This is a genomic window from Mesorhizobium hawassense (assembly GCF_003289945.1).
Taxonomy (GTDB): Bacteria; Pseudomonadota; Alphaproteobacteria; order Rhizobiales; family Rhizobiaceae; genus Mesorhizobium; species Mesorhizobium hawassense.
In genome coordinates this window covers 218,352-272,545 of the sequence record NZ_QMBP01000006.1, presented here as the reverse complement: position 1 = coordinate 272,545, position 54,194 = coordinate 218,352, and the positions used below count along the sequence as shown (strand labels likewise).

General features: G+C 64.3%; 58 protein-coding genes and 1 tRNA gene (2 of these 59 cut by a window edge). 30 read left to right on the top strand and 29 right to left on the bottom strand.

Annotated features, from left to right (window positions below; genetic code table 11):
- Positions 1-394: the 3' end of an alpha/beta fold hydrolase gene (locus DPM33_RS15605; protein WP_112098319.1), read on the top strand. It extends 521 nt beyond the left edge of the window; the window shows 394 of its 915 coding nt (coding positions 522-915); its start codon lies off the left edge, out of view; its stop codon occupies positions 392-394.
- 72 nt (positions 395-466) lie between these two features.
- Here DPM33_RS15605 and DPM33_RS15600 read toward each other — a convergent pair.
- Positions 467-543 (bottom strand) — tRNA-Arg (locus DPM33_RS15600).
- Between the two features lie 187 nt (positions 544-730).
- Positions 731-2,224, bottom strand: coding sequence for a sensor histidine kinase (locus DPM33_RS15595; RefSeq protein ID WP_112098318.1), 1,494 nt, complete (start codon positions 2,222-2,224; stop codon positions 731-733).
- Between the two features lie 255 nt (positions 2,225-2,479).
- On the opposite strand from DPM33_RS15595, the gene rpmH reads away from it, so the two are divergent.
- From rpmH to yidC, 3 genes are read left to right on the top strand one after another with little or no spacing between them, the layout of a single operon-like run.
- Positions 2,480-2,614 carry a 50S ribosomal protein L34 gene (gene rpmH, locus DPM33_RS15590; RefSeq protein WP_008833937.1) on the top strand — a complete coding sequence of 45 codons (135 nt, stop codon included), beginning with the start codon at positions 2,480-2,482 and terminating at the stop codon, positions 2,612-2,614.
- 16 nt (positions 2,615-2,630) lie between these two features.
- A complete protein-coding gene (gene rnpA / locus DPM33_RS15585; protein ID WP_112098317.1) occupies positions 2,631-2,984 on the top strand; it encodes a ribonuclease P protein component in 354 nt (117 codons plus the stop codon).
- 14 nt (positions 2,985-2,998) lie between these two features.
- On the top strand, positions 2,999-4,816 hold the full coding sequence (gene yidC, locus DPM33_RS15580) for a membrane protein insertase YidC (protein WP_112098316.1): 1,818 nt from the start codon (positions 2,999-3,001) through the stop codon (positions 4,814-4,816).
- Between the two features lie 596 nt (positions 4,817-5,412).
- Here yidC and DPM33_RS15575 read toward each other — a convergent pair.
- The gene (locus DPM33_RS15575; RefSeq protein ID WP_112098315.1) at positions 5,413-6,957 is read right to left on the bottom strand and encodes a DHA2 family efflux MFS transporter permease subunit; all 1,545 of its coding nucleotides are present in this window, start codon (positions 6,955-6,957) and stop codon (positions 5,413-5,415) included.
- The gene (locus tag DPM33_RS15570) at positions 6,954-8,246 is read right to left on the bottom strand and encodes an HlyD family secretion protein (protein WP_112098314.1); all 1,293 of its coding nucleotides are present in this window, start codon (positions 8,244-8,246) and stop codon (positions 6,954-6,956) included. The genes DPM33_RS15575 and DPM33_RS15570 overlap by 4 nt, the downstream gene beginning before the upstream one ends.
- 291 nt (positions 8,247-8,537) lie before the next feature.
- On the opposite strand from DPM33_RS15570, the gene DPM33_RS15565 reads away from it, so the two are divergent.
- The 3 genes from DPM33_RS15565 (at position 8,538) to yihA (ending at position 10,255) form a co-directional block, all read left to right on the top strand.
- Positions 8,538-8,852 carry a hypothetical protein gene (locus tag DPM33_RS15565; RefSeq protein WP_112098313.1) on the top strand — a complete coding sequence of 105 codons (315 nt, stop codon included), beginning with the start codon at positions 8,538-8,540 and terminating at the stop codon, positions 8,850-8,852.
- A gap of 96 nt (positions 8,853-8,948) precedes the next feature.
- Positions 8,949-9,587: a CatB-related O-acetyltransferase gene (locus DPM33_RS15560; protein ID WP_112098312.1), complete on the top strand. Its 639-nt coding sequence runs from the start codon at positions 8,949-8,951 to the stop codon at positions 9,585-9,587.
- Positions 9,584-10,255 carry a ribosome biogenesis GTP-binding protein YihA/YsxC gene (gene yihA, locus DPM33_RS15555; RefSeq protein ID WP_167449086.1) on the top strand — a complete coding sequence of 224 codons (672 nt, stop codon included), beginning with the start codon at positions 9,584-9,586 and terminating at the stop codon, positions 10,253-10,255. The genes DPM33_RS15560 and yihA overlap by 4 nt, the downstream gene beginning before the upstream one ends.
- Positions 10,256-10,386: 131 nt before the next feature.
- On the opposite strand, the gene DPM33_RS15550 is transcribed toward yihA, so the two are convergent.
- Positions 10,387-12,858 carry a DNA translocase FtsK gene (locus DPM33_RS15550; protein WP_425373515.1) on the bottom strand — a complete coding sequence of 824 codons (2,472 nt, stop codon included), beginning with the start codon at positions 12,856-12,858 and terminating at the stop codon, positions 10,387-10,389.
- A gap of 212 nt (positions 12,859-13,070) precedes the next feature.
- The gene (locus tag DPM33_RS15545) at positions 13,071-13,769 is read right to left on the bottom strand and encodes a TetR/AcrR family transcriptional regulator (protein ID WP_112098310.1); all 699 of its coding nucleotides are present in this window, start codon (positions 13,767-13,769) and stop codon (positions 13,071-13,073) included.
- A 134-nt stretch (positions 13,770-13,903) separates the two neighbouring features.
- On the opposite strand from DPM33_RS15545, the gene DPM33_RS15540 reads away from it, so the two are divergent.
- Together DPM33_RS15540 and DPM33_RS15535 are read left to right on the top strand one after the other, a co-directional pair.
- Complete coding sequence (locus tag DPM33_RS15540) at positions 13,904-15,097, top strand: HlyD family secretion protein (RefSeq protein ID WP_112098309.1); 1,194 nt, start codon at positions 13,904-13,906, stop codon at positions 15,095-15,097.
- A 144-nt stretch (positions 15,098-15,241) separates the two neighbouring features.
- Positions 15,242-16,855, top strand: a complete 1,614-nt coding sequence (locus DPM33_RS15535) for a DHA2 family efflux MFS transporter permease subunit (protein ID WP_112098308.1) — start codon at positions 15,242-15,244, stop codon at positions 16,853-16,855.
- 112 nt (positions 16,856-16,967) lie between these two features.
- Here the strand turns inward: DPM33_RS15535 and msrB are convergent, their stop codons facing one another.
- The 5 genes from msrB to DPM33_RS15510 all read right to left on the bottom strand — a co-directional run bounded on the left by msrB (position 16,968) and on the right by DPM33_RS15510 (position 19,813).
- On the bottom strand, positions 16,968-17,471 hold the full coding sequence (gene msrB, locus DPM33_RS15530; protein WP_112098307.1) for a peptide-methionine (R)-S-oxide reductase MsrB: 504 nt from the start codon (positions 17,469-17,471) through the stop codon (positions 16,968-16,970).
- Positions 17,458-17,670, bottom strand: a complete 213-nt coding sequence (locus DPM33_RS36265) for a hypothetical protein (protein ID WP_167449085.1) — start codon at positions 17,668-17,670, stop codon at positions 17,458-17,460. The genes msrB and DPM33_RS36265 overlap by 14 nt, the downstream gene beginning before the upstream one ends.
- A gap of 113 nt (positions 17,671-17,783) precedes the next feature.
- Positions 17,784-18,338 (bottom strand): fasciclin domain-containing protein, encoded by a 555-nt coding sequence (locus tag DPM33_RS15520; protein WP_112098306.1) that lies wholly within the window; start codon positions 18,336-18,338, stop codon positions 17,784-17,786.
- A 216-nt stretch (positions 18,339-18,554) separates the two neighbouring features.
- A complete protein-coding gene (locus tag DPM33_RS15515) occupies positions 18,555-19,277 on the bottom strand; it encodes an anti-sigma factor (protein ID WP_112098305.1) in 723 nt (240 codons plus the stop codon).
- A complete protein-coding gene (locus tag DPM33_RS15510) occupies positions 19,274-19,813 on the bottom strand; it encodes a sigma-70 family RNA polymerase sigma factor (protein WP_112098304.1) in 540 nt (179 codons plus the stop codon). The genes DPM33_RS15515 and DPM33_RS15510 overlap by 4 nt, the downstream gene beginning before the upstream one ends.
- Positions 19,814-19,927: 114 nt before the next feature.
- Here DPM33_RS15510 and DPM33_RS15505 point away from each other — a divergent pair, with 114 nt between their 5' ends.
- Together DPM33_RS15505 and argB are read left to right on the top strand one after the other, a co-directional pair.
- Complete coding sequence (locus DPM33_RS15505; RefSeq protein WP_112098373.1) at positions 19,928-21,424, top strand: amidase; 1,497 nt, start codon at positions 19,928-19,930, stop codon at positions 21,422-21,424.
- 100 nt (positions 21,425-21,524) lie between these two features.
- A complete protein-coding gene (argB, locus tag DPM33_RS15500) occupies positions 21,525-22,418 on the top strand; it encodes an acetylglutamate kinase (protein ID WP_112098303.1) in 894 nt (297 codons plus the stop codon).
- Positions 22,419-22,425: 7 nt separating this feature from the next.
- Here argB and bchE read toward each other — a convergent pair whose 3' ends face one another.
- On the bottom strand, positions 22,426-23,994 hold the full coding sequence (bchE, locus tag DPM33_RS15495) for a magnesium-protoporphyrin IX monomethyl ester anaerobic oxidative cyclase (RefSeq protein ID WP_112098302.1): 1,569 nt from the start codon (positions 23,992-23,994) through the stop codon (positions 22,426-22,428).
- 174 nt (positions 23,995-24,168) lie between these two features.
- Entirely contained in the window at positions 24,169-24,645 is a 477-nt protein-coding gene (locus DPM33_RS15490) for an Lrp/AsnC family transcriptional regulator (protein ID WP_112098301.1), read from the bottom strand.
- Positions 24,646-24,784: 139 nt separating this feature from the next.
- Between DPM33_RS15490 and phhA the strand changes: the two genes are divergently transcribed.
- Positions 24,785-25,618: a phenylalanine 4-monooxygenase gene (gene phhA / locus DPM33_RS15485; RefSeq protein ID WP_208648410.1), complete on the top strand. Its 834-nt coding sequence runs from the start codon at positions 24,785-24,787 to the stop codon at positions 25,616-25,618.
- Between the two features lie 71 nt (positions 25,619-25,689).
- Here phhA and DPM33_RS15480 read toward each other — a convergent pair whose 3' ends face one another.
- The gene (locus DPM33_RS15480; RefSeq protein WP_112098299.1) at positions 25,690-26,178 is read right to left on the bottom strand and encodes a MarR family winged helix-turn-helix transcriptional regulator; all 489 of its coding nucleotides are present in this window, start codon (positions 26,176-26,178) and stop codon (positions 25,690-25,692) included.
- Positions 26,179-26,279: 101 nt separating this feature from the next.
- On the opposite strand from DPM33_RS15480, the gene DPM33_RS36260 reads away from it, so the two are divergent.
- Positions 26,280-26,447 (top strand): hypothetical protein, encoded by a 168-nt coding sequence (locus tag DPM33_RS36260; RefSeq protein ID WP_167449083.1) that lies wholly within the window; start codon positions 26,280-26,282, stop codon positions 26,445-26,447.
- Between the two features lie 81 nt (positions 26,448-26,528).
- Here DPM33_RS36260 and DPM33_RS15475 read toward each other — a convergent pair whose 3' ends face one another.
- The 3 genes from DPM33_RS15475 to DPM33_RS15470 are packed head-to-tail and all read right to left on the bottom strand — an operon-like array spanning position 26,529 to position 29,059.
- Entirely contained in the window at positions 26,529-27,968 is a 1,440-nt protein-coding gene (locus DPM33_RS15475) for a GMC oxidoreductase (RefSeq protein WP_112098298.1), read from the bottom strand.
- Positions 27,965-28,264 carry a hypothetical protein gene (locus tag DPM33_RS35845; protein ID WP_146770266.1) on the bottom strand — a complete coding sequence of 100 codons (300 nt, stop codon included), beginning with the start codon at positions 28,262-28,264 and terminating at the stop codon, positions 27,965-27,967. Before DPM33_RS35845 ends, DPM33_RS15475 begins: the two co-directional genes overlap by 4 nt.
- A 33-nt stretch (positions 28,265-28,297) precedes the next feature.
- The gene (locus DPM33_RS15470) at positions 28,298-29,059 is read right to left on the bottom strand and encodes a GGDEF domain-containing protein (RefSeq protein ID WP_112098297.1); all 762 of its coding nucleotides are present in this window, start codon (positions 29,057-29,059) and stop codon (positions 28,298-28,300) included.
- A 150-nt stretch (positions 29,060-29,209) separates the two neighbouring features.
- On the opposite strand from DPM33_RS15470, the gene DPM33_RS15465 reads away from it, so the two are divergent.
- The gene (locus tag DPM33_RS15465; RefSeq protein ID WP_112098296.1) at positions 29,210-29,917 is read left to right on the top strand and encodes a pyrimidine 5'-nucleotidase; all 708 of its coding nucleotides are present in this window, start codon (positions 29,210-29,212) and stop codon (positions 29,915-29,917) included.
- A 136-nt stretch (positions 29,918-30,053) separates the two neighbouring features.
- On the opposite strand, the gene DPM33_RS15460 is transcribed toward DPM33_RS15465, so the two are convergent.
- From DPM33_RS15460 to DPM33_RS36255, 3 genes are all read right to left on the bottom strand, one after another.
- Positions 30,054-30,494, bottom strand: a complete 441-nt coding sequence (locus DPM33_RS15460; RefSeq protein ID WP_112098295.1) for a hypothetical protein — start codon at positions 30,492-30,494, stop codon at positions 30,054-30,056.
- Between the two features lie 17 nt (positions 30,495-30,511).
- Positions 30,512-30,964 carry a hypothetical protein gene (locus DPM33_RS35840; protein ID WP_146770265.1) on the bottom strand — a complete coding sequence of 151 codons (453 nt, stop codon included), beginning with the start codon at positions 30,962-30,964 and terminating at the stop codon, positions 30,512-30,514.
- A gap of 230 nt (positions 30,965-31,194) precedes the next feature.
- Entirely contained in the window at positions 31,195-31,611 is a 417-nt protein-coding gene (locus DPM33_RS36255) for a hypothetical protein (protein WP_208648409.1), read from the bottom strand.
- Positions 31,612-31,906: 295 nt separating this feature from the next.
- Between DPM33_RS36255 and DPM33_RS15445 the strand changes: the two genes are divergently transcribed.
- Both DPM33_RS15445 and DPM33_RS15440 read left to right on the top strand, forming a co-directional pair.
- Positions 31,907-32,569, top strand: a complete 663-nt coding sequence (locus tag DPM33_RS15445) for a sensor histidine kinase (protein ID WP_167449082.1) — start codon at positions 31,907-31,909, stop codon at positions 32,567-32,569.
- Between the two features lie 300 nt (positions 32,570-32,869).
- Positions 32,870-33,493: a response regulator gene (locus DPM33_RS15440; RefSeq protein WP_245442158.1), complete on the top strand. Its 624-nt coding sequence runs from the start codon at positions 32,870-32,872 to the stop codon at positions 33,491-33,493.
- Between the two features lie 32 nt (positions 33,494-33,525).
- On the opposite strand, the gene DPM33_RS15435 is transcribed toward DPM33_RS15440, so the two are convergent.
- Positions 33,526-34,365, bottom strand: coding sequence for an LOG family protein (locus DPM33_RS15435; RefSeq protein ID WP_112098372.1), 840 nt, complete (start codon positions 34,363-34,365; stop codon positions 33,526-33,528).
- 144 nt (positions 34,366-34,509) lie between these two features.
- Between DPM33_RS15435 and dapD the strand changes: the two genes are divergently transcribed.
- The 3 genes from dapD to DPM33_RS15420 are packed head-to-tail and all read left to right on the top strand — an operon-like array spanning position 34,510 to position 36,469.
- Positions 34,510-35,364 carry a 2,3,4,5-tetrahydropyridine-2,6-dicarboxylate N-succinyltransferase gene (dapD, locus tag DPM33_RS15430; RefSeq protein ID WP_112098291.1) on the top strand — a complete coding sequence of 285 codons (855 nt, stop codon included), beginning with the start codon at positions 34,510-34,512 and terminating at the stop codon, positions 35,362-35,364.
- Positions 35,365-35,388: 24 nt separating this feature from the next.
- The gene (locus DPM33_RS15425; RefSeq protein ID WP_112098290.1) at positions 35,389-35,760 is read left to right on the top strand and encodes a DUF805 domain-containing protein; all 372 of its coding nucleotides are present in this window, start codon (positions 35,389-35,391) and stop codon (positions 35,758-35,760) included.
- Positions 35,761-35,767: 7 nt separating this feature from the next.
- Positions 35,768-36,469, top strand: coding sequence for a hypothetical protein (locus DPM33_RS15420; RefSeq protein ID WP_112098289.1), 702 nt, complete (start codon positions 35,768-35,770; stop codon positions 36,467-36,469).
- Here the strand turns inward: DPM33_RS15420 and DPM33_RS15415 are convergent.
- Complete coding sequence (locus tag DPM33_RS15415) at positions 36,466-37,479, bottom strand: 2-dehydropantoate 2-reductase (RefSeq protein WP_112098288.1); 1,014 nt, start codon at positions 37,477-37,479, stop codon at positions 36,466-36,468. The genes DPM33_RS15420 and DPM33_RS15415 overlap by 4 nt on opposite strands.
- 171 nt (positions 37,480-37,650) lie before the next feature.
- On the opposite strand from DPM33_RS15415, the gene dapE reads away from it, so the two are divergent.
- Positions 37,651-38,850, top strand: a complete 1,200-nt coding sequence (gene dapE, locus DPM33_RS15410; RefSeq protein ID WP_112098287.1) for a succinyl-diaminopimelate desuccinylase — start codon at positions 37,651-37,653, stop codon at positions 38,848-38,850.
- 2 nt (positions 38,851-38,852) lie between these two features.
- Complete coding sequence (locus DPM33_RS15405) at positions 38,853-39,458, top strand: transporter (protein ID WP_112098286.1); 606 nt, start codon at positions 38,853-38,855, stop codon at positions 39,456-39,458.
- A gap of 9 nt (positions 39,459-39,467) precedes the next feature.
- Here DPM33_RS15405 and truA read toward each other — a convergent pair whose 3' ends face one another.
- From truA to def, 4 genes are read right to left on the bottom strand one after another with little or no spacing between them, the layout of a single operon-like run.
- Entirely contained in the window at positions 39,468-40,223 is a 756-nt protein-coding gene (gene truA / locus DPM33_RS15400) for a tRNA pseudouridine(38-40) synthase TruA (protein ID WP_112098285.1), read from the bottom strand.
- Between the two features lie 24 nt (positions 40,224-40,247).
- A complete protein-coding gene (locus tag DPM33_RS15395; RefSeq protein WP_112098284.1) occupies positions 40,248-40,754 on the bottom strand; it encodes a GNAT family N-acetyltransferase in 507 nt (168 codons plus the stop codon).
- Entirely contained in the window at positions 40,751-41,686 is a 936-nt protein-coding gene (fmt, locus tag DPM33_RS15390) for a methionyl-tRNA formyltransferase (RefSeq protein ID WP_112098283.1), read from the bottom strand. Before fmt ends, DPM33_RS15395 begins: the two co-directional genes overlap by 4 nt.
- 60 nt (positions 41,687-41,746) lie before the next feature.
- Positions 41,747-42,277 carry a peptide deformylase gene (gene def, locus DPM33_RS15385; protein WP_112098282.1) on the bottom strand — a complete coding sequence of 177 codons (531 nt, stop codon included), beginning with the start codon at positions 42,275-42,277 and terminating at the stop codon, positions 41,747-41,749.
- 104 nt (positions 42,278-42,381) lie between these two features.
- Between def and DPM33_RS15380 the strand changes: the two genes are divergently transcribed.
- Positions 42,382-43,635 (top strand): DNA recombination protein RmuC, encoded by a 1,254-nt coding sequence (locus tag DPM33_RS15380; protein ID WP_112098371.1) that lies wholly within the window; start codon positions 42,382-42,384, stop codon positions 43,633-43,635.
- A 1-nt stretch (position 43,636) separates the two neighbouring features.
- On the opposite strand, the gene DPM33_RS15375 is transcribed toward DPM33_RS15380, so the two are convergent.
- Together DPM33_RS15375 and DPM33_RS15370 are read right to left on the bottom strand one after the other, a co-directional pair.
- On the bottom strand, positions 43,637-44,041 hold the full coding sequence (locus DPM33_RS15375) for a GFA family protein (RefSeq protein WP_112098281.1): 405 nt from the start codon (positions 44,039-44,041) through the stop codon (positions 43,637-43,639).
- A gap of 35 nt (positions 44,042-44,076) precedes the next feature.
- A complete protein-coding gene (locus tag DPM33_RS15370) occupies positions 44,077-45,036 on the bottom strand; it encodes a cation diffusion facilitator family transporter (RefSeq protein ID WP_112098280.1) in 960 nt (319 codons plus the stop codon).
- A 326-nt stretch (positions 45,037-45,362) separates the two neighbouring features.
- On the opposite strand from DPM33_RS15370, the gene DPM33_RS37430 reads away from it, so the two are divergent.
- A complete protein-coding gene (locus tag DPM33_RS37430; RefSeq protein WP_095819016.1) occupies positions 45,363-45,488 on the top strand; it encodes a hypothetical protein in 126 nt (41 codons plus the stop codon).
- A 197-nt stretch (positions 45,489-45,685) separates the two neighbouring features.
- Positions 45,686-46,000: a quaternary ammonium compound efflux SMR transporter SugE gene (gene sugE, locus DPM33_RS15360; RefSeq protein ID WP_112098370.1), complete on the top strand. Its 315-nt coding sequence runs from the start codon at positions 45,686-45,688 to the stop codon at positions 45,998-46,000.
- 162 nt (positions 46,001-46,162) lie between these two features.
- On the opposite strand, the gene DPM33_RS15355 is transcribed toward sugE, so the two are convergent.
- Positions 46,163-46,591, bottom strand: coding sequence for a DUF6481 family protein (locus tag DPM33_RS15355; protein ID WP_112098279.1), 429 nt, complete (start codon positions 46,589-46,591; stop codon positions 46,163-46,165).
- 226 nt (positions 46,592-46,817) lie between these two features.
- On the opposite strand from DPM33_RS15355, the gene DPM33_RS15350 reads away from it, so the two are divergent.
- The 6 genes from DPM33_RS15350 to dnaK all read left to right on the top strand — a co-directional run.
- A complete protein-coding gene (locus DPM33_RS15350) occupies positions 46,818-47,879 on the top strand; it encodes an LLM class flavin-dependent oxidoreductase (RefSeq protein WP_112098278.1) in 1,062 nt (353 codons plus the stop codon).
- 183 nt (positions 47,880-48,062) lie between these two features.
- Positions 48,063-49,235, top strand: a complete 1,173-nt coding sequence (locus tag DPM33_RS15345; RefSeq protein ID WP_112098277.1) for an AI-2E family transporter — start codon at positions 48,063-48,065, stop codon at positions 49,233-49,235.
- 92 nt (positions 49,236-49,327) lie between these two features.
- The gene (locus DPM33_RS15340) at positions 49,328-50,164 is read left to right on the top strand and encodes an arylamine N-acetyltransferase family protein (protein ID WP_112098276.1); all 837 of its coding nucleotides are present in this window, start codon (positions 49,328-49,330) and stop codon (positions 50,162-50,164) included.
- A 2-nt stretch (positions 50,165-50,166) separates the two neighbouring features.
- Entirely contained in the window at positions 50,167-51,165 is a 999-nt protein-coding gene (locus DPM33_RS15335) for an LLM class flavin-dependent oxidoreductase (RefSeq protein ID WP_112098275.1), read from the top strand.
- A gap of 73 nt (positions 51,166-51,238) precedes the next feature.
- A complete protein-coding gene (locus DPM33_RS15330; RefSeq protein WP_112098274.1) occupies positions 51,239-52,033 on the top strand; it encodes an inositol monophosphatase family protein in 795 nt (264 codons plus the stop codon).
- Positions 52,034-52,321: 288 nt separating this feature from the next.
- Positions 52,322-54,194, top strand: partial view of a molecular chaperone DnaK gene (dnaK, locus tag DPM33_RS15325; protein WP_112098273.1) — the 5' portion only. The gene runs 44 nt beyond the window's last position; the window shows 1,873 of its 1,917 coding nt (coding positions 1-1,873); its start codon is at positions 52,322-52,324; the stop codon falls past the right edge of the window.

Sequence of the window (54,194 nt, the reverse complement as noted above, 5' to 3'; positions counted from 1 at the left end):
CGACATGGAGCGTCTCGTGCTGGGCCGCGAACGCATCTATCTCGACAGGTTCTGGAACGATTTCGCGGGCACGCCGGCGAAATTCGATGAAGCGACCCGCCAGCACTACGCGAAACTCTATGCCAGGCCCGGCGCAATGCGCGCCGCGTTCGCTCAGTTCCGATCGATCCGCCAGGATGCCGTCGACAACCAGGCCGCTCTGGCCAAGAAGTTGCCAATGCCGGTGCTTGCCATCGGCGGCGCCAAGTCATTCGGAGAGATGGAGGCGGTCGTCATGCGCAATGCCGCCACCAATGTGACCGGAGTTGTCGTCCCCGATTCCGGGCACTGGCTAATGGAAGAAGCTCCCGGGCCGACAATCAGCGCGGTGCAGCGGTTTCTGGAGCAGAACTGACGCCCGGCAGACTGTTGAGGCACTCCGACCTTTTCACTTGGCGCGCCAAGTTTTGCTATGAAATCCAGGAAATGGCGCGCCCGAAGAGATTCGAACTCCTGACCCCCAGATTCGTAGTCTGGTGCTCTATCCAGCTGAGCTACGGGCGCGCAACAGGCCGTGTGTGACACAAGCCCCGCGATCCGGTCGAGACGGCCGGCCGCGATGTGGAGTGTTCCCTAACGACTGAATTCGCGAATTGCAAGCCGATCCGGCAAAAGTTTTGTCGCAGGTGATTTTTGCCCGTGTTGAAGCGTGGCGCGACTTAGATCGGGGCGGAGCCTGACGAACTGCGTCTCAGGCGGGTCGGCGCAAACTTCCGCGCGCTTGATCGAGCCGTACCGGCTGGTCGGGGATGGTGACGGCGAAGACGGTGCGGCCGCCGATCGATTCGACCAGCTCGACCGTGCCGCCATGGGCTCGGATCAGTTCATGCGCGATCGCCAGACCGAGACCGGTGCCGCCGCTGCGCGCCGAGCCTCGGAAGGCGGCGAACAGGTTTTCGCGCGCCTTGGGCGGCAGGCCTGGGCCGGTGTCGGTAACGGTGATGCGGCTGACGCTGCCGTGACGCTCGGCCGCGACCGCCAGGCGGCGCACCACCGCGCTCTCGGTGTCGGCGGCCATCGCCTGCACGGAGTTGCGGCACAGATTGGTGAGCACGCGGAAGAGATGGTCGGAATCGGCGTCGACCTCGAAGGCGAGCTCGACGGCGTTGATGAACTCGATGCCTTCCTCGATATCGAGCAGGCCGTGCACGTCGTCGACCAGCTGGCGCAGCCTCAGCCGCCGGCGTGACGGTGCCGGCTCCTGCGTGCGCCCATAGTGAAGCACGCCTTCGGAATAGGACACGGCGCGGTCGAGCGCGCGCAGCAGCTTCGGCGCGAAGGACTGCACGGTCGGATCCTTCACCTGGCGCAGGCGATCCGACATCAGCTGCGCGGAAGCGAGGATGTTGCGCATGTCGTGATTGATCTTCGACACCGCCAGGCCGAGATCGGCGAGGTGCTTCTGCTCCGACAGCATCTTCTGCAGCCGATCCTGCATCTGCGCCAGCTCGCGCTCGGCGACCCCGATCTCGTCGGCGCGCTCCGTCGGCGAGATGATCCGGCCGGGATCGTCCGGCGCCTCGGAAAAGGACAGGATCGAGCGCGTCATGGTGCGGATCGGCCCGATCATGATCAGGTCGATCGCCGCATAGACCAGCATGGCGGTGAACAGCGAGATGAGCAGCGAGACGACGGCGACGTTGCGCGAATATCTGAGCATGGCGTCGCGCAGCCGGTAATCCGGCATGATCAGCTCGAATTCCTTGTCGCTTTCGCCGACCGGGCCGAAGACGCGCAGCATGCGCTTGCCGCCGAGGAACAAGGTGTCGAGCGCGCCGGTCATGCCGTTGACCAGGCCGACATTGGCGATGTCGATATGCACGTCGACCTGCGGCGGCATGTCGGACACGACCAGCAGCCGCGAGACGCCGCCGTCGCGCACGGCGATCGCCTTGGCGCCGATCGCCATCAGCACGTCGTTCTGGGCGTTGTGCGACAGCGAGTTGGGCTCGCCCTGCAACAGCACGATCGACACGGCGGCGGCGGTGCTCAACCGCTCCTTCAGCCAGTTGACCCGGTAGCTGGCGATCCAGGGCAGGAAGATCAGGACTTCGGCCAGGAGCACGAAGGCGATGGTGAGCAGCAGAAGCTTGGTCGACAGGCCGCGCGACAGCGGCACCCGGCGCGACGAATTCGCCGCCGCCGGCCTTGCCTTTTCATCGGTGGACAGAGCTTCACTCGTCATGACGCGGTCTTCACGAAGCCTTGATCGGCCAAGATTATGCGATTTGCGGCTTTTTTGCCAATTTCATCCTCGGCCCCGTGAAAAAATGCCTCGCGGCCGGGCGGATTGACTTCCAAAAACCTTCTTTCTATAAGCCCGCTCACGCTCGGGCCATTCGTCCCGGCGCGGTTTCGATCGCGCCTAAGCCGGCCCGGCAAAGCTCCTGTTACAGAGTGACAGAATCAAGAAGGGCCGCACCCCGCGGTATTAAAACAAATGAAGCGTACATACCAACCGTCCAAGCTCGTCCGTAAGCGCCGGCATGGTTTCCGTGCCCGCATGGCCACCAAGGGTGGTCGCGGCGTCGTCGCAGCTCGCCGCAACCGCGGCCGCAAGCGGCTCAGCGCCTGAACGAAAGACGAGATCGTTGCCCGCAACCGGCAAGCCAAAGGGGAACAGCCCCGGGCGGCTTCTGAAACGCGCGGATTTCCTGGCTGTGCGCGGCGGCGAGAAACGCCGCGGACGGCTTTTTCTCGTTGAAGTTCTCGACCGCGGCGACGCTTCTGCGCCGCGCGTCGGCTACACCGTGACCAAGAAGGTCGGCAACGCCGTGGTGCGCAACCGCGTCCGGCGGCGGCTGCGGGAAGCCGTGCGCGTTCATGCCGCCGATGACATGGCGCCGGGCAATGACTATGTCATCGTCGGGCGTGAAGACGTGCTTGCCATACCGTTCGGCCAGTTGAAGGCCGAGCTTTCCCGCCGGCTGCGCGGAACACGATAGGCCAAGGGCTCTCGATGGAAAACAACCGCAATTTCTTCATCACCATCGCGCTGTCGGTGCTGATCCTGACCCTCTGGCAGGTGTTCTACATGAACCCGAAGATGGAGCAGCAGCGCGAGCAGGCCCGCGTCGAGCAGCAGCGCGTCGAAGCGCAGAAGAAGGAAGCGCAGGGCACCAATCCTGGCGCGGCCGCAACACCGGCTCCCATCGCTGGGGCGATCCCGAGCGCGCCCGGCGGCGACACGGTGACGGCGGCCAGCCGCGACCAGGCTGTTGCCGCGACCAAGCGCGTCAAGATCGATACGCCGAGCCTCGAGGGTTCGATCAACCTGACCGGCGCGCGCCTCGATGACCTGAAGCTCAAGCATTACACCGAGACGGTCGACAAGAACTCGCCCGAGATCCAGCTTCTCAACCCGCAGGCGCTGCCCACCGGCTATTTCGCCGAGATCGGGTTCGTCGCCACCGACAAGACAGGCGCGGTGCCAAGCTCGGACACGGTGTGGAGCGTCGAAGGCAATCCGACGCTGACCGCGTCGACGCCGGTGACGCTGACCTACACCAACGACAAGGGCCTGACCTTCAAGCGCACCATCTCGGTCGATAATGATTACATGTTCACCGTTTCAGACACGGTGCAGAATTCTGGAAGCGCCGCCGTCAGCCTGTTCAACTACGGGCGCGTCACGCGCTACGACAAGCCGGCCGTCGCCAGCACCTATGTGCTGCATGAAGGCCTGATCGGCGTCACCGGCACCGAGGGGCTGGCCGAGTACAAATACGCGGCCATCGAAAAGGACAAGGAAGTCAAGCCCGGCAAGTCGACCGACGGCTGGCTCGGCATCACCGACAAATACTGGGCGGTGACGATGGTGCCGACCGAGAAGCAGTCCTTCCAGCCGCGCTACGCCTATTTCGAGGACGGACGCCATCGCTACCAGTCGGACTTCCTGACCGACCCGATCAACATCGAGGCCGGCCAGTCCGCGACCGTCGAGACAGAGATTTTCGCCGGCGCCAAGGAAGTCGCCAAGATCAACGCTTATGAGGCTGACCGTCACATTCGCCAGTTCAACCTGTTGATCGACTGGGGCTGGTTCTACTTCATCACCAAGCCGATGTTCTGGCTCATCGACACGCTCTACAAATTCTTCGGCAATTTCGGCCTGGCGATCCTCGCCACCACCGTCATCGTCAAGGCCCTGTTCTTCCCGCTCGCCAACAAGTCCTATGCCTCGATGGCGAACATGAAGAAGGTGCAGCCGAAGATGGTCGAGATCCGCGAGAAATACGCGGACGACAAGATGAAGCAGCAGCAGGCGATGATGGAGCTCTACAAGACCGAGAAGATCAATCCGCTCGCCGGCTGCTGGCCGGTGGCGCTGCAGATCCCGGTCTTCTTCTCGCTCTACAAGGTGCTCTACATCACCATCGAGATGCGGCACGCGCCGTTCTTCGGCTGGATCCACGACCTTGCGGCGCCCGATCCGACCTCGATCTTCAACCTGTTCGGCCTGCTGCCGTTCGCGGCGCCCGCCTTCCTGCCGCACATGGGCGCCTGGGCGGTGGTGATGGGCATCACCATGTTCCTGCAGATGCGCATGAACCCAGCGCCGCCGGATCCGACGCAGGCGGCGGTCTTCACTTGGATGCCGGTGATCTTCACCTTCATGATGGGCAGCTTCCCGGCCGGCCTGGTCATCTACTGGGCCTGGAACAACACGCTGTCGATCCTGCAGCAGGGCGTGATCATGAAGCGCCAGGGCGCCAAGATCGAATTGTGGGACAATCTGGCGGCACTGTTCCGCAAGAAACCATCGCCGGCGGAATAGCCGGGTCTCGATCTTCCAAAACGAACCCCGGCCAATGGCCGGGGTTTTTCGTCGGAGATGCCGACGGGACAGCGCCAACCTTCGCGATTGGCCGTGTCCCTCTTCCCGGTCGTCATTCTAGGGCGGAGCAAGGAGCGAAGCGACGCGCGCAGACCCTAGAATCCATGCCGCTACGCTAAAGCGTTGCAACGGTTACAGAATTCTGCACTGCCACACTCTGCGGCAAAGGTCACGGAATGGATCCTCGGGTCAAGCCCGAGGATGACGACGTCACGGGGGGCTCGGCCTATCTCCAACGTCGGCGCCATTTGGACAAGGCGATCGCGTATAGCTTTCTGAGTTCAGATAACCGGCAAGCCTTGGTCGGCGGCGTTGCGTTGGCCTTCGCCGATAGACCCATACGTGATTGCCCGCTCGATCCGCCGGCGACGGGAATAATTATCGGCAAATTGTCAGGAGTTCCTGAAACTCCGCGCCGGCTCGCTTCGTATAGAATCCAGTCCTCCTCAAAAGGTCGGATGGCTTCCGGCGCAGCGACGCCGGTGTTTGGGAGGTCGTCCGGCAGGCCGGGGTCCCGCGGGCGGGACCCCGGTCTTTCATTCCATGACAGCGCTGTGATCGACCTTGGCCGGCGTGCCGGGCTTGCGCAGCAGAAGCACAAGCGGGATGGCGGCTAAAGACAGGACCATCATCAGCTTGAAGTCGTCGACATAGCTGATGATGGTCGCCTGCAGCGTGACCAGGCCGTCGAGCGCGGCGCGGCCGGCGGCTGTGTAGGGGCTCAGCGCCTGCGAGATCGCCGGATCGGCGAACGCCGGATTGTAGGGCGTCACATAGGTGGCGATGTTGGCGTGATTGATCTGCTGGTTCTGCGTCAGCAGCGCGGTGACCACCGAGATGCCGACGCTGGAGCCGATGTTGCGCGACAGATTGTAGAGACCGGTGCCTTCCGAGCGCCGCTCCGGCGCCAGCGTGGCGAAGGTGATGGTGGTGAGCGGCACGAACAGGAAGCCCAGGCCGGCGCCCTGGATGAAACCGGTGCTGATGATCGTCCATTGCGAGACGTCGGGCGTCCAGCCGGTCATGTCGTACATCGCCCAGGCGGTGATCGCGAGGCCGATGAACAGCAGCCAACGCGTGTCGACCTTGCCGACGAGACGGCCGACCAGAAACATGCAGGCCATGGTGCCGAGGCCGCGCGGCCCCATGACGATGCCGGCCGTCACCACCGGATAGCCCATCAGCGTCTGCAGATAGGGCGTCATCAGCGCCAGCGAGGCGAGATAGGTGATGCCTATGATGAAGATGAAGATCATGCCGACGGCGAAGTTGCGGTCGAGGAACAGCCGCGGGTTCACGAAGGTGTCGCGCGCGGTGAAGGTGTGGACGATGAAGATGTAGAAGGCCGACGCGCAGACCAGCGCCTCGACGATGATCTCGGCCGAGGAGAACCAGTTTAGCTGCTCGCCACGGTCGAGGAACATCTGCAGCGAGGCGATGGCGAGGCTGAGCATGCCGAAGCCAAGCCAGTCGAGCCTGGCCTTAAGGTCGAGCTTGGTTTCCTGGACGAACATCGAGACGCCGGCGAAGGCCAGCATGCCGATCGGCACGTTGATGTAGAACACCCAGCGCCAGGACACGTTTTCGGTCAGCCAGCCGCCGATGACCGGGCCGAGCACCGGGCCGACCATGACCGAGACGCCGAACAGCGCCATCGCCGAGCCGCGCTCCTCGACGCTGTAGATGTCGAGCAGGATCGACTGCGACAGCGGCACGAGGGCTGCGCCAAACAGGCCCTGCAACAGGCGGAAGCCGACGATCTGCGGCAGCGACTGCGCGAAGCCGCAGAGCACCGATGCGACGACGAAGCCGGTGATCGCCACCAGCAGGATGCGCTTGCGGCCGAAGCGGTTGGCGAGATAGCCGGACGGCGGCGTCATCACGGCGGCGGCGACGATATAGGAGGTGAGCACCCAGTTGATCTGGTCGGCGCTCGCCGAGACGCTGCCCTGAATATAAGGCAGCGCCACATTGGCGATGGTGGTGTCCAGCGCCTGCATGATGACCGCCAGGATCACGCAAGCGGTGATGGCGCCGCGATTGGCGACCACGGGCGCGCCTGTCGCGGAAGCAGCGGTCATGACTTTTGCCCGAAACGCTCGAGCAGTTCCGTGACGAAGTCGGGCAGGCCGCGCGCATGGCCGGTGTCGATGCTGACGACCGCGCTCATGCCGCCGCGCAGCGGCGGCTTGCCTTGCGGATCATCGATCGTCACGCGCATCGGGATGCGCTGCACGACCTTGACCCAGTTTCCGCTAGTGTTCTGCGCCGGCAGCAGCGAGAAGCTGGACGACGAAGCCGGGCTGATCGAACCGACCGTGCCGTGCCAGACCTCGCCCGGATAGCCGTCGATGCTGATCGTCGCCTTCTGGCCGGGACGCACATAGGTGAGCTCGGTTTCCTTCGGCTCTGCAGCGATCCAGATATCGGTCGACGACACCAGGCTGAAGGCCGGCTGCGAGGCCGGCAGATACTTGCCGACCTGCAATGCATCGACATTGGTGACGACGCCGTCGAACGGCGCCTTGACGACGGAGTCGTCGAGGTTTCGCTGAGCATCGTCAACCGCCGACTGGGCCTGCAGGTAGAACGGGTTCTTCTCAACCGGCTGGCTGGCGTCGCCGCCGAGCTGGGCGAGCATCGCCTGCGCCTGCGCCTTGGCGACGGTCACCTTCCGGCGGGCGGCGACGAGGTCATGCTGGGCGCCGTCGAAAGTCGCCTTGGACGCCGTCGAGGTCTTGAGCAGGTCCTGCTGACGCTGGAAGGCGGACTCGTAATAGGGGATGTCGGCCTCAGCCTGGTCGATCGATGCCAGCGACTGCTGGTAGCTCGCCTGCAGGGTCAGCACCTGGTTGCGTACGGTGCCGAGCTGCGCCTCGGCACCGCCGAGCGCCGTCTCGAAGGAGGCGGGCCGCAGCCGGAACAGCACGTCGCCCTTCTTCACCGCCTGGTTGTCGTGCACGTCGATCTCATCGACGGTGCCGGAGACGTCGGTGGAAACTCCGAGCGACTGCGCCTGGATATAGGCATTGTCGGTGGTCATGACCTGGCCGCCGATGACGTAGTAATAGCCGCCGGCCACCAGCGCAACCGGGAGCAGCGCGAACAGGATCGGCCGCGTCAGGCCGCGGCGCGGTTTTGCGGGAGCCGGCGGGGCAATGATGACGGCGGCCGGTTTCGGCTGGGCCGAGGGTGCTTCCAGCGTTGCCGGCTCCGGAGCGACCGGCGCTTCCAGCGCGTCATCCTCGACCACTGGCGGATTGCCGCGCCTTTGCTCGCGCTGGCTGTCCAGGCGGATGACCTGGTCGCTCACTCTTTCGCCGGCATCGTCGTCGTCGGCGGGCTTTCTGGATGAGGTTGATTCAGACATGGACTTTCTCCCGGTCAGTGACCGGCTGGGCTCGGGCTTCGAGCAGATTGGATTCGATCAAGCGCTTGGCGAAAAGGCGCGCAACGTCGTGCAGCACGAAGCTGATATTGAGTGAGGAGGGCATGGGAAGACTTCGGAGTCGGCGGACAAGCTTTCGTGAGCATGCTTATTATCATCATGCACATAATCCTGCTGGACGCGCAGCGCAAGACCGCCTAAGGCGCTTGGTAAAAATATCGCATAGGCCAGAACCCAAGCCGGAGCGGCCGGGTTCAGGGCAAGGACAAGACGATGAACCGGCTCAAGATCACCATGCTGGCGCTGCTCACGGGATACGCTTTGCCGGCTGCCGCGGCGGAGGCGGTGAGCTGCGGCGGGGCGGCGATGCTGGGCGGCGCGCAGCTCAATTGCAGCCACGTGCAACCCAAGGCGCCGCCGCAATTCTGCACCTTCAGCTGGGCTCTGCACACGATGGCCGGCGACCAGAAAATCGTCGAGGGAAGCTTCTCGCTGCCGCCCGGCGCGTCGAACGTGCAAGTCTATCAGGGCAGCGGTTTCGACAGCGCCCTTTCCAATCCGATCGTGATCTGCCGCGGCAGCCACTGAACGGTTGGTGCCACAGCCGGATCACGTTAGTTTGATCGCGCGCGGGCATCGCCGTCCGCGCCCGAAGCTGCCTGCGAAAACCATGGAGGGACCGCGATGACCGGACCCAACCCCGACATCAAGCATCCGATCGCGATGCATCCGCGCGTCGGCTTCCTGAAGGGGCTGGTGAACGCGCCCAACATCGAGATCGGCGACTTCACCTACTACGACGACCCCGACGGTCCCGACAAATTCGCCGAGAAATGCGTGCTGCATCATTATCCGTTCATCGGCGACAAGTTGATCATCGGCAAGTTCTGCGCCATCGCCGAGGGCGCGCGCTTCATCATGAACGGCGCCAACCACGCCATGTCCGGCTTCTCGACCTATCCGTTCAACATCTTCGGCAATGGCTGGGAGGAAGGTTTCGATCCCAAAACCTGGTCGAAGGAGATCCGTGGCGACACCGTGCTGGGCAATGACGTGTGGATCGGCATGGACGCGGTGATCATGCCAGGCGTCAAGATCGGCCACGGCGCCATCATAGCCGCGAAATCGGTTGTCACGCGCGACGTGCCGCCTTATGCGATCGTCGCCGGCAATGCGGCCAAGGTGGTGAAGATGCGCTTCGACGAATTCACGGTGCGGCGGCTGTTGAAGGCGGCCTGGTGGGACTGGCCGGTCGACAAGATCAGCCGCAACCTCAACGCCATTCGCGGCGCCGACATCTCAAAGCTGGAGGCTGCGGCTTGAGCGCGCCCGACAAGACCACGAACGACACGGCGATAAGCCCCGAACTGTTCACCCGCGGCTGGATCTTCATCCGCGGCGTGCCGTCGATGAAATTCCTGCCGCCGGAAGGCCCGCCTGAGATCGCCTTTGCCGGCCGCTCCAATGTCGGCAAGTCGTCGCTGATCAACGCGCTGGTCGGCCACAAGGGGCTGGCGCGTACATCGAACACGCCTGGCCGCACGCAGGAGCTCAACTATTTCGTGCCGGACGGGTTTTCCGGCGAAGGCGCCGACCTGCCGCCGATGGCGCTGGTCGACATGCCGGGCTACGGCTATGCCAGCGCGCCGAAAGACAAGGTCGATGAGTGGACGAAACTCATCTACGAATATCTGCAGGGCCGCGTGACGCTGAAACGCGTCTATGTGCTGATCGACGCCCGCCACGGCATCAAGGCCAAGGACGAGGAAGTGCTGACGCTGCTCGACAAGGCGGCGGTGTCCTACCAGGTGGTGCTGACCAAGACCGACAAGATCAAGGCCGCCGGCGTGCCGAGGCTGATCGAGGAGACGCTGGCAAAGATCAAGAAGCGGCCGGCGGCGTTTCCGGTGGTGCTCGCCACCTCGTCGGAGAAAGCCGCGGGGCTGGACGAATTGCGCGCGGCGATCGCCCTGGTAGCGAACGGCGGCTAGAGCGTTTCACCGTTTCGCGGAAACGGCGAACCGCTCTATCTCTTTGTTTTGCGCAATTCCGGACGGAAAACCGTTACACACTTTTCCTGGAATTGCTCTAGGGCCGCCCGCCGGGACCGATCCGTCAGGGATCAATCCGTCTCTTCGCGTTCGGGCTCGCGGTCGCGCCGGCCGGTGAGGATCTCGCGCTTGCCGACATGGTTGGGCGCGCCGACCAGGCCTTCCTTTTCCATGCGCTCGACCAGCGAGGCGGCGCGGTTGTAGCCGACGCCGAGGCGGCGCTGGATGTAGGAGGTCGAGCATTTCTTGTCGCGCTTGACCACCTTGATCGCCTCCTCATAGAGGGCATCGCCATCTTCCTCGGCGATCGCGCTCTTGTCGAAGACCGGACCGGTGTCGGCCGCCTCGTCAGTCTCCTCCTCGTCGGCGGTAACGGTGTCGAGATATTCGGGACGCCCTTGCGCCTTCAGATGCGCCACGACATGCTCGACCTCCAGATCGGAAACGAAGGGACCGTGCACGCGCGAAATGCGACCGCCGCCGGCCATGTGCAGCATGTCGCCCTGGCCGAGCAGCTGCTCGGCGCCCTGCTCGCCGAGGATGGTGCGGCTGTCGATCTTGGACGTCACCTGAAAGGAGATGCGGGTTGGGAAATTGGCCTTGATGGTGCCGGTGATCACGTCGACCGACGGGCGCTGCGTGGCCATGATCAGATGGATGCCGGCGGCGCGCGCCATCTGCGCCAGCCGCTGGATGGCGCCTTCGATCTCCTTGCCGGCCACCATCATCAGGTCGGCCATCTCGTCGACGATGATGACGATATAGGGCATCGGCGCGAGGTCGATGACGCGTTCCTCGAACAGCGGTTCGCCCGTGCCCTTCTCGAAGCCCACCTGCACCTGCATGGTCACGACCTCGCCCTTGTCACGAGCGCCGGCCGCGCGCTGGTTGTAGCCGTCGATGTTGCGCACGCCGAGGCGCGCCATCTTGCGATAACGGTCCTCCATCTCGCGCACCGCCCATTTGAGTGCGGTCACCGCCTTCTTCGGATCGGTGACGACCGGCGTAAGCAGATGCGGGATGCCGTCATAGACGGAGAGTTCCAGCATTTTTGGATCGACCATGATGAGGCGGCATTCCTCCGGCTTCATCCGGTAGAGCAACGACAGGATCATGGTGTTGATGGCGACCGACTTGCCGGAGCCGGTGGTGCCCGCCACCAGCAAGTGGGGCATCTTGGCAAGTTCGGCGATCACCGGTTCGCCGCCGATCGTCTTGCCGAGGCCGAGCGCCAGCTTGCAGGAGGTGTTGCGGAAGCCGGCCGATCCGATCAGCTCGCGGAAATAGACCGTCTCGCGTGTTTCGTTGGGCAGCTCGATGCCGATGACATTGCGACCCGGCACCACGGCGACGCGCGCCGAGATTGCCGACATGGAACGGGCGATGTCGTCGGCGAGACCGATGACGCGGCTGGATTTCACGCCCGGCGCCGGTTCGAACTCGTAGAGCGTGACGACCGGACCGGGGCGGACATGGATGATCTCGCCCTTGACGCCGAAATCCTCCAGCACGCTTTCCAGCAGGTCGGCATTCTGCTCCATTCGCTCCTGCGACATGTAGAAGCCCTGGCCTTCCGGCGGTAGCTGCAGCAGTTCCTCGGACGGGAGTTCGTAGCCGACGGACGCCGGCAGCGGCACGACTTCGCCGGCGATGGCCAGGGAGGGCACCTGCCTGGCTTTCCTTGCGCTTGCCGGGGTTGAAATCGGCATGGGCTCTGCAGGCATCGGTTGGGCGGGGGCCGCAGCCGGCACCGGCGTCGAAGCAGGGGTTGCGTCCGATGTGTTGGAGCGCCATTCGATGACCCGGTAAAACGACGTCGCTTCACCCAGGTAGGCGGCACGGGGCTGCATTGGCAGAGCAACCGGATGATCCGCCGGCATCGGCTGGACGGGCTGCGCCGAGGCGGCGGGCGCCTGTCCCGCTTCGTTCAGGCGCGCCCGCGCCAGACGCTCGGCGAGGAAGGGCATGCCGAACTCGAAAAAGGCATGGTCCGAGAGATAGGACCAGCGCAGCCCGGACGGGCGCGGTTTTGGCGCCGGAGCAGCAGCAGCCTGGGGCGGCGCAACCGGAGCGGCGGGGGCAACAGCAGCGACTGCGGGAGCTGCGCGAAGCGGTTTGGTTGGTGCCGGCGCGGCGGCGCGAGCGGCGGGAACCGGCCGGACTGGATTGGTTGCCGCCGGGGCCGGCGGCGCGGGGCGGACAGGTTCGCGGACGGGCGCCTTGTTCTGCGCGGCATCTTCCGCCTGCGGGGCGGTTCGCCTGGATAGGTCGGTGTCGGGCGTGCGGGTGAAGCGCACGTTCGGGGCCAGGAAGAAATAATTCTGCCAGGCCGGACGGCCGAATTCGCCGCCATCGGCCGAATCGAACGATGCGCCCTGGGCGGCATCCGATTCGCTTGCCGGCGCAACGCGCAACGCGACAACCCGCCCCGCCTGCGCTTGCGGAACTCCGCCGCGGCGCTCGACATCCGCGCGGTGATCGTCGTCGTTGCCGTAGGCGGAATCGCCGGAATGATTGGCACGGGGAAAGCGCATGGATGTCATACTCGAGACTCGCCGATTGAACGTGTCCCGAGACATAGAAAGCGATGGTTAACAGGTCCTTCCGAAAGCTCTGCCGGATGACGTTTGAATGAGGTCGACGGAGGGCTCTTCACGGCATGCGTGCCAGCCGCGGCATCGTCGGAGTTTTCAGGTCGCGGGGCGCGAATTCTCAGGCTTGCGCCATGCGCTACGGACTTCGCGTGCCGGAATGGTCAGGCCGATGCCGAAGCCCGTTCCTCGGCGAGAAATTTTTCCGTGGCGTAAGCCTTGAGGAACACATCGACGCCGGAGGTCACGATGTGCTCGATCTCAGAAGTGCTCGGCGCCTTGGTGCGGTAGGAAAAGATGCACTGGCGGAACAGGCCTGCAAGGCAGAGCTCGGTGAACTGATAGGCGGCAAGGTCGACATCGTCGATCTGCAGCAGGCCGCGTTGGACGGCCTCGTCGAGGAAAGCCATCACCCTGTCGTGGCCACGCTTCGGGCCGCGCTCGTAGAAGCGCGCGCCAAGCTCGGGAATCCGGTCGGCGGCGCCAACCACGGTGCGCTGGGCCTGGATCACCTTGGCCGAGGTGATCTTGGCCGACAGCCCCATGCCGAACTTCACCAGCGTGTTGCGCAGGTCGTCGAAGTGGTCGAGCACCTCATACATGTTCTTGAAGATGGTGCCGCGCTCTTCCTCGATGAGAGCCTCGAACAACTCTTCCTTGTTTTCGAAATAGACGTAGATCGTGCCCTTGGAGACGCCGGCCTCGCGCGTAATGTCGTTCATCGAGGCGGCTTCAAAGCCCTTGTCTATGAAGACGCGGCGCGCGCCTTCTATGATCTGAGCCCGCTTGACCGGGTCCTGCCCGGCGGCCGGACGGCCCTTGCGTAAGTCGAGCAGATCGCTGTCGGCTGTCGCTTCGACCATGGAAGTCGTTCCTCAGAAAATATTTCGAACCGCCCGGTTCGATTTCCTCTTGATATGGTCCTGTTTCCGCGCTATGTCAATCACCAATTCGAACCGAACGGTTCAGTCTGACTGACAATCCTAGAGAGATCACCATGTCCTCGAACGCGCCCGCCACCGCCGAAGTCCGCACGTTTCCCAACGCCAAGGTCCAGCCCTCGACCGAAGCGCCGGAAGTCCCTGTACAGCCGGTCACCCCTGTTGCGCCGCCCGCGGCCGAGGCGCCCGCGAAGAAGAAGCGCTCCGTCCGCTCGTTCCTTCTGCCGATCATCGGCCTTGCCCTCCTCGGCGCCGGTTCCTGGTATGGCTATAACTACTGGACCGACGGTCGGTTCATGATCTCCACCGACGACGCCTATGTCCAGGCCGATATGTCGTTCGTGTCGCCGAAAATATCCGGCTATATCGACAAGGTGCTGGTGAGCGAGAACCAACAGGTCAAGGCCGGCGATCCGCTGTTCGCCATCGACAATGGCGACTACAAGATTGCCGTCGCCCAGGCCGAAGCGCAGATCGCGACGCTGGCCAAGACGCTCGACCGCATCGACGCGCAGACCAAGGCCGCGCAGGCCTCGCTGCAGCAGGCCCAGGCCTCGAAGGTCGCCGACCAGGCCGCCGCCGACAATGCGGCGCGCGCCCAGGATCGTGCAGCGCAGCTGCTCAAGACGCATGTCGGCACGCAGGCTCAGCTCGACGACGCCCAGACCGCGCTCGACCAGGCCAAGGCGGCGCTCGTCGGCGCCGACGCGCAGATCGCCGCGGCGCAGGCCAATATCGGCGTGCTGGAAGCCCAGCGCGCGGAATCGGCCAGCACTTTGGCCTCGCTGCAGCTTACCCGCGACAAGGCCCAGCGCGACCTGTCCTTCACCGTGCTGAAGGCGCCCTATGACGGCGTCGTCGGCAACCGCTCTGTGGAACAGGGCGACCTCGTCAGCCCTGGACAGAAGCTCGCCGTCGTCGTGCCGATGGACAAGCTCTACATCGTCGGCAACTTCAAGGAGACGCAGCTTGGCCACATGGTGGCCGGCGAGAAGGTGCGCATCACGGTGGACGCGATCGACGGCCAGACGTTCGAAGGCACCGTCTCTTCGCTGGCGCCGGCTTCGGGCGCGGTGTTCTCGCTGCTGCCGCCGGAAAACGCCACCGGCAACTTCACCAAGGTTGTGCAGCGCGTGCCCGTGCGCATCGACGTCCCGGCCGACGTGCTGAAAACCGGCAAGCTGCGCGCGGGCCTGAGCGTCGTCGTCGCGGTCGACAGCCGCACCGCGCCGGCCTCGACGACCAACTAAGCGATCGGGGGGCGGTTCGGTGGCCATTTGAGCGCCGAGCCGCCCAGCCTGCTTCAAAGCGGCAGACCCGCTCCAAATATCTGTTTTGACTCAATTCCGGACGCAACCGCAACGCGCCTGTCTTGGAATTAGGGAGGCCATGAGATGGCAACCGCAACCATTACCGCAGGATCAATGCCCGGACGTCCGGCAGCAGCCGCGCCGGCCCTGCCCGCGGACCATATGCCGGTGCGCCGCGTCGTCGCCTTCCTGGCGATGGTGTTCGGCATGTTCATGGCGATCCTCGACATCCAGATCGTCTCGGCCTCGCTGTCGGAAATCCAGGCCGGCCTCAGCGCCAGTTCCGACGAGATCCCGTGGGTGCAGACCGCCTATCTGATCGCCGAAGTGGTGATGATCCCGCTGTCGGGCTTCCTCAGCCGGATGCTGTCGACGCGCGTTTTGTTCACCACCGCCGCGGCCGGCTTCACCGCGGCCAGCGCGCTCGCCGCGACCGCCACCAACATCGACCAGATGATCGTCTACCGCGCCATCCAGGGCTTCATCGGCGGCGGCATGATCCCCAGCGTGTTTGCGGCCGCTTTCACCATCTTCCCGCCCTCCAAGCGCGCCGTCGTCTCGCCGATGATCGGACTGGTGGCGACGCTGGCGCCGACGATCGGCCCGACGGTGGGCGGCTATATCAGCCATGCCATGTCCTGGCACTGGCTGTTCCTGATCAATGTCGTGCCCGGCATCCTGGTGGCGACGGCCGCCTGGGCGCTGATCGACTTCGACAAGCCCAACCTCAAGCTGTTCTCCAAGTTCGACTGGTGGGGCCTGGCCGGCATGGCCGCCTTCCTCGGCTGCATGGAGTATGTGCTGGAGGAAGGCCCGAACCATGACTGGCTGCAGGAGCCGGCCGTCTTTGCCTGCGCCATCATCATGACCATCGGCGGCATCGTCTTCTTCTGGCGCGTCTTCACCGCCGAGGAGCCGATCGTCGACCTCAGGGCCTTCAGCAACGTCAACTTCGCCTTCGGCTCGCTGTTCTCCTTCGTCGTCGGTATCGGCCTCTACGGGTTGACCTACCTCTATCCGGTGTTCCTCGGTCGTATCCGCGGTTACGATTCGATGATGATCGGCGAGGCGCTGTTCGTCAGCGGCCTGGCGATGTTCTTCACCGCGCCCATTGCCGGCATCCTGTCGAACAAGATCGACCTCAGGCTGATGATGATGATCGGCTTCGTGGGCTTCGCCACCGGCACATGGTGGATGACGCATCTGACCGCCGACTGGGATTTCTACGAGCTGCTCATTCCGCAGATCTTGCGCGGCTGCTCGATGATGCTGTGCATGGTGCCGATCAACAACATCGCGCTCGGCACGCTGCCGCCGGAACGGCTGAAGAATGCGTCCGGCCTGTTCAACCTGACCCGCAACCTCGGCGGCGCCGTCGGCCTTGCCGTCATCAACACGGTGCTGATCGACCGCAATGCCTTCCACTATGCACGGCTTGCCGAGCATGTGCAGTGGGGCAGTGCCGCCGCGCAGAACAAGCTGCAGAACATGACGCAGAATTTCGAGCAGACCGCAGGCCTCGACGCCACCAGCGCCGCGATCTCTAAACTGTCCGGCATGGTGCAGCAGCAGGCGGCGCTGCTGTCCTTCATGGACGTGTTCATGATGCTGACCGTGCTGTTCGCCTCGCTCGGATTCTTCGTGCTGTTCATCAACAAGCCGGCCCCGCAGGGCGGCGGAGGCGGCGGAGGCCATTGAGGCGCGCTGGATCCCCCGCCCGGCGCCCTCATGCATAACCCCGGAAATCGACACCGATTTCCGGGGTTATGTTTTTAGTGGACGGTGAATTTTTCCTTCCGTCCAGCCTCGCTCAGGCGGCGGCCGGCTTGAAGCTGAGCGCCACGCCGTTGATGCAGTGGCGCAGGCCGGTGGGCGGCGGGCCGTCGTCGAAGACATGGCCGAGATGACCGCCACAGCGGCGGCAGTGGACCTCGGTGCGCGTCATGCCGAGTGAGCGGTCCTCGGTCTTACCGATGGAATTGGCGATCTCCTGGTAGAAACTCGGCCAGCCGGTGCCGGAATCGAATTTGGTCTCCGACGAATAGACCGGCAGGTCGCAGCCGGCGCAGGCGAAGACGCCCTTGCGATGCTCGTTGAGCAGCGGGCTGGTTCCGGGATATTCGGTGCCCTGCTTGCGCAGCACGTCGAAGGCGGCGTCGGACAGGATGGCGTGCCATTCGGCGTCGGTCTTGGTGACCTCGAAGGTCTCGGCGGCGAGAGCGGGCTTCGGCCCGCCGGCGCGCAGCATCGCTCCGGTTCCGACGATGAGAGCGGTCGCGGCGGCGCCGCTCCAGAGAAAATCACGACGGTTCATGGCCGTTCCTCCTGACGCATTTTGCCAAGATAGAGCACCGCCCGGAAATCAAAAGCCGGTGACGCCCTACCGTTTGTCTCTTGAGCAATTCCGGACGGAAAACCGCTTCGCACTTTTCCTGGAATTGCTCCATTTCTTTGCCTTGCCGCAATTCCGGACGGAAAACCGCTTCACACTTTTCCTGGAATTGCTTGAGCATGCAGCTCCGCGCCGCCCTTGCGGGACGACGCGGAGCACACCCTTGCCGGCGGCGCGGATCTTGGACGATGCAGCCGGCGCTCAGCCATGTCTTCGCCGGCCAGGCCCGCTTTGTTACATCTTCGGCAAGAGAACCTTGTCGATGACGTGGATGACGCCGTTGGACTGGCGGACGTCGGCGATGGTGACGTGGGCGACATTGCCATTCTCGTCGGTGACGGTGACCTTGCCCTTCTCGGCCTTCAGCGTCAGCTCGCAGCCGCCGACGGTCTTGACCTGATGCGCGCCGCCATCGGCCTTGGCCATCTTGGCGACATCGGCGGCCAGCGCCTTGGCGGCGATGACATGGCAGGTCAGCACCTTGGTCAGCTTGTCCTTGTTCTCGGGCTTGAGCAGCGTGTCGACCGTGCCGGAGGGCAGCGCGGCGAAGGCTTCGTTGGTCGGCGCGAAGACGGTGAACGGACCAGCGCCCTGCAGCGTGTCGACGAGGCCGGCGGCCTTGACGGCGGCGACCAGCGTGGTGTGGTCCTTCGAATTGACGGCGTTCTCGATGATGTTCTTCTTGGCGTACATCGGCGCGCCGCCGACCATCGGATTGGCAAAGGCAACGGCGCCGACAGCGGAAAGGCCGAGCGTAGAGGCGAGCAAAAGGGTGGCGAATTTACGCATTGTGTCAGTCTCCTCGGGTTGTTTTTCCCGTCCTTGGGAACATGAGGAGATACGGGAGGGTCGAAAGGTTAGTTTCACGACCGCTGCAAGATTTTTTCTTCGTGCGATTTATTTGGCTGATGCCGCCTGCGGCCACAGCAGACTTCCCCCGCCTGTGACAGGCAGAAATATAGACTTCAATTAATCTCTATAAGCGTGACTGTGCCGAAGCGGCGGTCAGATGCCCTTCAGGTCACCAGCAGCGACGACCGGACCGGTCGGCTGGCCGGTCGGCGAACCGCCCGCGGGCTCGAGGCTGACGGCAAGCACGGCGCCCTGCGCCAGCTTCTGCTGGACGGCCGGGCTGACGGCCATGCGCGCGGTCTGACCGGCCGGGATGACGCCCATCGAAACCGGCGCGTTTTTGCCTTCGATCATCCAAAGCTCGAAGTCCTTGCCGGCGCCGCGCTCACCAGAAACCAGCGATAGGCCGACCTCATGGCGGGCGGCGTCGTAGACGGCGAAGTATTTGACGGGGCTGTTGTCGGCAGCCAGCGAAGCGACCAGCCTGGTCTCGGGCGGCGTGACCGGCGGGTTGACGTAAGGCAGGGCGACATAGACCGCCAGGGCGGCAATCGCCGCGGCGGCGAGGCCGCGCCAGAAGGCAAGGCTCGTCCACAAGCCGCCACCGGGCGCCGGGGACGTGGAAGCAGTCGACGCGAAGAGGCGGCGGTCGATCGCCACCTTGACCGAAGCCGGAGGCTCGACCGCGGCATAGGCGGCGGCTATCGGCGCGAAATGGGCCTCCCAGGCATCGACCAGGCGGGCGAACGCCGTTTCGGTATCGATGCGACGGGACGCGATCTGGCGTTCGTCGGCGGCCAGAACGCCAAGAACGTATTCGGCGGCGAGCAGGTCGTCGCCTCCACGTTCCGGTCCGTTGTCTTCCGCCAGCGTCATCTTTCCAGGCATTCTCTCAGCTTGAGCAGGCTTCGCCGAAGCCAAGTCCGCATCGTGTTCAGCGGAACCTTGAAGCGTTCCGCCAGCTCGGCATAGCTCTCGCCGCTCAGATAGGCGCCCCGGACGGCCGCCGCCCGGTCTTTCTCCAGTTCGTCGAGGCAGTGGTGGATACGTTCGGTCTCGCCGCCCGCCACAGCCATGGCCTCAGGTCCTGGCGTCGGATCAGCGACGTCGAGGGCCGTATCGATGTTGACAGAAGGACTGCGCCGCGCCCGGATGCGATCGATCGCATGGTTGCGCGCAATGGCCACCAGCCAGGAAATCGGGCTCAGATCGGAAACCGCGAAGCGATCGGCCTTCGTCCAAATCTTGACGAAGACCTCCTGCAGCGCTTCTTCCGCATCTCCCCTGTCCCTCAAGACACGAAGGCAGACGCCGAAAAGTTTCGCGCTGGTCTGCTTGTAGAGCAGATCGAACGCAGCCCGGTCCTTCATCGAAGTCCGGACGATCAGCTTGCTGATGTCCTGCGGCACCATAGCGGCAAATTAGAAGATTGCGGTTTATTTGCAACGGGTGCCGGACACGCTCCGCAATGGGTCGTTGCCAAGCGAATCGGGCGCCGCTAGCCTTTGCGAAAATCGAGGATGCGGATGTCGATCGAGCGCGTGCTTTGGGAACAGGATGCGACGGGGCTTGGCGAGCTCGTGCATCGGGGCGAAATCGCGCCGCAGGAGCTGGTCGACGCGGCGATCGCGCGCGCCGAGGCGACACGGTCCGACATCAACGCCATCGCCACGCCGCTTTATGAGGCCGCGCGGGAGCGCGCCAAGATCATCGACCGCACGCTGCCGCTGGCCGGCGTGCCGTTCGCGCTCAAGGACCTCGGCATCGGCCTCAAGGGCGTGCCTATCCATGGCGGCAGCCGCATTCCGCCCTTCACCGCCGATTACAACTCGGTGATGGTCGAGCGCCATCTCGCCGCCGGCCTGATCCCGATCGCCACCAGCACCTCGCCCGAGCATGGGCTGCGGCTGATGACGGAGTCGGCCCGCTTCGGCATCACCCGCAACCCCTGGAACACCGGCCACACCACGGGCGGCTCGTCCGGCGGCGCCGCGGCGCTGGTGGCGGCCGGCGTGGTGCCGGCGGCGCACGCTTCCGACGGCGGCGGCTCGATCCTGGTGCCCTCGGCCTGCAGCGGGCTGGTGGGCTTGAAGACCTCGCGCGGCCGCGTGCCGCTGACGCCGCTGACCAGCGAAAGCTGGTACGGCATGGTCGTCGACCACGCCGTCAGCCGCTCGGTGCGCGATACGGCACTGCTGCTCGACCTGACGCACGGCGCCGATCCGTTGTCGCCTTACGCGGCACGAGAGCCGAAGGGCTTCTTCGCGGTCGCCGCGGCGCGCGACCCAGGCAAGCTCAGCCTTGCCGTCTACCGCAAATCGCCGCTCGGCCTGCCGATCTCGGACGAGACGCTCCAGGCGCTCGACACCGCGGTGGCGCTGGCGCGCGAGGGCGGACACACGGTGGAGGAGATCGACCTGCCTTTCATCGGCCGCGACTTCATCGCCGATTTCTGCAAGACGGTGGCCGCGGCGGTCGGCGGCACGATGCGGTCGGAGGCTGAGCGCGTCGGGAGGCCGGTCATCGGCGAGGTCGAGCGCGCCACCCGCGTGCTCGGCCGCCTCGGCGAGATGTTGTCCGCCGGCGAGGTCTATGACGGCATGCAGCGCCTCAACGCCACGGCGCGGCGGTTGATCGAAGAGACAGCGCGCTACGACGCCGTGCTGATGCCGATCATCGCGCACCCGCCTTTGGCCTGCGGTTCGATGGACCCGAAGGGCGCCGACGACTTCATCGAGAACCTGCTCGACAAATTGCATCTGACCGGCCTGCTCAAGATCAAGTCGTTCTTCGGCCAACTGATGGACAAGAGCCTGTGGTTCACGCACTGGCCGGCGATCCAGAATGTCAGCGGCCAGCCGTCGATCGCGCTGCCGGTGCATGTCACGGCGGACGGCCTGCCGCTCGGCATCCAGGCCGCCGGCCGGCCGGGCGACGAGGAGACGCTATTGTCCCTCGCCGCACAGATGGAGAAGCTCTCGGGTTGGCTGAAGCGGCGCGCGCCGCTCAAGGCGCCGGCTTAGAACACACGCACGATTTCGTCATTGTGACCGCAAAGCCGTTTGCGGCCTGCGGCAATTCCCGCTAAGACGCCGCCATCCACGCCAGCTAGGGTCAATACCGATGACGGACGTCGCCGCCAACGCCGAAATGCAGGCCGCGCTGCTCTCGCGCGCGCTGCCTTACATGCAGCGTTACGAGAACAAGACGGTGGTGGTGAAGTATGGCGGCCATGCCATGGGCGACCACGAGCTCGGCAAGGCCTTCGCGCGCGACATCGCGCTGTTGAAACAGTCCGGCGTCAACCCGATCGTCGTGCATGGCGGCGGGCCGCAGATCGGCGCCATGCTCAACAAGATGGGCATCGAATCCAAATTCGAGGGCGGCCTGCGCGTCACCGACCAGAAGACGGTCGAGATCGTCGAGATGGTGCTGGCCGGCTCGATCAACAAGGAGATCGTGGCGCTGATCAACGCCGAGGGCGAATGGGCGATCGGGCTTTGCGGCAAGGACGGCAACATGGTGTTCGCCGAAAAGGCGCGCAAGACCATGATCGACCCGGATTCCAACATCGAGCGGGTGCTGGATCTCGGCTTCGTCGGTGAGCCGGTCGAGGTCGACCGCACGCTGCTCGATCTTCTGGCGCGCTCGGAAATGATTCCGGTTCTGGCGCCTGTCGCGCCCGGCCGCGACGGCCATACCTACAACATCAACGCCGACACGTTTGCCGGGGCGATTGCCGGAGCCTGCCGCGCCTCGCGCCTGCTCTTCCTCACCGACGTGCCGGGCGTGCTCGACAAGAACAAGAAGCTGATCGACGAATTGACGGTCGCCGAAGCCAAGGCGCTGATCAAGGACGGCACGGTGTCGGGCGGCATGATCCCGAAGGTCGAGACCTGCATCGAGGCGATCGAGCGCGGCGTCGAGGGCGTCGTCATCCTCAACGGCAAGACGCCGCATTCGGTGCTGCTGGAGCTCTTCACCGAGCACGGCGCCGGTACGCTGATCGTTCCCTGACGGATCGTCAGCCGGCTAATCTCCTCTTCTCAGGAATGTGCTGATCATCGACGACAGGCACGGCCGACTTGCGGACCGTTCGCCTGACGATCATCGATTCCTCCTCGGCGTCCTGCGGCGCGCCCCAGAATTCGGCGAGTGTCGGGCCGTCCGTCACGCGGTTGTCGCGGGCGAGAAAGCCCCAGATCTCGCGCAACCAGACGCGGCGGCCCATCCTGGTGTACCAGCGCATCGAATGGCGCTGCTCGGGGTCGGGGTGGAAGAGGATGCGCGCCAGCGCCTTCGGCCGCGACTGCACGGCGACCTCGATCAGCTTGACGGCGAAGAACAGCATCCACGGCTTCAGCCGTGTCATGTGCAGAACCTGGTGCTTGTAGTCCCAGAGCCGCACGTCTTTCTGGATTACCTTACGGTCGCTGGCGATGCGGAAGAACGGTGTCCAGCGATGCGGCGTGACATAGAGCGCCTGGATCTGGTCCGGGTCATAGGCGATGAGCTGGCGAAAGCCGCGCCAGAGATCGCGCAAAGTTTCGTCCTCGAAGCCGGCGACCCAAGTCGCCATCGACAGGATGCCGTGCCGGCGCAGCAGCCGGATCGCCTCGCGGTCGGACTTGGTGCTGCCGCCCTTGCGGATCAGCGACAGCGTTGCCTCGTCGGTGTTTTCCATGCCGAGCAACCAGCGGATGACGCCGGCCTTGCGGTAGAGATGCAGGCTGTCGGTGTCGCGCACGATGTCGTCCGCACGGGTCGAGCCAACGATCAGCACCGGCACGTTCTCGGCGATCATGGCGTCGAGAAAAGCGCGCCAGGCTTTCTTCGAGGAGGTCGGGTTCTCGTCGGCCAGGTTGATCAGCTCGACGCCGTGCTCGCGATGCAGCCAGGCGATTTCCTTTGCGAATTTCACCGGGTCGCGATGCCGCCAGCGCGTCCAGAAACCGCGCTGGCCGCAATAGTTGCACAGATGCGGGCAGCCGCGCGAGAATTGCATGACCACCGCCCGCTTGCCGCCCCAATAGGAGTAGCGGCGATGATCGATCAGCTCCCAGCCGACGCGATAGGCATCGAGATCGGCAATGGTCATGGCCGGCTGCGTGGCAACGGCACGGCCGAGGTCGTCGCGATAGGCGATGCCTGCGACGCTTCCCACCGGCTGGCGCATTTCGATAGCCTCCACCAGCGCCGTCGCGGTCGCCTCGCCCTCGCCGCGCACGATGAAGTCGAAGACGTCCGTCGCGGCCAGGATGTCGCGCCAGTGATAGGTCGGAAAGACGCCGCCATAGATGATGATGACGCCCGGCGCGCGGGCTTTGAGCATGTCGGCGATCTTCAAGGCCGTTGGATGCGCCGAGGTCGAGCCGGAATGACCGATCAGGATGAAATCCGGATCGCCGCCGAGAGCATCGTCGACCAGCACCGAAAGCGGCATCGGCCCGAACTCGGCATCGACCAGGCGAACCTGGTGGCCGGAATCGATCAGCGGCCCGCCGATGGCCAAGAGGCCGAGCGGCGGCAAATGGTCGTCGGGCACGCGGCTGCCGATGGCCGTGTGCGGCGGATTGATCAGCACGATGTTCAAGGCGGACCTCCATGATTGGTCCGCTTGTGCTAATTGCCGATGTCGAGATCGCCTTGGCGCGGTTCAGCAGTTTCGCCGCAGCTTTTCCGGAGAAATCGCCCGATAGGATTCGCGGCTCGTTTGCTCGGCGCAATTCCGGACGGAAAACCGCTTCACACTTTTCCTGGAATTGCTTTAGCGCCGCAGGTGGCTGAGCGGCACGTGGCCGGGGCCCTTGATGTTCTGCAGCACCAGTTGCGTGTGGACGTCGCGCACGCCGGGCAGGCGCATCAGCCGGTGCATGACGAAGGCGTTCAAGTCGTCGACCGACGGCACCATGACATGCAGCAGGAAATCGTGGTCGCCGGTCATCGTCCAGCAGGACGAGACCTCGTCCATGCGCTGCACGGCGGCGATGAAGCTTTCGGGCGAGCCGTCGCTGTGGCTGACCAGCCGCACCTGGACGAACACCTCGACGGTCAGGCCGACGGCGCGGCGACTGAGCACCGCGGCAAAGCCCTTGATGATGCCGGTTTCCTGCAACGCCTCGAAGCGGCGCGCGCAAGGCGTGGTCGACAGGCCGATCTCCTGCGCCAACTCGGAGACGGGCTTGCGACCGTCGCGCTGCAGGATTTCGAGCATCTTTATCTCGAACTCGTCGAACTGAGGCATGTCTTCTCGATCCCGCGTTGATCGGAGTGGTTTTACCTCAAAATTGGCTGACTATCTACAAACAAGGCTGATTTGCCTCATCGGCTGCCCGTAAACTTCGCTTCACGATCCACGGATCACGATCTTCGAGGAGGACATAATGACGATCAGCGTTGCCGATTATGCAGCCGAATGCGCGGCTCAGGGCCTTCGCGGCGACTATTCGGTGTGCCGCGGCGATTTCACCGTGGCTCAGGGCTACGGCTATTCCGCCGAGGAGCAGGCGGTGTGGCGCACGCTGTGCGACCGCCAGACGAAGCTGACCAGGAAGCTCGCGCACCATTCGTATCTGGATGGCGTCGCGGCGCTTGGGTTGCTCGACAGGATTCCGGATTTCGATGAAGTGAGCGAAAAGCTCGCCAGGCTGACCGGCTGGGAGATCGTCGCCGTGCCCGGCCTCATCCCGGCCGGCCCGTTCTTCGATCATCTCGCCAACCGCCGCTTCCCGGTGACCAACTGGCTGCGGACCAGAAAAGAGCTCGACTACATCGTCGAGCCGGACATGTTTCACGATTTCTTCGGCCATGTGCCGATCCTGACCCAGCCGGTGTTCGCCGATTTCATGCAGATGTATGGCGAGAAGGCCGAGGACGTGATTGCGCTGGGCGGCGACGAGATGATCACCCGGCTCTACTGGTACAGCGCCGAATACGGTCTGATCCAGGAGCCCGGCCAGCCGCTGAAAGCCTTCGGCGCCGGGCTGATGTCGTCCTTCACCGAGCTGCAGTTCGCGGTCGAGAGCAAGGACGCTCACCATGTGCCGTTCAAGCTCGAGACGGTGATGCGCACCGGCTACGAGATCGACAAGTTCCAGCGCGCCTATTTCGTGCTGCCGTCCTTCGATGCGCTGCGCGATGCTTTCGCCGGCGGCGATCTCGCCGGCATCGTCTCACGCTTCAAGGGTCAGCCGGCGCTCGACCCGGCGACGGTCTGAGGTCGGTTTTCGCCCAACCGACATTCAGGGCGGTTCAGTTGCCGACAGGCCGCTGAGCCGCTTTGCGCGTTCTAATGTTTGTCTGGCTCGGCCTTGATCCTGGCCAGTTGCTCGCTCTGCAGCTCGAGCGCCGCATTGATGAAGCGCAGCACGGTCGCGAGCTCCGCATCGCTGAAGCTCGCAACCACCTTTTCGCCCTCCCGCGCGATCGTGCCGTAATAGCGCTCCGACAAATCCCTGGTCTGCTCCGTCGCCTCGATCACCACCCTGCGCCTGTCCTCCAGGCTGCGGGTGCGGGTGACGTAGCCGCGCGCCTCGAGGCGGTCGATCAGTGCGGTGACGGCAGCCGGCGTCAGCCCGGTCGCCGCCGCCACGGCGCCCGCCGACTGCGGCCCGGAATAGAGCAGGCCCAGGCAATGCCGTTCGGCCGCGATCAGCCCGAGCCGCGCCCCCACCGCTTCGTCATAGGCCTGTGTCGCGTCTTGCCAGCGCATGACGGCGAGGCCAACGGCCTTCGTCATTTCATCGCGTTTGGTGCTTGACGAATTTATTTCGATCATCTAACTATCAATCTGTCTAACATTAAGACGAGAATAGCAATATGCGACCGCGACTCCCACAAGGCAAGAGCCAGAAGCGGCCGCCAACACGGAGACATGCAATGTTCGAGACCTCTACCCGCGCGCCCATGACCCCGGCCGAGGAATACAAATACGCCAAGCTGGCGATGGAATGGTATGGCTGGGGTTCGCCCATCGGCCTCGGCATCCTGCTGGTGGCGCTGGCCGCGGCGGCGGTCCTGGCTCGCATCGCCGTCTACGGGCTGTAGCGCCCGCAATTTCACCCAAAGGCGCGCCAAGGCGGTGCCGGTTGCCATTCCAGGCGCCGGCGCCGCCTGCTCTTCGTGCGTTCAGACCGTGATCACCTTGCCGAGATGCTCGCCCAGCCGGCAGGCGAGCGCGGTGATGGTAGTGGTGGGGTTGCACTGGCCCGACGTGCAAAACACCGAGGAACCGCCGACATAGAGATTGTCCATGCCATGCACCTTGCAATTGGCGTCGACGACGCTCTTCAAGACGTCGGTTCCCATGCGGGTGCCGCCCATATGATGGTGGCCGGCCGTTTCCTCATTGGTCGGGTAGTCGCCGCCATTGCTGATCCAGTCGTCGATGCGGACACGGCCGAGGTTCTTCTGCGCCATCGTCGTGCCGAAGAGCCTCAGACCCTCGAGCAGCGTGCGGCGCTCGAGCGGCGACTTCTTCCAGTGCAATTCGATGCGCGGCACGCCGGCGTGGTCGACATCGGCCTTCGACAACTCGATCTGGTTCGAGGCCAGCGGCGCCTGTTCCCAGGCGACATAAAGCTGGGCGGCGCAGCGCAGCTTCTGGTCAAGCTGGGACGACATCCACTCCGCCATGTTGGGAGCGGTGCAGGCGAGGTCGGCGATCAGCTTTTTGACATTAGGATAGGGCGACTCGATCAGGCGGATGCCGAAATTCATGATTTGAAGCCGTTCCATCGCCGCCAGCGTCGGTGAGAAGAAGGCTTCGTTCGAGTTATCGACCTCGAACTCCGAGTAGTTGGCGAGGATGGCGTTGCCGCCCTCGAAGGTCGGATGCTCCATCCAGTAGCGACCGAGCGCGGTCGCGTTCGGCACCACGCCGCCATTCGAACGCTGGTTCGACCATAACAGCAGACGCGAATTCTCCAGCCCGCCGGTGCAGGTGACGAAATAGTCCGCGGTGAAGGTGCCGGCCTCCTGCCCGTTCGACCACAGCTTCGCGCCGGTGACCCGCTTGCCGTCTCCGGCAAGCTCGGTTGCGTACGTGTTGAGCACGACGGCGATGTTCCTGCTCTGGTCGAGCTCGTCGGCGAATTTCTCGCCGAAGCGCACCGCCGGGCTCTTGATCAACTGCACCCAGCGGATGTCGTCCGAGACCGGGACGTCGGGGCGGAAGTCGGGAAGCTCGAGAATGTCGTGGACTTCCGCCAGATGAGGCTCGATGTCGGCGCGGCTGATCGGCCAGCCGGTGTCCGGCGCCCAGGCCTTGGGCTCGAAATCCTGCTTGTCGAGCACGCGGCACCAGCCGGCCCAGTGATTGGACGAGCCGCCCATGAAGCGCAGCCTGGTGATGTCGAGGTCGAAATAGAAATCGCCGACCGTCTTGCCGCGGTAGAAGTCCTGCGACTCGTCGCTGAATTCGCGCGAACCCGCCTCCAAGACGACGACCGGAATGCCGGCGGCGCCAAGCTTCCTGGCAACCGTCGTGCCGGCTGGACCGGAGCCGAGAATACATGCCTTGGGTTTGAAGCCGGCCCGCTTATAGGCTTCGTAGCTGTCGAAGATCATGCAAGGTCGCTCCGCCGCAGGATCCAGCCATTGATCTCGACGATTTCGTCGGGCTCGGCCACGACCGGCTGGTTGCGGAACAGCGACAGCGCGGGCAGCGCGATCAGCGCCTGCACGATGACGCGGCGCGACATTCTTTTCATGAAGTTGCTCATGACACGTCTTTCGATAGGGGCCTCGATCCACGCATGCCGTTCCTGAACGGCACACATGCCGTCGGGAAAGGCCAATTCCGTGCCAAACCCAGGTGAAGACCGCGTTACATCTGGAAGTTTAGCGCGGTTGAATATGGACATGGTTAGGGCCTTCCTAACGCCGGCGGCGAAGCTTCATGCCGCTTCCGGCAGCTCGCGGTCGAGGATCGAAAGGTTGCGGCCGCGGTTCTTCGCCTCGTACAGCCTGCGATCGGCGGCGCGCATCAAATCGGAAACGGTTGCGCTCTCGCCGCAGGTTATGCCGCCGATCGAGACGGTGAGCGGCACGGTGCGCTCGTCGACGGGGCGGAAGCGGATCAACTCGACCTCGCGGCGAATGCGTTCGGCGACATGCTTTGCTTCAACTTCGGTGGCGCCAAGCAGGAAAGCCGCGAACTCCTCGCCGCCGATGCGGCCCAGCACGTCACCGCTGCGAATGCCGCGCCCGATAGCGCCTGCAATCAGAAGCAGCGCTTCGTCTCCCGTCAGATGACCGTAGCTGTCGTTGATCCGCTTGAAGTGGTCGGCATCGATGATCAGCAGCGCACCGCGATCGCTCTTGCGCCGCGAACCGTCGAGCGCGGCAAAGAAGGTTTCGCGGTTGAGCATGCCGGTCATGTCGTCGCGGCTTGCCTTTTCCGACAGGCGCCTGTGCGCGGCGGCGAGTTGCGCGTGGGCGCGGGCAAGTTCGCGATGCGCGTTCTGCAACCGGTCGCTCTGCCAGAAGCTGCTGGCGCTGGCGGCCCAGGCGAGCACGAGCGGGCAAACCGTCGACGCCAGCCAGACGCTGCGGCTCATCGGAAAGCCCATTGCCGGAACGACAATCAGTGTCAACAAAAGCGAGGCAGCGACCGAAGCGAACGCCACGGCAGCGGCCCTCAGAAATATGCGACTCATCACTTGCTCCCAACGGAGAGCTTGTGTGCCAGCAAGCGTTAAAGGTGACCTTTCCCAGACTTTTAAAATTTGAAGGGAGACGCCATTTTCACACTTCGTGACCCGTATAAGTTGTGGATAACTCCGACGTCGGCATGCCATAAGAAGGCCATGACAACGACGCCCGATCCCGCCCGCTTTGCCCATGTCACGGACTGGGTGTTCGACCTCGACAACACGCTCTATCCGCATCACTCGAATCTGTTTGCGCAGATCGACGTCAAGATGACCGCCTATGTCGGCGAGCTGCTGACGCTTTCGCGCGACGAGGCGCGCAAGCTGCAGAAGGAGCTGTACCTGGAATACGGCACGACGCTGAACGGGCTGATGAAGCGGCACGGCATCGATCCCGACGATTTTCTCGAGAAGGTGCACGACATCGACTATTCGAGGCTGGTGCCGGATCCGGTGCTGGGTGCGGCGATCCGCCAGCTTCCCGGACGCAAATTCATCTTCACCAATGGCGACCGCAGGCATGCCGAACGCACCGCGCGCCAGCTCGGCATATTGGAGCATTTCGACGCCATCTTCGACATCGTCGCGGCGGGGCTCAATCCCAAGCCGGAGCGCCAGACCTATGAGCGCTTTGCCGAATTGCACTCCGTGACCGGGCACAACGCCGTCATGTTCGAGGATCTGGCGCGCAATCTGGCCGTGCCGAAGAAGCTCGGCATGACGACGGTGCTGGTGGTGCCGCGCAATTTCGAACCGACCTTTTCGGAGATTTGGGAACGCGACCCGGCAAACGAGGACGACGTCGATTTCGTCACCGACGATCTCGCCGGCTTCCTGACGGCAATCGTCGAAGTCGTGGCCTGAATAAACGCCGGATTGCTCGGCGCGCCGTCCGCACGCAACTAGTTCAGTCGGCGCAAAAGGCGCCGAATCGCTGCCTGCTCCAACTCCTTGTTTCACGCAATTCCGGACAACCGTCGAGCACTTTCCTGGAATTGCTCTAATCGAAATCCGGAATCGTGCCGGGCGGCAGTCCCAGCTGGCCATTCAGGCCCTTCAGGAACCGGCACCAATCCGGGGCGCCGGCGGCTCCCTTGCCGTTGCCGTTGCCGTCGGACGAATGGCCGTTGCCGAAGCCGCTGCCGCAATTGGCGTTGCCGTTGAAGTTGCCGCCATTGAAGTTGCCGCTGAAGCTCCCGGCATTGCCGTTGCCGTTGAAATTGCCACTATTGCCATTGCCGTTGAAATTGCCGGAATTCCCGTTGCCGTTGAAATTGCCGGTGTTGCCAAGGCCATTGGCGACACCGATCGGAAGGTCGGCGAACCTGACCAGGGTCGAGGCGTCGGCGACCAGCATCGCGGCAAGCAAAGTGCCGAGCGCAAAGCCGTTTCCATCAAGCAGCCTCGCCGCCACCTTGCTCTTGCAAGGCGGAGCGGACATGGGTGGTTTCAGGCCGATCATCGGTTCCCCCGGCCGTTGAAGTTGCCGTTGAAGGCGCCGACATTGCCGTTGCCGTTGTACGAGCCGCCGTTGAAATTGCCGTTGCCGGCACCGATGTTGCCGTTGCCGTCATATTCGCCGGTGTTGCCGTTGCCGTTGAACGAGCCGATATTGCCGTTGCCGCTGGTCGAGGACGTGTTGTCGTTGCCGTTGAAGGCCCCGACATTGCCGGTTCCGCTGTTGAAGGCGCCGACATTGCCGCTGCCGCTGTTCTTGTAACCGACATTGCCGCCCAAGCTGCCGAGCGGGTTCATGCTCCTGACATCCGAACCGATATACTGGCCGTACTGGCCGGCGGTTTGTTGGACGCGGGACATGCCGAAGGCCTGGCTGCCCGTCGTGGTGTCGGCCCTCGCCGCGGTTGCGCTCAGCAGCGCCAGGCTCAGTGCCACTATGACACGCCGTTTCATGTGCGAACTCCTTCCATGACATTTGCTCGAGAAGGGACTTCTGCTCGGAAAGGGACCCTCTCTGCTTGAAAAGGACTGGGACCGTCGGCGACATGTCGCGATAGCCTTGCGCGGGGGACGGGCGCGTGGCTCGGCGGTCCCAGAGGCGTCAGCGTCTTTCCAACTCGGAGCTTGGCCAAGTCGAAGCTTGGCCAAGCCAAAGACTGGCGACGCTAGCGGTTTGGACGGCGTTACTGGTTGGCGTTGCCGTTTCCGTTGCCGTTGCCGGCGCCCCAGTTGCCGTTGCCGTTGGCATTGCCGTTCCCGAGGCCGAAGTTGGCGTTGCCGTTCAGGTTGCCGTTGGCGAGGCCGAAGTTGCCATTGCCGTTGCCGTTGCCGTTGGCGATGCCGGCATTGAGGTTTCCGTTGTAGTTGCCGTTGAAGGCGCCCATGTTGGCATTGCCGTTCCCGTTGCCGTTGCCGATGCCGAAATTGCCGTTGCCGTTGAAGTTGCCGTTGAAGGCGCCGGTATTGGCATTGCCGTTGCCGTTGCCGTTGCCGACGCCGACGTTGCCGTTGCCGTTCCCGTTGCCGCTACCGATGGACACCGCGGATGCCGTTCCAGTCAGAGCCGACAGGACGGCCGCGGCCAGGATGATCTTTCTCATGACGTTCTCCTTGGTTTGCGTTGAGCTTCCCGGCCAGTTCCAGATGACCGGGACGACGCAAAAAGGATGCGCCGAGAAACGACGCTGAGACATTCGGGCTGATCGGCAGGCTCTGCCGGTTTTTCTGCTGATAGCCCTGTCAGGAAAATTCGAAGAGATCGGGAAAAATCTGACAGGCACAATCGCGTCCGGCGGGTGTATATTGCGCGGACATTCATGCCTTTTCTCGCCGACCCGCAGGTGACTTGCGAGCCCCGCGACGGCAATGGGAAGAGAAGGGTTGATGTGGGTGGGTATGACTACGGGCAAAGACGACAAGGCTCTCCGCCGTCGCCTGGCGCGGCGTTTGATTGCCGTGCAGGAAGAACAGCGCCTGCGCCTGTCGCGCGAGCTGCATGACGATCTGGGCCAGATGCTGGCCAGCATCGCGCTCGAATTGCACATCGTTCGCGCCGACTCGCATGAGATGGACCCGCGACTCGCGCGCGCAGCGATGCTTGTCGACCGGCTCAGCGCCCGGGTGCACGATGCCGCCTGGAGCCTCAGACCCGCGGATCTCGATCGTCTCGGCCTGCGAGCCTCGGTCGAGGACCTGGCCAGCGTGCTTTGCGGCCAGCTCGGCATTCAATGCGAGATGGACCTCGAAGCCCTTTCAAGCCCGCTGCCCACCGAAGTCGCGCTCACGCTTTACCGGATCGCGCAGGAGGCACTCACCAATATCGGCAAGCATGCCGCGCCGAGCCGCGTAAGCGTGACGGCGCATATCCAGGACGATCGGATGCGCCTGACGATCGAGGATGATGGCCGCGGTTTCGATGGCGGCGCCGAGCCCGGCCCAGGCCATCTGGGGCTTGCCGGAATGAGAGAGCGCCTTGCGCTGGTGGGCGGCAAATTGTCGGTCGAAACCGCCAACGGCAAGGGGACCACCCTCTATGCCGATGCGCCGCTCGCCGGCTGATGGACAATTTTCGGACGATTAATGTGATTAGTCCGGAAATTGCTTCTTCCGTAAACGTAAGGATTACGTGAAGCGCCGCACATCCCGGACTTTAGTCCCAGCTTATAGTCCGGGCATCATGGGTTAGGCGGGGGATGGCTTTACCCGCAGCGGCCGCCTCGCGGCTTGCCGAGACAGACGGGCGTCCCGCATGAAGCGGGGCAGTTGCCTAGACCATCAAGAACAAGAGGGCCTCTTCAAGGTGAGGAGCCCTTTCATCGACTGATGGAGGTTCTAAAGGTGTGCTGCAGGCGAATATTCGTGGTCGATGACCACCCGATCATCTTGTCCGGGGTCGGCGCGATGATCAACAGCCAGGACGATCTGACGATCGTCGGGCTGGCCGGGAATGCCGACGACGCCCTCGAAGGGATCGGCAAGGCGCTGCCCGATGTCGCCGTGGTCGACATATCGCTCCCGGGCGTCAACGGGGTCACGCTGATCGAACGGCTCGGCGAACGCTTTCCCGAGGTCAGCTGCATAGCGCTGACGGCGCATGAGGATCCGGGCTGCCTGCGTCAGGTGCTTGCGGCCGGCGGACGCGGTTTCGTGGTCAAGCGGTCGACCGCGACCGATCTGCTGCAGGCCATACGATGCGTGCTGGCCGGCGACAACTATGTCGATCCGGCGCTCGCGGCGCGGCTGCTCAGCCCGCGCAGCGCCCCGCAGGGCGATCCCGGCAATCTCAGCGAGAGGGAGCGGTCGGTCATCCAGCTGGTGGCGCTCGGCTACAGCAACAAGGAAATCTCGTCCCGGCTCAACCTCAGCATAAAGACGATCGAAACATATCGCACCAGGGCGACCGAGAAGCTCGAGCTCCGCTCGCGGGCGGCCATCGTGCGCTTCGCGCACTCGAATGGCTGGCTGGCCGAACTGCCGGTGTAGGCAGATCGGGCAGGGTTCGTTTCGCCGCGCTCTCAGAGCGTGTAGAAGCGGCGGATGATGTCCCAGGCTTCCTCGGCGGTGTCGACGAAATCGATGATGTCCTGATCGCCGGGCGAGATCGTGCCTTGCTCGGCGAGGAAATCGAGATCGATCGCCCTTTGCCAGAACGCCTTGCCGAACAGGATCACCGGCACGCGCTCCATGCGGCCGGTCTGGATCAGCGTCAGGGCCTCGAAGAACTCGTCCATCGTGCCGAAGCCGCCCGGAAACACCGCGACCGCCTTGGCGCGCATGACGAAATGCATCTTGCGGATGGCGAAATAGTGGAAGTTGAAACAGAGCTCCGGCGTGACATAGGCGTTGGGCGCCTGCTCGTGCGGCAGCACGATGTTCAAGCCGATCGACGGCGCGCCGACATCGTCGGCGCCGCGGTTGCCTGCCTCCATGACGCCGGGCCCGCCGCCGGTGGCGACGACGTACTCGCGGTAATAGGAGGTGGCCGACTGCTGCGAGCACAGGCGGGCGAATTTGCGCGCTTCCTCGTAATATTTGCTGTTTGCCTCGAGGTTCTTCCTCTGCGTCTCGTTCTTGGCCGCCCAGGCCTCTCCGCCGGGTTCCGGCAGGCGGGCACCGCCGAACAGGATCACGGTCGAGCGGATGCCGCGTTCGGCCAGGATCATTTCCGGTTTCAAGAGCTCGAGCTGCAGTCGCACGGCGCGCAATTCGCGCCGCGTCATGAAGTCGGGGTCGTTCCAGGCCAGCCGATAGGTTTCGGCGCGTGTCTGCGGGGTATCCGGCACGCTCTTCGAGCGTTCCAGGTCCTCGTCCGAATGCGGCAGCGGCGTCCAGCCTGCCTTTTCCATGGGAGTCATCGAATCCACCCGTCCAATTCCCTTACTTGCGCCGTCCCGTGACGCAGGCGCGATTGACCCTCATTGAGCCTTAACATAGGGTCCGCGCGACTTTTAAACAGGTTAAGGCGCAGCCCCTTAACAGCTTGGTAATGGAGCGAAATCATGTCGAAGTCCGATCTGGCGAGCCTCGAAAAGACCATCGAAAAGGCCTTCGAGGAGCGCGACACGATTTCGACCGCGACGCGCGGCGAGACGCGCGAGGCCATCCAGTCGGCGCTCGAGCTGCTCGATCGCGGCGTCGCTCGCGTCGCCGAACGGCAGGAAGACGGCAAGTGGCACGTCAACCAGTGGCTGAAGAAGGCGGTTCTGCTCTCCTTCCGGCTGAACCCCATGGAGATCATCAAGGGCGGTCCAGGGCACGCGGTATGGTGGGACAAGGTGCCGTCGAAGTTCGACGGCTGGAGCGCGGTCGACTTCGAGAAGGCCGGCTTCCGCGCCGTTCCGTCCTCCATCGTGCGGCGTTCCGCCTATGTCGCGCCGGGCGCCGTGCTGATGCCGTCCTTCGTCAATGTCGGCGCCTATGTCGATTCGGGCACCATGGTCGACACCTGGGCCTCGGTCGGCTCCTGCGCCCAGATCGGCAAGAACGTGCATCTCTCCGGCGGCGTCGGCATCGGCGGCGTGCTGGAGCCGATGCAGGCCGGCCCGACCATCATCGAGGACAATTGCTTCATCGGCGCGCGCTCCGAAGTGGTCGAAGGCTGCGTCGTGCGCGAGGGCTCGGTGCTCGGCATGGGCGTGTTCATCGGCCAGTCGACCAAGATCGTCGACCGCGCCACCGGCGAGGTTTTTTACGGCGAGGTGCCGCCGAACTCGGTGGTCGTCGCCGGGTCGCTGCCAGGCAAGCCGCTGCCCAATGGCGAACCGGGCCCGAGCCTCTACTGCGCCGTCATCGTCAAGCGCGTCGACGCCAAGACCCGGTCCAAGACGTCGATCAACGAATTGCTGCGCGATTGATCCTCCACGACGGAGCGGACGCGATTGTCTGAAAGATCGCAATTCCTCTGGCTGTTCTTCAGCCTTTCGGGGCGGCTGAGCCCGGTCGCCTACGCGCTGGCCGGGGTTTTGCTGGTGCTTGTCCAGTTCTTTCCGTTCTACCAGTTCGCGCGGGTGGAGCTGAACACCACCGCCAGCCAGAACTGGGCGATGATATGCTGGGGCGTGCTGCTGATCTCGGCCTGGGCGACCTTCGCGGTGACGGCGAAGCGCTTTCATGATTTCGGCAAGCCGACCTATTTTGCGCTGATCTCGCTCATCATCGGCCCTATCCTGCTCGTCGTCCTCGCCTGTTTCCGCAGCGATCCGGGACCGAACCGTTACGGCAGGCGCACCAACGCGCCGGGCGATTCCTGAAACCGCCATGCGCTACCGCACGCTCGATCCGCAATTGATCATCGAGACGGCCGAGAGGCTGGAAGTGCGGATCGGCGAGCGTTTTCCGGAAGCCGGCCTGCGCGGCGTCGCCGCTGAACTGGTGTCGCTGTCGCGGGACCTCGCGAAGGCCGCCAAGGCGCTGGAGTCACCGATCTGGTGGTTGCGCGGCGTCATCATCGCCGCCTTCGCCGCCGGCGTGGCGGTGTTCCTGTTCGTTGGCACGATCCTGCCGCTCGACCGCATCTCCGGCGCCGACGACGCCGTGCAGTCGATGCAAGGCATCGAAGCGACGATCAACACCGTCATCCTGGCCGTGCTCGGGTTGCTGGCGCTGGTCCGCACCGAGGAGCGAATCAAGCGCAAGAAGGTGTTCCGGCAATTGCACGGGCTGCGCTCGCTGATCCATGTCATCGACATGCACCAGTTGACCAAGGACCCGGCGGCGCTGTCTGCCGACTTCAAGCCGACCGCGCATTCGCCGCAACGAATCACCAACGCAGCCGATCTTGCGCGCTACCTCGACTATTGCTCGGAGATGCTGTCGATCGCCGGCAAGATCGCGGCGCTGTTCGCGCAGTCGGTCAATGACGACGTCGTCATCGACGGGGTCAACGACATCGAGAATCTGAGCTCTAACCTGTCGCGCAAGATCTGGCAGAAGATCACGCTGATCGAGGACCGTCGCTAAACCGCTTCCGGCGTTAATCCTGGCGGACCACACTTATCCGCTTCCGCCTGACGCACCAGGGCAGTGACGCGTTCGTTGACCGGCGTCGGGATGCCGCTTTGCCTGGCCAGGCGAATGACGGCGCCTTGCAATTCGTCGATCTCGGTCGGACGGCCGCGCTGCAGGTCGTCCCACATCGACGAGCGCGCTTCGGGGTCGATCGCCAGCATGCGGCGCGCCAGAAGGCCGAACAGCCAGTCGGGCAGCCGCAGCACTTTCGGCAGCAGCGGCGGCGGCAGGCTGGCGATGCGCGCCGGCGCTATTCCAGCCGCCCGCATCGCGGTGAGCGCCTCGTCGATCTCGGCGGCGAGGATGACGCGCCAACGGCGATCGGCGAGTTGCCTCGCCAGCGGCAGGTCGGAGAGCGCCACCAGCGCGTTGTTGAGGTTCATCAGCAGCTTGCTCCACTGCACCGCCTTCATGTCGGCGCGCGCCTCGACGGCAAGCCCGTCGACATCGAGCAGACCGGCAAGGCCATCGACGCCGCCGTCGATCATCACCTCGCCCTGGCTGGCGCGGTGCACGCGAAACGGCAGCTCGCCGTCCGGCGACTGGACGACGTTGAACATCACCATGCCGGTCAGCACTCGCCGGCCGGGGAGCGCGGCACGCAGCCTGTCCGCATTGTCGACGCCATTCTGCAGGCTGACCACCACCGCATCCGGGCGCCCGTGGGCGGCGATCAGCCTGGCCATTTCCTCCGTCGCGCCGCTCTTCACAGTCACCAGGACGACGTCCGCCGCGCGCAATGCGGTCGCCGGATCGTCGGTGGCCGAAATCGCTTGCGCATCGATGCGGCGGTCGTGGCCGTCGAGATCGCTGACGCGGAGTCCGCCTTGGCGCATGGCCTCGACGATCCGGCCGCGGCCGAGGAAGACAACCTTGCGACCGGCGAGCGCCAGGCAACCGCCGACATAGCAGCCGATGCTGCCGGCGCCGGCAATCGCGATGGTCCCTGCTTCACCGGCCATGCATTCGTCCTAGCCTGGCGTGGTCAACCATGATGCATGTCGTTGTCCAGAACCGCCGTACACTTCTGGGCGACATGCAACTATACCCCACGAAAACCATATTGTCGGCGGCATGACCGGCGATCATCTGCCACCGTGACACGACAAACGCTTTCGACTATCGCTTTGCCCATGACATTGCCGACCGACCCCGCCCAGAACCTCGCCGCCCTGATCCGCTGCCCTTCCGTGACACCCGCCGAAGGCGGCGCGCTTGGAGCTCTGGAGGGTATGCTGAAGCCGCTCGGCTTCTCGGTCCAACGTCCAGTCTTCTCGGAAGGTGGCACGCCGGACATCGAAAACCTCTATGCGCGACGATCGGGCAATGGCCCGCATCTGATGTTTGCCGGCCACACCGACGTCGTGCCGGTGGGTGACGAGGCGGCGTGGACGCATCCGCCTTTCGCCGCCGAAATCGCCGATGGCCAGATGTATGGCCGCGGCGCCGTCGACATGAAGGGCGGCATTGCCTGCTTCGTCGCTGCCGTAGCGCGCCATGTCGCGAAGAATGGCGGTCCGAAAGGCTCGGTTTCGCTGCTGATCACCGGCGACGAGGAAGGGCCGGCCATCAATGGCACCACCAAGCTGCTCGACTGGGCGGCGGCCAAGGGCGAGAAGTGGGACGCCTCGATCGTCGGCGAACCGACCAATCCGGATACGCTTGGCGACATGATCAAGACCGGCCGGCGCGGCTCGCTGTCGGGCAGCGTGATCGTCAACGGACGCCAGGGCCATGCCGCCTATCCGCAGCTTGCCGACAACCCGGTGCGCGGGCTCATCAGCCTGGTCGATGCGCTGCTGCATCCGGTGTTCGACAAGGGAACGAAGGATTTCCAGCCGACCAATCTGGAAGTGACGTCGATCGATGTCGGCAATCCGGCGACCAATGTCATCCCGGCCAAGGCGACGGCGACGTTCAACATCCGCTTCAACGACACCTGGGACGCGGAATCGGTCCAGGCCGAGATCCACAATCGACTCGACCAGGCCGCCGGGCGCAAGAAATACCGGCCGGGCAAGAAGACGCCGGTCGACTATGAGCTCGTCTGGCGCGACCGGCCGAGCCATGTCTTCCTCACCCGCGACGACAAGCTGATCGACACGCTGAGCAGCTCGGTCAAGGCGGTGGTCGGCAAGACGCCGGCGCTCTCCACCTCCGGCGGCACGTCGGACGCCCGCTTCATCAAGGATTATTGCCCGGTGGTCGAGTTCGGGCTGGTCGGCAAGACCATGCACATGGTGGACGAGCGCGTCGCACTTGCCGACCTAGAGACGCTGACGCAAATCTACGAACGCTTCATCGATGACTGGTTCGGACAAGGCCTTTCGTGACCATGCTCTCGGCGGACGAAACCTATGCTTCGCTGGCCGGCGCCTGGCGACTGATGTTCGGCAAGGCCGACGGGCTGCGCCTGCTCGACCTTTCGGCCGACGGTTTCTGGAATTCCTTCTTCGCCATCGTCGTCGCCGCGCCGGCGCTGATCGTCGGCTGGGTAGGCCTGGCCAATGAAATCGGCGACCCGAATGCATTCGCCGGACGGCTCGGCCTGTTGATCCGGCTGGCCACCGTCGACATCGGCTCCTGGGTGCTGCCGCTGCTGGCGCTGGCGCTGGTTGCCCCGCGCGCCGGCATCGGCGATCGCTTCGTCCACTACGTCGTCGCATCCAACTGGACGCAAGCGATCATTGCCTGGCTGATGCTCCCATTGGCACTGGTCGGGCTCTTCGTGCCGCCGACGAATGACGTCGTCGTTCTGATTTCCTATCTGTTTTTTGGGCTGTCCCTGGTGCTGACGTGGCGCATGACCAACACGTCGATCGGCAAGGGCGCCGCAGTCGGCGCAGCCGTTTTCGCCGGCATGTTCATCGCTTCATTGATCGTCTTCTTCGGACTGAAGGCCTTGCTCGGCCTCGACTTCCCGGACGGCACGACGAGCTGACGCCGCCCTTCAGAAGTCTTCTGGATAATCGACGCCGATGAGAAACAACCCATCCGGTGGCGCAACCTGGCCGCAGGCGGCGCGGTCTCGCGCTTCCAGTGCCGCCTTGAGATCGTCGGCGCCCCAGGAGCCGTCGCCGACGCGTCGCAAGGAGCCGACCATCGAGCGCACCTGGTTGTGCAGGAAGGAGCGCGCAGAGGTGCGAACCTCGATCAGGTCGCCAACGCGGCTGACATCCAGCTGCGCAAGCGTGCGGACCGGGCTCTCGGCCTGGCACTGGGTGGAGCGGAAGGTGGTGAAGTCGTGCCGGCCGAGCAGCACCTTGGCCGCCTCATGCATGGCCTCGGTGTCGAGGTGCTTCGGCACCCACCAGACCTTGCCCTTTTCCAGTGCCGAAGGGGCGCGGCGATTGAGGATGCGATAGAGATAGTGACGGCCGGTGGCGGAAAAGCGGGCGTCGAAGCCATCGGCGACGACGCCCGCCTTGAGGATGGCGACGCGCGCGCCGGCCGACTGCAGATGGGCGTTCACGGCGTCACGCACCTTGTCGCCCGGCCAGTCCCTGGCCAGGTCGACATGGGCGACCTGAGCGGTGGCGTGCACGCCGGCATCGGTGCGGCCGGCGGCGCGCAACCTTACCTCTTCGCCGCAGAACTTCCCGATCGCCTGCTCGATCGCCTGCTGCACCGAAGGCTGGTCGGCCTGATGCTGCCAGCCGGCGAACTGGCTGCCGTCATATTCGATATCGAGCCGAAAACGCGGCATGTTCTGCGGTCAGTTCACGCTCGCCTAGGCGGCCAACGCGGTGAAGGCGGTGGCATAGACCAGCTTGCCAGTCTCCGGCGCGTCGCCCCAGGCCAGAGCCTGCAGCGCCTCGCCCTGATATTCGCTTTCGAACCTTGCGGCGCGGGCATGGGTGTAACCGAAACGACCGTAATAGACCGGATCGCCCAGCACCACGGCAAGCGTCTCGCCGGCTTCCTTGAGGCGGACATGCGCCTCGCGGATCAGCGCGCCGCCAATGCCGGTGCCGTGGAAGGAAGGTTCGACCGCCAGCGGCGCCAGGGCGACGGCCGCGGAACGCTTGCCGCCATTCTGCACGTAAAGCCTGGAAAACAGGATGTGGCCGACGACCTGGCCGTCTTCTTCCGCCACCAGTTCGACGACGGCATCGCCGCCGGTGACCAGGGCGTCGACCAGGCCGGCTTCCGCCTGCTGGCCAAAGGCATGCTCTTCGACGAGGCGGATCGCCTCGCGATCCCGCGGCGTCGCCGTGCGTATCGACATCATGCTCATGTCAGTTTCATTCCTTTTTCGATCTTGGCCCCGCGCAAGAACTCCCGCGCGGCGGCGGGCTTTCCGCCCGCCCGTTGAACTTCGACCAGCCGGACCGCGCCTGCCCCGCAGGCGACCGTCAGCCGGTCATCGAGAATTCCTCCCGACTCGCCGACGCCATCAGAGAGCGTCGAGCGAAGCAGTTTCAGCCGCTCCATGCGGCCGCCAATTTCGACCTCGCACCACGCGCCCGGAAAGGGCGAGAGGCCGCGAATGTGATTGTGGACTTCGCCAGAAGGCCGCGTCCAGTCTACGCGTGTCTCCGATTTATCGATCTTTCGGGCGTAGGTCACCCCTTCCGTCGCCTGCCGGGTAAATGTCAGACAATTTATCCCCAACTGTGCGAGCGCTTCCACCATCAGGGACGCGCCTATATTCATCAATCGGTCGTGCAATTCGCCGGCCGTCATATCGGGTGCGATGGCGCAATTTTCAACCACTGCCACCGGACCGGTGTCCAAACCCTCTTCCATCTTCATGACCATCATGCCTGTTTCGGCATCGCCGGCCATGATGGCGCGCTGGATCGGAGCAGCACCACGCCAGCGTGGCAAAAGCGAGGCATGGCCGTTGAGACAGCCGAGCCTTGTCGCCTCCAGGACTGCTTTCGGCAGCAGCAGGCCATAGGCGACGACCACGGCGACATCGGCCTGCAAGGCGGCAAAAGCCTGCTGCTCGGCCTCGCTTTTCAGCGACACCGGCGTCCGCACCTCCAGGCCCAGCCGCTCGGCCTCACGCTGCACCGGCGAGGGCGTCAATTCCAGCCCGCGCCGGCCGGCGGCTCGCGGCGGCTGCGTGTAGACGGCCACGATCTCGTGGCCGGCCTCGGCGACGGCGCGCAAGGTCGGCGCGGAAAAATCCGGCGTGCCCATGAAGATGACGCGAAGCGGCATGAGGTCCTGCGATCCCTGTCTTGCGGTAGGCTCAGGTGCTCGCGCGGCCGAAACGGCCCCTTAGCCCACCATCTTGCCCGGCGCCTTGTCCTTGGCGAGCTTCTTGAACTTCCGCACCACCATGTCGCGCTTCAGCTTCGAGATGTGGTCGATGAACAGCACGCCATTGAGATGGTCGATCTCGTGCTGCAGGCAGGTGGCCATCAGGCCCTCCGCCTGCATCTCCTGCAATTTGCCGTCACGGTCGAGATATTTCACCCGCACGGAAGCCGGACGCTCGACCTCGGCGTAGTAGTCGGGGATCGACAGGCAGCCTTCCTCATAGACCGAACGCTGGTCGGCGCTTTCGAGGATTTCCGGATTGATGAAGATATGCGGCTCAGGCGGCTCGCCTTCCTTGGCGAGGTCGATGACCAGAAGCCGCCGCGGCTCACCGACCTGGATCGCCGCAAGGCCGATGCCCGGCGCGTCATACATGGTCTCCAGCATGTCGTCGGCGAGCTTGCGCAGGTCGGCGTCGACGCGCTCCACCGGCTTAGAAACCTGGCGCAGGATGGGATCGGGAAGGATGATGAGCGGCTTGATCGACATGGCGTCTCACCTAAGACCTCGCTTGAGAAGCGTCAACCGGTGCGCAATTGACCTGTTCACGTTTTGATCTGTGCCACGCGACCGAATCGGTTATGCTGCCCGCCATGAACGACATGACCTCCATCCTTTCGCAACCGATCGCGCGGCTAGGCGCCACCACGATCACGCTCGGCCAGGCGCTGGGTTTCGGCGCAATGCTGCTGGTGGCGCTGTTTCTGGCGCTGGCCGTCGCCTTGTGGCGCGCGGGCAAGGCGCGGGCGGTGGCCGCGGCCGAAGCCGCGGATCATGCCCGCGACACCGAGGCGCGCATTGCCGACGTCCTGCAGGCGCAGGCCGAGATGCATGGGCGCATGGGTGCGATCGCCGACGTGTTCGGCGCAAGGCAGGCCGAGCTTACCCAGTCGCTGGGGCAGCGGCTCGATGCCATGACCGGTCGCCTCGGCCAGACGATGGCCGAGCAGACCAAGTCGACGCATGAAAGCCTGGCCAAGCTGCAGGAGCGGCTGGCGGTGATCGACACCGCGCAAGGCAACATCCAGTCCTTGGCCGGCCAGGTCGTGCAATTGCAGGCGATCCTCTCCAACAAACAGACGCGCGGCGCCTTCGGCCAGTCGCGCATGGAAGCGATCATCGCCGACGGCCTGCCGCACGGCGCCTACGACTTCCAGGCCAGCCTTTCCAATGGCAGCCGGCCCGACTGCCTGGTGCGGATGCCGAACGGCGCGCCGATGCTGGCCATCGACGCCAAGTTCCCGCTGGAGGCCTGGAACGCCATCCGTGCCGCCGAGGGCGCCGACATGCAGAAGGCGGCGGCGCAGGCGTTCCGGCGGGACATCGAGGTGCATATCCGCGATATCGCCGAAAAATACCTGCTGCAGGGCGAGACGCAGGACACAGCCTTCATGTTCGTGCCGTCGGAATCGGTGTTCGCCGAGATCCATGAGAATTTCGAAGCCGTGGTGCAGAAAGCGCATCGCGCCCGCGTCGTCATCGTCTCACCCTCACTGCTGATGCTGTCGATCCAGGTCATCCAGGCGATTCTGAAGGACGCCCGCATGCGCGAGCAGGCGCATCTGATCCAGGGCGAGGTCATCCGGCTGATGGAGGACGTGGGCCGGGTCGACGAGCGGGTGCGGCGGCTACAGACGCATTTCGGCCAGGCCGCGCGGGACATCGACGACATCCTGGTGTCGACGTCGAAGGTCACCAAGCGCGGCCAGAAGATCGAAGCGCTGGAATTCGCCGAGGGTGAGACCGAGGCGCCGCGCGACGGCACCGCCAAGGCGGAAGCCGGCGCGCGTGTCGCCGACTCCAAAACCGGCCAATTGCGGCTCCGGGTCGTCGAAGACGGCGAATAGGCTACTGCCCTTCGACGGTCGTCATGCCTTCGAATTCCGGCAACCAGTGCAACGCCGAGCGGTGCCAGACCTGCTTTCTCGGGACGAGATCCTCGCGCTGGCTCGCTGTGCCTACCCTGATGCCGTAGATCTTCGGCCCGTCGCCGACCGAGGTGGCAAAAAGATGCGATCCGCATTCGCCACAAAAACCCTGCGCGCGTTTGGCGCCGCTCGACCCGGTCTTGATATAGACCTTGGGCGTGCCGCTGGTAATCCGGTAATCGCCTTCCGGCGCCGGAACCGTGACGCGGAACGCGGTGCCTGTCAGTTGTTGGCAATCGGTGCAGTGGCAGATCGAGGTCTTTTCCGGATCGACCTCCGCCTCGTAGGTGATCGCGCCGCAATGGCAGCCGCCGTTGATCTTCATCGGTCGTCCTCTTCACAAAGTTCGTTGTGTCGAGCTTAGCTCTGCTCCGAAGCCTCGGCGATAGCCTTGCGCCGCTGCTCCCATGTGCCAGCCTTTTGCGGTTTGACGAAGAGTCTGGAGATTTGCGGCATCTCTTTCTTCAGCCTTGCCTCCAGGCGCTCGACGCAGGCTTCGATCTCGGGCGCGGTGAGATGATCCTCGAATTCGATGCTCAGGCCCGCCACGATCTCCTCGGGCCCGATATGGACGCTGAGGATGCCGTTCGCCCGCTGGACGGCCGGATCCTCCTGGGCGATCGTCAGCACTTTCTTTTGCACTTCGGGCGAGGCGGGCTCGCCCAGCAGCAAGCCCTTGCTCTCGCGCGCCAGGAAGACTGCGGTTGCGCCGAGGATGACGGCAATGCCGATCGAGCCGACGCCATCGAGTTCCGGCATTTCCAGAAGTTGCGCCGAGAAGATACCGGCGAAGGCGACGATGAGGCCGAGCAGCGCGGCGCTGTCCTCGAACAGCACCGTGTAGACGCTCGGATCCTTGCTCGATTGCACGGCCTGCAGCCAGCCTTGCTTGCCCTTCTGCTGGCGAAACTCCTTGAGCGCCACCAGCCATGAGCTGCCCTCGAACAGGAAGGACAGACCGAGCACGATGTAGTTGACCTTGGCGTTGACGACAGGTTCGGGCGCCATGATGTGGATGACGCCTTCATAGAAGGAAACGCCGGCGCCGAGCGCGAACACCAGCAGCGCGACGATGAAGCTCCAGAAATAGATCTCCCGCCCGTGGCCGAGCGGATGCCTGCTGTCGGGCGGCCGCGCGGCGCGACGCATGCCGTAGAGCAGGAGCCCGCCATTGCCGGTGTCGACCAGCGAATGCACGCCTTCCGACAGCATGGCGGACGAACCGGTAAAGGCCGCCGCCGCGAATTTGGTGAGCGCGATCGCCAGATTGCCGGCGAGCGCGGCGTAGATCACCCGTTTTGAGCCGCTGTGTCCTGCCATCCGATCTCCCGATGCGCCCTAAAGCGCGTCGCGCTGAAACCGATTCAGTCGACACGCTTTAGGTCTTTGTCTTGATGCATGTCGTTGTCCCAGAACCGCTGCACACTTCTGGGCGACATGCGTAGCTTGGAGGCCCACTCGGGCGATGTTTCACAGACAATGCGCCAGGCAATCGGAAGTTCAAGCCACCGCAACGTGCTTGAATGGGCGTGGCGTCGGGAAATCGGTTGACATCCGGCCGGACGGCTTCGCAGCCAGGACGCTGCCTCTTGCGGTCCGCCGTTTCTCTTGTTTCACTTGCGCGTCCACAATCGGAGGAGCGAATCATGGCTAAAGGTGCGATGAAGGCGGGCAAGGAAGCCCGCAAGCCGAAGAAGGACGCCAAGAAGCCCGCAGCGGCTCCGGCTCCGAAGGCGCCGCCGGTCAAGGCGATGCGCATCAAGGAAAAGTAAGCAGCCGAATTCGGTCGACTCGGCTCAACGCAACTTCGAACCGGCGGCATGACAAATGCTGCCGGTGTTTTGTTGATCGGGGAACAGGGCACCCTATGTAAAAGGAGCGAGGACGACCTCGCTTCCTCGAAGAACCGGCCGAGACGACCCGCCACACCGCGCATCTCAACCGATGCCGGAATGACGGAGTGTTCTCGATGTCCTGGATTTTTCTTTTCTTCGCCGGCCTGTTCGAGATCGGCTGGGCGATCGGCCTCAAATATACCGATGGCTTCTCCAAGCCGCTGCCGACCCTTCTGACCATCGCCTCGATGGTCGTCAGCCTCGGTCTGCTCGGCCTGGCGCTGAAAGCGTTGCCTGTCGGCACGGCCTACGCGGTGTGGACCGGCATCGGCACCGTCGGCACGGCGCTGCTCGGCATCTGGCTGCTCGGCGAACCGGCGACCGTCGTCCGGCTCGCCTGCATCGGCCTGATCGTGTGCGGCATCGTCGGCCTGAAGCTGGTCGCCTAGAGCATTTCACCGTTTCGCGGAAACGGCGAACCGCTCCATCTCTTTGTTTTGACGCAATTCCGGACGGAAAACCGCTCACACTTTTCCTGGAATTGCTCTGGGCACAAACGCGTTCAGGGCCGCTTTGGGCGACCCTGATTTGCTTGTCCAGCAAACCCGAACTTAGCGGGCGGAGAAGCCCGGAGGCGTCCGGCCGACACGCGCCTTGCGGGCGGCGTAGCGTGCGTCACGCTTGGCCTTGCGCGCGGCCTCATCGGCAAGGTCGAACGCGATACGCTCGGCTTCCTCGGCCTCGCGGATTTTGGCTTCGGCAGCAGCGGCCTCTTCGGCGGCGATACGCGCCGCCTCGGCCGCGGCTTCGCGTTCGGCTTTCTCCGCCGCTTCGCGCGCCATCTTTTCCTGCTTCAGCCTGGCCTTTTCCGCTTCGCGGATTGCGCGGGCCTCGAGGATTGCCTTACGTTCGGCCTGGCGCGCCAGCACAACGGGATCATCCGCCGCCGGCTTTGCCTTGAAGCGCTCGAGCAGCGCCTTCTTTGCCTCGTTCGCGGCATTGCGCCGCTCGAAAATGTCTTTTTCCCTGTAGATAGCCAAGTGCACTTCCCTGCAGTCTATTCGCGACGCTTACATACGCGCGAAAGCGCCGAGTTCAAGCGCCAAAACGGTATGCCAGCCATGAAAATCTGCGCTGTTGCCGCAAGGATACGGCTCGGCATCGCGATGCACTGTTCACAGATCGAGCCTCTGGCGGGCCGAGTGGCAGATGGCTACCTCTAGGGCCGACAACCAACGCCACGCGAACATCTCAGGGTATAACCCAATGGAACTCGGTCTCTACACTTTCGCCGATGTCAGCCCGGAGCCGGGGCCCGGCGCCATCGGCCCGCATGAGCGGCTGCGCAACCTCATCGAGGAAATCGAGCTGGCCGACCAGGTCGGGCTCGACGTGTTCGGCCTCGGCGAACATCACCGCCCCGATTATGCCGCCTCGGCGCCGGTCGTGGCGCTGGCCGCGGCGGCCGAGCGCACCAAGCGCATCCGCCTCACCAGCGCGGTCACCGTGCTTTCCTCCGACGATCCGGTGCGGGTCTTCCAGCAGTTCGCGACGCTCGACCTTTTGTCCAACGGCCGCGCCGAGATCATGGCCGGGCGCGGCTCCTTCATCGAATCCTTCCCGCTGTTCGGCTACAATCTCGAAGACTATGACGAACTCTTCGCCGAGAAGCTCGACCTGTTGCTCGCCATCCGCGATCAGGTGAAGGTGACGTGGCAGGGCAAGCTGCGCGCGCCGATCAACGGCCGCGGCGTCTATCCGCGTCCGTTGCAGGAGAAACTGCCGGTCTGGATCGCCATCGGCGGCACGCCGCAGTCCGCCGCCCGCGCCGGCGTGCTCGGCCTGCCGCTGGCCTTGGCCATCATCGGCGGTGAGCCGGCACGTTTTTCGCCGCTGTTCGACATCTATCGCGAGGCGGCACGGCGCGCCGACACCGATCCGGCCTCGCTTGCCACCAGCATCAACGTGCATGGCTTCATTGCCGAGACGACCGAGCAGGCGGCCGACGATTTCTACGGACCGCAGGCCGAGGTGATGAACCGGATCGGCCGCGAGCGCGGCTGGGGCCCGACCTCGCGCGCCCATTTCGACCACGCGCGGGGCCCCGGCGGAGCCCTCTTCGTCGGCAATCCCGAACAGGTGGCGGAAAAGATCGTCGCCCAGCACGAGATCTTCAACAACGACCGCTTTCTCCTGCAGATGGCCATCGGCACCATGCCGCACGCCAAGATCATGAAGGCGATCGAGCTATACGGTACCAAGGTGGCGCCGATCGTGCGCAAGGAGACGGCAAAGGCGGCATCCGCCGCGCCGGTGCCGGTCGCCTGAGCGGCGGCCGCCGAGGGCCTTCCATGATCGCCGGCTAACGGAACCTTGGCGCGGCAGGCACGTTTTCCCGTCGATTGCACCGGTTGCGGTGCCTTGTTTTGACGCAATTCCGGGCGGAAGGGTACGGCGAGGTCGCCGAGCCTAACCGCTCACATTCTTCCTGGAATTGCTCTAGGGGAACCGATGAAGGCCGAACCGATCGCTTCGGGCGCGAGCGTTGCCGAAAGCCCCGATCCGCGTGCCGATGCCTGGGCGGACATGCGCCTGATGCGGTCGCTGGTGATCGGGATATTCATTCTGATGACGGCTGCCGCGCTTTACTTCGCCCGCGCTTTCTTCATGCCGGTGATGCTTGCCTTCCTGCTGGCGCTGACGCTGACGCCGATCGTGCGTGTCCTGCGCAAACGCGGCATTCCGGAGGTCCTTTCGGCGACGCTGCTGGTGTTGCTTTCCATCTTCGTCTTCGTCGCCGCGGGCTATTTGCTCAGCGGACCGATCATCGAGCTGATCAACAACAGCTATTCGATCGGCCACCAGCTCACCGAGCGGCTGGCGCCCTTCAAGCGGCCGCTCGAGCGGGTGATGGATCTCGCGCATCAGTTGGAAGCGCTGACCGAGACCTCGCAGGAGCCAGGCGTCCAGCGGGTCGCGGTGGCGCCATCCGGCATGCTGTCCACGGCCGCCAGCAACATCCTCGAAGCAGGCACCTCGATTACCATCGTCTTCGTGCTGTCGCTGTTCCTGCTCGCCTCGGGCACGCTGTTCTACGAGAAGATCGTCCAGTCCTTCACCAGCATGACCCAGAAGAAGCGAGCGTTGCGCGTCGTCTATGACGTCGAGCGCGAAATCTCGCACTATCTGCTCACGGTCGCCCTCATCAATGCCGGTCTCGGCACGGTGATCGGTCTCTGTCTGTGGGGGCTAGGCATGCCCAATCCGCTGGTCTGGGGCGCAGCGGCGGCGCTGCTCAATTTCCTGCCTTATGTCGGCGCGCTGATGACCGTGCTTCTCGTCGCCGTCATCGCGCTGATCAGCTTCGACACGATCGCTTATGCGCTGCTGGCGCCGGCCTTCGTGGTGTTGTGCGACATCGTCGAAGGGCAGTTCGTGACGCCGATGGTGGTTGGCCGGCGCCTTGAGATCAACGCGGTGGCGATCTTCATCGCCATTGCCTTCTGGTCATGGCTATGGGGCTTCGTCGGCGCGCTGATGGCGGTGCCGTTGCTGGTCGTCATCAAGGTGTTCTGCGACCATTTCGAAAGCTTGAGCCCCGTCGGGAACTTCCTCGCGGCGCAGCAGTCCATGGCAGCCTTGGAGGAAGAGACGGCGGACCAGGATCACAAGTCCGCCGCGTGATACGCTGGCCCAATGCCATGTCCTGGCCGATCGTTTGCGGCATCGGCGACCAGTGCCTATATCGGACCGGTCAAGCCGGACCCGTCCCCTGAATGAGCGACTTCGATCTCGATGGTTATTTCGCCCGCATCGGTCATGGCGGACCGAGCGGGCCTTCGCTCGCCACGCTACAGGCGCTGCACGCCGCCCACCCCCAGACGATCCCGTTCGAGAACGTCGACGCCTTGATGGGCGTTTCGGTCGGGCTCGACGTCGCCTCGCTGCAGGACAAGATCTTTCGCCAAGGCCGCGGCGGCTATTGCTTCGAGCACAATCTGGTCTTCATGCATGCGCTGACGGCGCTGGGCCTCACGGTCGGCGGGCTGGCGGCGCGCGGGCTGTGGGGCCAGCCCGAGGACGCCATCACCGCGCGCAGCCATATGCTGCTTCGCATCGAACTCGGCGGCCGCACCTACATCGCCGATGTCGGCTTCGGCGGCCTGACGCTGACGGCGCCGCTGCTGCTGGAATCCGGTCTGGAGCAGCAGACACCGCACGAGACCTTCCGCGTCGTCGAGACCGGTGACCATTTTCGCCTGCAGGCCAATATCGGCGGCGCCGATGTCGGCGGTGATTGGCGCACGCTTTACCGCTTCGACATGAGCCAAGCCTATGAGGTCGACTATCGGGTCGCCAGCCATTTCCTGTCGACGCATCCGAGCTCGCATTTCCTGTCTACACTGGTGGCCGCGCTCGCTTTGCCCGACCGGCGCTACGCGCTGCGTAACAACAGGCTGTCGACGCATCATGCCGGGGGCCGCAGCGAGCAGCGCGAGATCGGGACAGCTCCCGAACTCGCCGACGTGCTGGAGAACCAGCTCGCCATCGTCATTCCCGACCGCGCCGCCTTCGAGGCAAGGCTGCGGGAAAAACGCATCGTGGAGACCTGACCATGACGGACCTTTCGGTTCTCGACCTGTCGCCGATCACGCAAGGCAGCACCGCCACGCAGTCGCTGGCCAACTCGCTCGACCTTGCCCGCCATGCCGAGCGTCTGGGCTACAGGCGCTACTGGCTGGCCGAGCATCACAACATGCCGGGCATCGCCAGCGCCGCAACATCCGTCGTGATCGCGCATGTCGCCGGCGGCACCAAGACGATCCGTGTCGGCGCCGGCGGCATCATGCTGCCCAACCATGCGCCGCTGGTGATCGCCGAGCAGTTCGGCACGCTGGCGGCGCTTTTTCCAGGACGCATCGACCTCGGGCTGGGCCGTGCGCCAGGCACCGACATGCTGACGGCGCGGGCCTTGCGCCGCAATCTCGAAAGCACCGACAATTTCCCGCAGGACGTGGTCGAGCTGATGGGCTATTTCCAGCCGGCCGAGGAAGGCCAGCGTATCCGCGCCGTACCCGGCGAAGGCCAGACCGTGCCGGTCTGGATCCTCGGCTCCAGCCTCTACGGCGCGCAGCTCGCGGCGCTTCTTGGCCTGCCCTACGCTTTCGCCTCGCATTTCGCGCCGGCCGAGCTCGACCATGCGCTGGAGGTCTACCGCACGCGCTTCCAGCCGTCGGCGCAACTCGACAAGCCCTATGTGATGCTCGGCCTCAATGTCTTTGCCGCGCCGACCGACGCCGAGGCGAAGCTTTTGTTCACCTCGCTGCAGCAGGCCTTCGTCAATTTGCGCAGCGGCAGGCCCGGGCAACTGCCGCCACCGGTCGAGAATTACGACCGCGATCTCGACCCAATGGCGAAAACCATGCTTGCCCAGGCGCTGTCCTGCGCCGTCGTCGGCTCGCCGGAAACCGTGCGCCAGGGCATCGACGCCTTCATAAGCCGCACCGGCGCCGACGAACTCATGGTGACCGCGCAGTGCTTCGATCACGCGGCGCGCGTGCGTTCCTTCGAGATCCTCGCCGACGTGCACAAATCGATGTCGAAGGCGGCCTGATCGCAGCGCCGCTTTTGCCTGACATATTGCTCTGCTAAGGGCGGAGTGCCCCTCCCTCACAGAGAGCTTTTCCGTGACCCATGATCTCGACGATCGCATGCATTTTGCCATCGACCTGGCGCGGCGCGCCGGCGAGCTGGGGCTCAAATATTTTCGCGACCTCGACAATCTGACCGTCGAGAGCAAGGGTCATCAGGACCTGGTCTCCGAAGGCGATCGCGAGGTCGAGCTGTTCATTCGCGCGGCGGTCGCCGCGACCTATCCGAACGACGGCATCGTCGGCGAGGAGCACGCAGCTGTCACCGGAACGACGGGTCATGTCTGGGTGATCGACCCGATCGACGGCACCGCCAATTTCGTGCGCGGCATTCCCGCCTGGTGCGTGGTGATCGCCTGCGCGCGGGATGGCGAGACGGTTGTCGGCGTCATCCATGAACCCTCGACCGACGAGACGTTCCACGGCCGCCTTGGCGGCGGCGCTTTTCTCAACGGCAAGCCGATCAAGGCCAGCGATGCGGCATCGCTTTCCGAGGGCTCGGTCGGGACCGGGCTCTCCAACCGCGGCTCGACCAAGAATGTCGTCGTGCTCCTCACCCTGATATTGGCGGAGGGCGGCGTCTTCTACCGCAATGCCTCAGGGGCGCTGATGCTTGCCTATGCGGCTTCCGGCCGGCTGCTCGGTTATGTCGAAGAGCACATGAACGCCTGGGACTGTCTCGCCGGCATGCTGCTGGTCGAGGAGGCCGGCGGCACGGTGCTCAAGGCGGACCCCATGACCGTGATCGGCAAAGGGACCCGGGTGATCACCGGCGGAAGGAACGTGTTTCCAAGCCTCCAGACGCTTTGCCGGCAGGCTTTTCGGGACTGATCCCGATGGCTGCGACGTTTTTGCCGGCGCCGGATTCGGCGATCCCGGCCGCTCGTGACGGCAAATCCGCTGCGATATGCGCGATTTAGGCCTTTTCCCCACTGTGTACACGGATCGCAGACAGCTTGCGCAGAATGCTTGCGCCCCGTGTCGGCTGTTCTTATATACGCGCCAAGCCGTCCGGCCCCTAAAAGCGGGAACCGGGACGGGATTTCTTGTGAACAGGGGCTTTCGTCGGAACGCCTTTTGAAGGGTCCTGAGAGCCTGCTTAGAGGAGAGACTAGAACAATGGCAAAAGTTATCGGTATCGATCTCGGCACCACCAATTCCTGTATCGCCATCATGGATGGCAAGGACCCCAAGGTGATCGAGAACGCTGAAGGCGCGCGTACGACGCCTTCCATCGTCGCCATCTCGAATGATGGCGAACGTCTCGTGGGCCAGCCGGCCAAGCGCCAGGCTGTCACCAATCCGGAAAATACCATCTTCGCGGTCAAGCGCCTGATCGGCCGCCGCTATGACGACCCGGTGACGGAGAAGGACAAGAAGCTTGTCCCTTACAAGATCGTCAAGGGCGACAATGGCGACGCCTGGGTCGAGGCCGGTGGCAAGAAGCAGTCGCCCAGCCAGATCTCGGCGATGATCCTGCAGAAGATGAAGGAAACGGCGGAAGCCTATCTCGGCGAGAAGGTCGAGAAGGCGGTCATCACCGTTCCGGCCTATTTCAACGACGCTCAGCGCCAGGCGACCAAGGACGCCGGCAAGATCGCCGGCCTCGAGGTGCTGCGCATCATCAACGAGCCGACCGCGGCGGCGCTCGCCTACGGTCTGGAAAAGAAGGACGGCAAGACCATCGCCGTCTATGACCTTGGCGGCGGCACCTTCGATATTTCCGTGCTGGAAATCGGCGACGGCGTGTTCGAGGTAAAGTCGACCAACGGCGACACCTTCCTCGGCGGCGAGGACTTCGACATGCGCCTGGTCGAGTACCTGGCGGCGGAGTTCAAGAAGGAACAGGGCATCGACCTGAAGAACGACAAGCTCGCCCTGCAGCGCCTCAAGGAAGCCGCGGAAAAGGCCAAGATCGAGCTGTCGTCGACGACGCAGACCGAGATCAACCTGCCCTTCATCACCGCCGACGCCAGCGGGCCGAAGCACCTGACGATGAAGCTCACTCGCGCCAAGTTCGAAAGCCTGGTCGAGGACCTCGTGCAGCGCACCATCGAGCCCTGCAAGGCGGCGCTCAAGGATGCCGGCCTGAAGGCGGGCGAGATCGATGAAGTGGTCCTGGTCGGCGGCATGACCCGCATGCCCAAGATCCAGGAGATCGTGAAGCAGTTCTTCGGCAAGGAGCCGCACAAGGGCGTCAACCCGGATGAGGTCGTCGCTCTCGGCGCCGCCATCCAGGCCGGCGTGCTGCAGGGCGACGTCAAGGACGTGCTCTTGCTCGACGTGACGCCGCTGTCGCTGGGCATCGAGACGCTGGGTGGCGTGTTCACCCGTCTGATCGAGCGCAACACCACGATCCCGACCAAGAAGAGCCAGACCTTCTCGACCGCCGAGGATTCGCAGAGCGCGGTGACCATCCGCGTCTTCCAGGGCGAGCGTGAAATGGCGGCCGACAACAAGCTGCTCGGCCAGTTCGACCTGGTCGGCATCCCGCCGGCGCCGCGCGGTGTGCCGCAGATCGAGGTCACCTTCGACATCGACGCCAACGGCATCGTCAACGTCTCGGCCAAGGACAAGGGCACCGGCAAGGAGCACCAGATCCGCATCCAGGCTTCGGGCGGTCTGTCCGATGCCGACATCGAGAAGATGGTGAAGGACGCCGAGGCCAATGCCGACGCGGACAAGAAGCGCCGTGCCCTCGTGGAGGCCCGCAACCAGGCCGAAGCGCTGGTGCATTCGTCCGAGAAGTCGCTCAAGGACTATGGCGACAAGGTCTCCGAGGCCGACCGTGCCGCGATCGCCGACGCCATCGCCGCGCTGAAGGCCGCGGCCGAAGGCGACGACGCGGCCGATATCGAGGCCAAGTCTCAGTCGCTCGCCGAAGCTTCGATGAAGCTTGGCCAGGCCATGTACGAGGCCTCGCAGAAGGAAGCGGCCGAAGCCGACGCCAAGGCGGATGCCGCCAAGGACTCGGACGTGGTCGACGCCGACT

What these genes read in the sequence shown, in the direction of transcription:
- DPM33_RS15475 (WP_112098298.1), bottom strand. Translation starts at nt 27,968, where the DNA reads ATGATCTTCGACAGCTACGAAGCCTATAAGCGGGCCGGCTTCAAACCC.
- DPM33_RS36260 (WP_167449083.1), top strand. Translation starts at nt 26,280, where the DNA reads ATGTTCGAGACCTCTACCCGCGCGCCCATGACCCCGGCCGAGGAATAC.
- DPM33_RS15595 (WP_112098318.1), bottom strand. Translation starts at nt 2,224, where the DNA reads ATGACGAGTGAAGCTCTGTCCACCGATGAAAAGGCAAGGCCGGCGGCG.
- DPM33_RS15545 (WP_112098310.1), bottom strand. Translation starts at nt 13,769, where the DNA reads ATGGTCGAAGCGACAGCCGACAGCGATCTGCTCGACTTACGCAAGGGC.
- dapE (WP_112098287.1), top strand. Translation starts at nt 37,651, where the DNA reads ATGACATTGCCGACCGACCCCGCCCAGAACCTCGCCGCCCTGATCCGC.
- DPM33_RS15565 (WP_112098313.1), top strand. Translation starts at nt 8,538, where the DNA reads ATGAACCGGCTCAAGATCACCATGCTGGCGCTGCTCACGGGATACGCT.
- DPM33_RS15370 (WP_112098280.1), bottom strand. Translation starts at nt 45,036, where the DNA reads ATGGCAGGACACAGCGGCTCAAAACGGGTGATCTACGCCGCGCTCGCC.
- DPM33_RS15460 (WP_112098295.1), bottom strand. Translation starts at nt 30,494, where the DNA reads ATGTCCGCTCCGCCTTGCAAGAGCAAGGTGGCGGCGAGGCTGCTTGAT.
- DPM33_RS15480 (WP_112098299.1), bottom strand. Translation starts at nt 26,178, where the DNA reads ATGATCGAAATAAATTCGTCAAGCACCAAACGCGATGAAATGACGAAG.
- DPM33_RS15345 (WP_112098277.1), top strand. Translation starts at nt 48,063, where the DNA reads ATGAAGGCCGAACCGATCGCTTCGGGCGCGAGCGTTGCCGAAAGCCCC.
- dapD (WP_112098291.1), top strand. Translation starts at nt 34,510, where the DNA reads ATGTCGAAGTCCGATCTGGCGAGCCTCGAAAAGACCATCGAAAAGGCC.
- DPM33_RS15420 (WP_112098289.1), top strand. Translation starts at nt 35,768, where the DNA reads ATGCGCTACCGCACGCTCGATCCGCAATTGATCATCGAGACGGCCGAG.
- DPM33_RS37430 (WP_095819016.1), top strand. Translation starts at nt 45,363, where the DNA reads ATGGCTAAAGGTGCGATGAAGGCGGGCAAGGAAGCCCGCAAGCCGAAG.
- DPM33_RS15540 (WP_112098309.1), top strand. Translation starts at nt 13,904, where the DNA reads ATGTCCTCGAACGCGCCCGCCACCGCCGAAGTCCGCACGTTTCCCAAC.
- DPM33_RS15560 (WP_112098312.1), top strand. Translation starts at nt 8,949, where the DNA reads ATGACCGGACCCAACCCCGACATCAAGCATCCGATCGCGATGCATCCG.
- DPM33_RS15510 (WP_112098304.1), bottom strand. Translation starts at nt 19,813, where the DNA reads ATGGTGCCGCAGGACATCAGCAAGCTGATCGTCCGGACTTCGATGAAG.
- DPM33_RS15350 (WP_112098278.1), top strand. Translation starts at nt 46,818, where the DNA reads ATGGAACTCGGTCTCTACACTTTCGCCGATGTCAGCCCGGAGCCGGGG.
- fmt (WP_112098283.1), bottom strand. Translation starts at nt 41,686, where the DNA reads ATGCCGCTTCGCGTCATCTTCATGGGCACGCCGGATTTTTCCGCGCCG.
- yidC (WP_112098316.1), top strand. Translation starts at nt 2,999, where the DNA reads ATGGAAAACAACCGCAATTTCTTCATCACCATCGCGCTGTCGGTGCTG.
- DPM33_RS15375 (WP_112098281.1), bottom strand. Translation starts at nt 44,041, where the DNA reads ATGAAGATCAACGGCGGCTGCCATTGCGGCGCGATCACCTACGAGGCG.
- DPM33_RS15435 (WP_112098372.1), bottom strand. Translation starts at nt 34,365, where the DNA reads ATGACTCCCATGGAAAAGGCAGGCTGGACGCCGCTGCCGCATTCGGAC.
- DPM33_RS15515 (WP_112098305.1), bottom strand. Translation starts at nt 19,277, where the DNA reads ATGACGCTGGCGGAAGACAACGGACCGGAACGTGGAGGCGACGACCTG.
- argB (WP_112098303.1), top strand. Translation starts at nt 21,525, where the DNA reads ATGACGGACGTCGCCGCCAACGCCGAAATGCAGGCCGCGCTGCTCTCG.
- DPM33_RS35840 (WP_146770265.1), bottom strand. Translation starts at nt 30,964, where the DNA reads ATGAAACGGCGTGTCATAGTGGCACTGAGCCTGGCGCTGCTGAGCGCA.
- rpmH (WP_008833937.1), top strand. Translation starts at nt 2,480, where the DNA reads ATGAAGCGTACATACCAACCGTCCAAGCTCGTCCGTAAGCGCCGGCAT.
- DPM33_RS15415 (WP_112098288.1), bottom strand. Translation starts at nt 37,479, where the DNA reads ATGGCCGGTGAAGCAGGGACCATCGCGATTGCCGGCGCCGGCAGCATC.
- DPM33_RS15445 (WP_167449082.1), top strand. Translation starts at nt 31,907, where the DNA reads ATGACTACGGGCAAAGACGACAAGGCTCTCCGCCGTCGCCTGGCGCGG.
- msrB (WP_112098307.1), bottom strand. Translation starts at nt 17,471, where the DNA reads ATGAACCGTCGTGATTTTCTCTGGAGCGGCGCCGCCGCGACCGCTCTC.
- DPM33_RS15575 (WP_112098315.1), bottom strand. Translation starts at nt 6,957, where the DNA reads ATGACCGCTGCTTCCGCGACAGGCGCGCCCGTGGTCGCCAATCGCGGC.
- DPM33_RS15395 (WP_112098284.1), bottom strand. Translation starts at nt 40,754, where the DNA reads ATGAGCATGATGTCGATACGCACGGCGACGCCGCGGGATCGCGAGGCG.
- DPM33_RS36255 (WP_208648409.1), bottom strand. Translation starts at nt 31,611, where the DNA reads ATGAGAAAGATCATCCTGGCCGCGGCCGTCCTGTCGGCTCTGACTGGA.
- DPM33_RS15405 (WP_112098286.1), top strand. Translation starts at nt 38,853, where the DNA reads ATGCTCTCGGCGGACGAAACCTATGCTTCGCTGGCCGGCGCCTGGCGA.
- DPM33_RS15465 (WP_112098296.1), top strand. Translation starts at nt 29,210, where the DNA reads ATGACAACGACGCCCGATCCCGCCCGCTTTGCCCATGTCACGGACTGG.
- def (WP_112098282.1), bottom strand. Translation starts at nt 42,277, where the DNA reads ATGTCGATCAAGCCGCTCATCATCCTTCCCGATCCCATCCTGCGCCAG.
- DPM33_RS35845 (WP_146770266.1), bottom strand. Translation starts at nt 28,264, where the DNA reads ATGTCCATATTCAACCGCGCTAAACTTCCAGATGTAACGCGGTCTTCA.
- DPM33_RS15550 (WP_425373515.1), bottom strand. Translation starts at nt 12,858, where the DNA reads ATGACATCCATGCGCTTTCCCCGTGCCAATCATTCCGGCGATTCCGCC.
- truA (WP_112098285.1), bottom strand. Translation starts at nt 40,223, where the DNA reads ATGCCGCGTTTTCGGCTCGATATCGAATATGACGGCAGCCAGTTCGCC.
- DPM33_RS15535 (WP_112098308.1), top strand. Translation starts at nt 15,242, where the DNA reads ATGGCAACCGCAACCATTACCGCAGGATCAATGCCCGGACGTCCGGCA.
- DPM33_RS15470 (WP_112098297.1), bottom strand. Translation starts at nt 29,059, where the DNA reads ATGAGTCGCATATTTCTGAGGGCCGCTGCCGTGGCGTTCGCTTCGGTC.
- DPM33_RS15380 (WP_112098371.1), top strand. Translation starts at nt 42,382, where the DNA reads ATGAACGACATGACCTCCATCCTTTCGCAACCGATCGCGCGGCTAGGC.
- DPM33_RS15335 (WP_112098275.1), top strand. Translation starts at nt 50,167, where the DNA reads ATGACGGACCTTTCGGTTCTCGACCTGTCGCCGATCACGCAAGGCAGC.
- DPM33_RS15505 (WP_112098373.1), top strand. Translation starts at nt 19,928, where the DNA reads ATGTCGATCGAGCGCGTGCTTTGGGAACAGGATGCGACGGGGCTTGGC.
- DPM33_RS15340 (WP_112098276.1), top strand. Translation starts at nt 49,328, where the DNA reads ATGAGCGACTTCGATCTCGATGGTTATTTCGCCCGCATCGGTCATGGC.
- DPM33_RS15520 (WP_112098306.1), bottom strand. Translation starts at nt 18,338, where the DNA reads ATGCGTAAATTCGCCACCCTTTTGCTCGCCTCTACGCTCGGCCTTTCC.
- phhA (WP_208648410.1), top strand. Translation starts at nt 24,785, where the DNA reads ATGACGATCAGCGTTGCCGATTATGCAGCCGAATGCGCGGCTCAGGGC.
- DPM33_RS15490 (WP_112098301.1), bottom strand. Translation starts at nt 24,645, where the DNA reads ATGCCTCAGTTCGACGAGTTCGAGATAAAGATGCTCGAAATCCTGCAG.
- DPM33_RS36265 (WP_167449085.1), bottom strand. Translation starts at nt 17,670, where the DNA reads ATGCTCAAGCAATTCCAGGAAAAGTGTGAAGCGGTTTTCCGTCCGGAA.
- sugE (WP_112098370.1), top strand. Translation starts at nt 45,686, where the DNA reads ATGTCCTGGATTTTTCTTTTCTTCGCCGGCCTGTTCGAGATCGGCTGG.
- DPM33_RS15570 (WP_112098314.1), bottom strand. Translation starts at nt 8,246, where the DNA reads ATGTCTGAATCAACCTCATCCAGAAAGCCCGCCGACGACGACGATGCC.